The following is a 53656-nucleotide window of genomic DNA, read 5'->3' as shown; positions in this document are numbered from 1 at the left end:
AGCCTGGTCGGGCAAAACACCTGTATCAAGGCAGGATCGGGTGTCGTGCCCGCCAGGCACTCTCCGCTTGGTCCGCCGCGTGCAAGTGCTTCAACGCCGTCATTGCGAGCGCAGCGAAGCAATCCAGAATCCCTCCGCTGTGGGATTCTGGATTGCTTCGTCGCAAGGGCTCCTCGCAATGACGTGTGGCGAGAGCTTGCACTCGCAATGACGCCCTCACCCCTTCGGCGGCGCCAGCGGCTGCACGATCTCCTTGAACGGGGCCAGCGCCTCGCAGCGCTCGGCGTGTGCGCTCAGCGCCGGATAGCGCGCCGTGTCGAACAGCTGCGGATGCGCCTCGCGGGTGAAGCGGGTGACGCAGGCGACCGCGATGTCGGCGTGGCCGATGCGGTCACCGAGCCAGTACGGCGTCGTCACCTTGGCGCGCTCGGCTTCCAGCACGGCGAGCACGTCGCCGATCTGCGCCTGGCAGCGCTCGACCCATAGCGCCAGCTGCTCCTTCCGCAGCACGCGCTCGTAGAGCAGGCTGACCGCCTTGTCGCCGAGGCCGGTGGCGAGCGCGCAGATGCGCAAGTGCCGGCGACGCTCGGAGCCGCTTCGCGGCAGCATCGCCTTGTCCGCACCGACGAGCTCGTCGAGATAATCCAGGATGATCGTGCTCTCGATCAGCGCTTCGCCGTCGTCGAGTACCAGCGTCGGCACGCGGCGCAAGGGATTGTACGGCGCGATCTTGTCGGCATCGCCGAAGGTCGACCACGGTCTGTGCTCGAAGGTGAGGTCGTAAAGCCGCAGCGCAATCGCGACGCGGCGGACGAAGGGGGAATCATATTGGCCAATCAGGAACATGGTTCTCGCTCTTCTCTGGCGTTGGACAAGGCAGGGCCGATCAGCTTCCCCGACAAGATCGCTGCCGCGCAAGAAAGATCTTGGAAATGGAGCATTGCGCCGAATGCATCGGCGCCGCGACAACGTCTCCCCAATGCGCTATCAAGGACGGCATCATGACAGCGACATCAGACATCAATCGGGAGCGGATCGCGGCGACCGAGGCCGTCATCCGTCCGCACATCAGGCGTACACCGCTGGTCCAGGCCGATCTCGCCGATTTCGGCCTGCCGGCGGCGCCCATCACACTCAAGCTCGAGCTGCTGCAGCATTCCGGATCGTTCAAGGCGCGGGGCGCCTTTGCCAATCTGCTGCTGCGGCAGGTGCCGCAAGCCGGTGTCGTCGCCGCATCCGGCGGCAATCACGGCGCGGCGGTCGCCTATGCGGCACAACGCCTCGGCATTCCCGCCACCATCTTCGTGCCCGACATCACCTCGCCCGCCAAGGCCGAGCGGATCAGGGGCTACGGCGCAAAACTCGTGATCGCGGGCAACCGATACGCCGATGCGCTCGCCGCGAGCGAAGCGCATCTCGCGGAGACCGGCGCGCTGGCGGTTCACGCCTACGACCAGGCCGAGACCCTGCTCGGCCAGGGCAGCGTCGGTCTGGAGCTGGAGCAGGATGCGCCCGGCATCGACACGCTGCTGGTCGCCGTCGGCGGCGGCGGACTGATCGGCGGCATCGCGGCGTGGTACGAAGGCCGAACGCGCATCGTTGCGATCGAGCCGGAGCAGTCGCCAACCCTGCACGCCGCATTCGCGGCGGGAGCGCCGGTCGACGCACCGGCCGGCGGCCTCGCCGCCGACAGCCTCGCGCCGCGGCGCGTCGGTGAATTGATGTTTCCGATCGCGCGCGCCCATGTCGAGCGGGTCGTCCTGGTCAGCGACGACGCGATCCGGCAGGCCCAGGCCGCGCTGTGGTCGAGCCTGCGCCTCGTCGCCGAGCCCGGCGGCGCGGCCGCGTTTGCCGCGCTGCTCTCTGGCCGTTATCGTCCCTCGGCAGGCGAGCGCATCGCGGTGCTGGTCTGCGGTGCCAACACGACGGCTGTGAACTTCGACAGCTAGGGCGTGGACTCATAGCGCGTAGCCAGCCACGACCGGATGGATGCACGCCGGAAAGGCATGATAATTGGCGACGAGCTTGTCGTAGCGCGCCGCGATCCGACGACATTGCGCCAGGGGCACGCTTCATGACGAGCACGTCAGCGAACATCGCACTCCTACCGAAGCCGGTCGAAAAGGCCGCGCAGGAACGGATCGAGGCAGGTACCTACCAGACACTCGTGTTCGCCATCGTGGATGGCGACGAGAGCGAGGTTGTGGCTTTCGGCAAGCTCGATGACGGCAACGCGCCTGATGGCGAAACAGTCTACGAAATCGGCTCGATCACCAAGACCTTCACGGCCACACTCCTGGCGCAGGCCATCCTGTCAGGCCGGTTGACGCTCGAGACGCCGGTGGCAGAACTTTTGGCGGACTCCAAAATCCCGTCCCGCGGCGACAGAGACATTACGCTCGGCGACCTTGCCACGCATCACTCCGGCTTGCCGCGAATGCCGTCTAACTTCACGCCAAAGGACCCAGCCAATCCCTATGCCGACTACGACGCGGCGAAGATGAATGTGTTTCTTGCCGGATACCAACTGCCCCGCGCCCCAGGGGCCTCCTACGAATATTCGAATCTGGGATATGGCCTCCTGGGCCATGCGCTTGCCCAGTCCGGGCTCACCACTTATGACGCACTCATCGACAACGGCATTCTGAAGCCGCTCGGCATGACGATGACCGGCATGGCGTTCACGGATGCAATGCGTGCTCATCTCGCTCCTGGTCACGACGACGAAGGCAAGGTGGTAAAGAACTGGGACCTGGGCGCATTGGCAGGAGCTGGCGCCCTCCGTTCCACGGCTCATGACATGCTGCGCTATCTGAAGGCCAACATGGGCATCGGCGAGCCCGCATTGGCCGCCGCGATGAACTTCGCGCAACAGCCGCGCAGCGATACCGCGAAAGTCGGCCTGGCGTGGGGGACAACCGATAAGGGAATCGTCTGGCACACCGGCGGAACCGGCGGCTACCGAAGCTTTCTCGGTTTCACAGCCGATCGGAAACGAGGTGTTGTCGTTCTCACCAATACGTTTGCGGATCCTGACGATCTCGGTTTCGCCACGCTGGACGCCGATGCGCCGCTGGCGCCAGCATATAAGGCAATCGTCCTCCCCGGTGCGTCGCTTGATGAATATGTCGGAGCCTACGAGTTGGCCGAGAACTTCCTGCTGTACCTGCGTCGGATGAACGACGGACTTTACGCCCGGGCCACCGGACAAGGTGCGTTCCCAATTTTTCCGTGGGCGCCCAATGAGTTTTTCGCCAAGGTCGCCGGGATCAGCATGACGTTTACGCGCAATCCTGAGGGCGCGGTCGACGGACTTGTCTTGCACCAGAATGGTGACCGCACCGCGCCGAAACGAATTGAAGCGAAGGACACCGAACCTCACAATGGCTCTGACATAGCCCCGGACCTGTTGAGTGAAGTACAGCTTCTGAATGATGATGCTACGCCGATGGAGTTCGTGATTTTCATATTGGAGTGGGTATTCGGCAAAGACCGTGAGACAGCAACCCGGAACATGCTTGAGATTCATGACAAGGGCGTCGGTGCATGCGGCATCTATCCTCACCACATCGCTGACGCCAAGGTGACAGAGGTGTCCGAGCTGGCACGCCAGCACGGCCATCCATTGCAATGCGTGCGCGAGCGAATTGCGTCCGACCGCTGATTGCCCGAGAGGCGATCCGTCGCTGCCAGTGCTCGCCTATGGCGAGGTGTGGCAGCGCGCGGGATTCACGTCTCGGTCGGACCAGACGTGCTTCAACGCGATGCAGCACGGGTTCTCGCTGGCGCGGGCGGAGCAGAAGGTGTTTTGAAATATCAAAGCCGTCGAAAGCGTTTACCTCGAAATTTCGCCGCTCGAAAAAGCGGCAGCAATCTCGGAGAAAAGCTCGCTACTCTGCTTCCCGCTAATTTCAAAACATAGGTCATCGGCAGACATCGTCGCTCCAATCCCTATTCTCGGATTGAATAGCCCCAACCGCTCTATTTTAAAGCGCTTAGCGATGAAGTTCAGGGCACCATACACAATGAGTTGACGAACATCGATCGACCGAAACAACCGGTCACCCGCCTTTACTTCATAAAGGGCATCTGAAGCGATCAGATCTCCCTTGCATGAATCTATCATTCCACAACCCGGGAAGGTTGGCTCGGTGAGAAGGGAGCCAGCAGGCTTATTAAACAAAAACATCCAGATTAGACGGCGTCGTTGCTCGTCAATATCGACGATTTCTTCAGGTGCAAGCCCGCCGTCGGCAGCAATATCGCCTTGAGTTTCCCGACGAATTGGCAACGACCGAACATACGAAACAGCCCGCACCAACTCCTCTGGCGTCAATTCTCCCGGAGGCCAGCCAACGTTGTTGTTTGCTGTTTGGCAAAATGCAGCAAAAGCAACTTCGTTAATAAAGCCTCTCCGTATCGGAGCGGCAGAGCTTGCCATCCCGGGAAACTCGCGCACGTAGTGCCCCAAGTTTAAACGTCGGACAAAAATATCGGTAGTCGGCGTAATGCTCTTCCAAAACGACGAGTGAACCTTGCAAAATGTGGATGCGGATAGAATTCTGAGATATCGCAGACAACAACGAACTTGAATTTCTTCGCGTGCTCAAGTGAACACCCCATGAAATCACGCCAGTTGCATGCGCCGTCGAAAATGTCCGCCGTATTGTCGTCCCATTGGCACCGATAGGAAAAGACGCGCTTTGCGCTGACTGGAAGTCGAGCGCGCTCAATTGCGTCAGATATCGAGAGAACCAGCGCAAGAAAGTACAGGTTCCAGAGCGGGTCCATCTGGGTGGCCCAGCGAAATCCCGTATAGTTCACCGGCGCCAACGCAGCATCGTGCGCTGGAGGATATCGATTTAGATTGCCGTCAAAATCCCGGTGAATCTCCCGCAACAGGTCCAGACATTGGGCCTTCTTATCGAAGAAGATGTGGTTCTCAATGGGAAACGGAAAGATGTCGGTGTCGCCGTGCCGAATTACGTTTGCAATTGCACGTTCGAAGAATTGGTCCATTGCACACCGCAGCCGCCAACTACATTTATAAGTTGAGTATCTTTGTTTTTCTATTCGTAGATCAAGGATCTAGCAAGCCGCAACATTGTTCTGAAATGCCTCGTCAGGTTCGGACTGCATCAAGGCTGCAGTACAGCTGTTGCGGGTCAGGTCGAACGGCGCGCCGCTCCGGCGTCGTTTTAATAGTCGCGCCATGCGGAAGAAGGCCGGCGCGAAGGTGGCCCTTCTGAACGGATTCGGACGCGTGAACCAATCGCTCTCGGTCGTCCAGACAACGCGATACAAACCAGCAGGCGATACCCAACGGCAACAGCCGGACGTTTTCGCGTCCCCACCACCTCAACTCCTCCTTGCCGAACAGATTGTCGCATGGTTCCATCCCACGGACCTTGGGGAAGGCAAATGACTCGGCGGATGGGGGCGGCGGCTTTTGGCGTGGCATTCGCAGCGGTCGCACTGAGCGGCGGCGCACTTGCCGCCGATCTGCCGGTGAAGGCGCCGCCGAAAGCCGTCGATTTCAATCCGTTCTGGGCCGAGGCCGACTATCTTGCCTGGAGCGTGAGCGGCGACAAGCTGCCCGCACTGGTGACGACGGCCCCCGTCGGTACGCCGTTCGGCGTGGCCGGCGTGTTGGGGCAACCGACCACGACGGTGCTGTTCGGCGATTCCAGCGTCAACAAGGACTGGCGCTCGGGTGGACGGATCACGGCCGGCTACTGGCTCGATCCGCAGCGCAGCCGTGGCATCGAGGCCTCGTTCTTCGGGCTGGAGAACGCTTCGACCGGCTTTGCCGCCAATTCCGGCGCCTATCCGATCCTGATGCAGCCTTTCACCAACGCGCTGACGGGATTTCCCGACACATTGATCGTAGGTTTTCCGGGCATCGCCACCGGCAGCGTCAACGCCAGCGAGACATCGCGCCTTCTCGGCGCCGGCGCGCTCTATCGCCAGGATATCGGGATATGGAGCGGACAGCGCATCAGCGCGCTGATCGGCTATCGCTATCTGCGCTCCTCCGACACGCTGTGGATCACCGATACGGCGAGCAGCATCGTCTTCGGCACGCTTACGCCGAGCGATAATTTCAAGGCGGCGAGCAATTTCCACGGTCTCGATCTTGGTCTTACCGGTGACTGGCGCAATGGGCCGTGGTCGCTGGAATGGCGCGGCAAGGTCGCGCTCGGCGCCAATCTCAACACGGCCGACGTTTCGGGCTCGACGATTTCGACGATAGCTGCCGTCACCACGACGGTGCCGGGCGGCTTCCTCGCATTGGCCAGCAACAGCGGCCATTTCTCGCAGACCAAATTCACCGTGGTGCCGGAGCTGTCGCTCAAGGCCGGCTACCAGATTGCGCCCGCCTGGAGCCTGACCGTCGGCTACGATGTGCTGTACTGGACCGGCGTGCAACGCGCCGGCGGCCTGATCGACACCACCATCAATCCGAGCCTGGTGCCGCCGGGACCACCTGCCGGCCCGATCCGGCCGCTGCCGGTGATGAACACGACGAACCTGCTCGCACAGGGGTTCAGTTTTGGGGTGCGGTATAATTATTGAGTGTTGGGCGAACGCGATCGCCACACTTCCTCATTGCGCGCCACCGGGTCCGCGCGAAGCGCGGCCCGATGACAGGCTCCGCGAAGCAATCCAGAATCTTTCCGCGGAGGCGGCCTGGATTGCTTCGTCGCAAGGGCTCCTCGCAATGACGGAAGGAGCCGCGTAGCCTACTCGATGATCGGCACATGCTTCGCCGCCGTGCGCGGTGCCGGGCCGTCCAGGCGCGGATCATCGGCGATCTCGATCTGGCGGCGGAACGGGACGAAGCCTGAGCGCTGATAGAACGCCACGGCCGACGGATGATCGAAGGTGCAGGTGTGCAGCCAGACGCGGCGCACGTCGCCGGACCAAGCACGCTCCAGCGCGCGGTTCATCAGGAAGCGGGCGGCGCCAGTGCCGATCATGCTGGCGGTGACGCCGAAATAGACCAGCTCGCATTGGCCGGGCTCGCGGAAATCCAGCTCCAGCAGGCCTTCGTCGCGGCCGTCCACGACGAGGGCGTAGATTTCGATGCCTGCGGCGTGGATGATCGCGGCGAGCTCTGTGTCGCTCATGCGCAATCGCGAAAACCACAGCCAGTCCTCGCCGACACGGCGGTGGAGATCGCGGTACCAGGCGAGCGCGGGCGTGTCGGACTTGCGCAGGGTCCATGTGCCGGGTGGATCGTCGCGACGGGCGGGGCGCGCGGTCATCTCCAGATGGGTGACGACTGCGGCGATCTTGCCGGCGGGGATGTCGGAATAGCCGTCGGGGAGGATCATGGGGGTTTCCTGTAGAGCAATCTGGCGACCGCAGCGGCACTGCGCTCCCTCTCCCTGTTCTTACGGGGAGAGGGTTGGGGTGAGGGGCTTTCTCCGCGAGCTCTGTCTTTCGATAGACCTGTACCCCCTCACCCGGAACGCATCTCACGATGCGTTCCGACCTCTCCCCGCAAGCGGGGCGAGGTGAAGCCCCCTCACCTCGGCGTCAGCGTAATCGCTTCTGCGGTCGCCGCCTCCACCGCCTGGAGGCTGTAGAGCAGCGGCACGTACTGGCCCGTTGCCCAGAGCGGGGCGAGGTCGCGGTAGTGGCCGCTGAAGGGATCGCCGGATTGGCCGGGCGTGTTGATGGTGCGGCTTGCATCCCAATTGCCGACGTCGAGCACCATGCGGAACGAGGCACCCGCAGTGAGCTGGTAATCCGAGCGGCGATAGGTGGCGGCGCGGGGCACGTTGGCGGCGCCGCCATAGGCGAGCGGGCCGACCGACAATTGCGCCGCCGTCGCCTTGTCGGCGAGCGGCATCAGTGCGTGATCGAATTTAGCGACGTGCAAGCGGCCCCAGCGCCAGGTGGACGGATCAGGGCCGAGCTTGCTGGCGACATCGGCCACCGCAGCACCGAGGCTGTCGCGCAAGATCTGGTCGCGCCCGGCTGCGGGATCGGAGCCGAACGACGCATCCGGAGATTCCAGCGCGGCGACGAGCGCCGAAATGCTGGAGGCCTCGGGCGCAATCAGGTCCGCGGCCTTCGGCGCGGTGGTCTTCAACAGCACCGGCCCAAGATGATTTGATATCCAGACCTCGAACACAGCCGCCGCCGCGCTGTCGGCGGAATCGCGCGCGTCCCATGGCTTGAGCAGATCGAGGCCCTGCTTCACATTCGCATCGTCGGAGGTGAGCGGCTGCAGCAGCTTGACCAACCGGCGTCCCATCATGGCCGTATCGTCGTTCTGCAGATCCATGGCGTCGGCGAGCGTCACCTTGGTGTTGGCCGCGAGCACGTCGGTGATGCGCTGCCAGCGCGCGCTGTCGGACCATTCGAAGCCGACCCTGCGCTCGTTGACGGGATAATCGGGCGGCAGGTTCATGTGGTTCGCCGTGGCGAAAAAGCCCTGCTTGGGCTGATAGGATTTCGGCAGCTCGTCGAGCGAGAGGAAGCCCTGCCACTCATAGCGGCCGTCGCCGGGCACCGGCATCAGGCCGTCAAAATTCAGGCGGCGCGGCGTCTTGCCGGCGGCGACCCAGCCGATATTGCCCTTGGTGTCGGCATAGACCTGGTTCTCCGACGGCGCGCCCCAGCGCCGCATGGCGCCGAGAAAACCGTTCCAGTCCTTCGCGGTCATGTAATCCGACGAGCCGAAATAGGCCGAGGTGCCGGGCTCGAACCAGATCGATCGCACGGCGAAGGCGCGCTTGTTGGCGTCATCGACGAAGATGACGGGCCCGTGGCGGGTGAATTTCAGCTCGAGATCGCGATCGGCCTCGCCCTTCACCTGTTCGGTCTCGTGGACGATGCGCATGTCCTCCCAGCCGTTGCCGTAGCGATACTGGTTGGGATTTTGCGGATTGAGCTCGTAGACGTAGAGGTCTTCCTGGTCGACGTTGAAGATGGTGAGGCCGAAGGCGATGGTGCCGTTGTGGCCGATCGAGATGCCCGGCAGCGCCGGCTCACCGGCGCCGATCACGGAGAGGCCGGGCGCGTTGAGGCCGACGATGTAACGCAGCGAGGGCACGCTGTGCTCGCGATGCGGATCGTTGGCGAGGATGGGGCGGCCGGTCGCGGTGCGCGAGGCCGCGATCACCCAATTGTTGGAGCCGATGGTGTCGCGCTGCTGGTCGGCCTCTGTGAGATATTTGTCGGGATCGTGCGCGAGCGCGGCTTGTCTGTCCTTGGGCGCGGCAAAGGCCACGGGGCGCGTCGCGAGGTCGTAAGCTGCGAGCACCGCCTTCGGCACGCTACAGGGGTCGAGGCCTTCGGGGATTTTCGTGGTCCAGGCCGGCTCGAGCTTCACCCGAAACCGATCGGCATCGAGACCAGCGGCGCAGGCGACCAGCGAGCGCTTCACCTCCGAGGCGACGTTGCGCGTCAGGCCGTGGCTGCGGATGCGGACGACGTCGTCCGCCGTCCAGGCATCGGGCATGGTGCCGGCGATCCTGAACTCGATCGGCAGCGGTCGCTTGCCTGCGCGCACATCGGGGACATAGGCGTTGACGCCGGCAACAAAGGCGTCCGCATAGGTCTTCGCCTTGGGGCCGTAAGCCGCCCACTCCGCATTCATGTCGCCGCGATAAAGAAACAGCCGCAGCGCCTTGTCCTGCTCGGCATAGGCCTGGCCAAAGTCCTTCGCGAGCAGGCCGAGGCCGCGCTTGCGCCAGAGATCGATCTGCCAGAGCCGGTCGCGCGCGGCGTTGAAACCTTGCAGGAAGAACAGGTCGTGCTCGTTGCCGGCATAGATATGCGGGATGCCCCAGACGTCAACCAGTATCTGGGCGGGGGCGTTGAGGCCGGCAACGTCGGTTTTGGTTTGCCGCGCGCTGCCGAGCGGGTTCGGTTTGTCGCGCGCGATGGCTGGCGAGGCGAGCAGCGCGGCGCAGAGCGCGGCGGTGCAGAGGTTTTGGATGACGCGGTTGAGATCCGTGTTCATTGTCGTTTCTCCCGTTGTTGTTTTTTTGCGCCCTTGCTGATGAAGGCTGTAGCCCGGATGGAGCGAAGCTAAATCCGGGATTCTGTCGGCGGTTGAGAAAGTCCCGGATTTCGCTTCCGCTCCATCCGGGCTACGAGAGCCTGCCTACTCCTCGCCCTCGTCGCTCGCCAGCACGCCTTTCACCGCACGGGCCCAGCCGGCGAGCTTTCGGTCGCGCGTGGCCTGGCTCATGTTCGGCTTGAAGCGGAGCTCGAGCCGCCAATTGTCGGCGAACTTGGTCGGCTCGGGATAGACGCCGGCCTGGAGGCCGGCGAGATAGGCCGCGCCGAGCGCAGTGGTTTCCTGGATCACGGGGCGGTCGACCGGTGCGTCCAGGAGATCGGCGAGGCGCTGCATGGTCCAGTCCGACGCGGTCATGCCGCCATCGACGCGGAGCACGACGCTCGCGGTTTCCGAGCTCGGCCAGTCCGCGCGCATCGCGGCCCAGAGATCGAAGGTCTGGTAGCAGACGCTTTCCAGCGCGGCATGCGCAAGCTCGGCAGGGCCGGTGTTGCGGGTGAGGCCGAACAGCGCGCCACGGACGCGCGGATTCCAGTAGGGCGCGCCCATGCCGACGAAGGCCGGCACCAGATAGACGCTCTGCATGGAGTCGGATTGATCGGCAAGAGGTCCGGTCTCGGCCGCGTGCTTGATGATGCCGAGGCCGTCGCGCAGCCATTGCACCGCTGAGCCCGCAACGAAGATCGAGCCTTCGAGCGCGTAGGTGCGTTTTCCCCCGAGCTGGTAGGCGATGGTGGTGAGCAGCTTGTTCTTCGACACGACAGGCGTGGTGCCGGTGTTGAGCAGCGCAAAACAGCCGGTGCCGTAGGTCGACTTCATCATGCCCGGGCGGAAGCAGGCCTGGCCAATGGTCGCGGCCTGCTGGTCGCCGGCGATGCCGGAGATCGCGATCGGGCCACCGAACAAATCCGGCGTGCTCTCGCCGAAATGGGCCGAGGAATCCTTCACCTCGGGGAGCATCGAGCGCGGCACGCCGATGATCTCCAGGAGCTCGTCGTCCCACTGGCCGGTATGGATGTTGAACAGCAGCGTGCGCGAGGCGTTGGTGGCATCGGTGGCGTGGACCTTGCCGCCGGTGAGGCGCCAGAGCAGGTAGCAATCGACGGTGCCGAACATCAGCTCGCCGCGCGCGGCGCGTCCACGCGCGCCGGGGACGTGGTCGAGGATCCAGGCGACCTTGGTGCCGGAGAAATAGGGATCGATGATCAGGCCGGTCTTCTGCGAGATCAGCGGCTCGCGACCATCGTGCTTGAGCTTCGCACAGATATCGGCCGTGCGGCGGTCCTGCCAGACGATGGCGCGGTGCACGGCTTGTCCCGTGGCGCGATCCCACACCACGGTGGTCTCGCGCTGGTTGGTGATGCCGATCGCCGCGATGTCCTTGGCCATGATGCCGGCCTGCTCGATCGCGTCGCGGCAGACCATCACGGTCGAGGTCCAGATGTCCTCCGGCTCGTGCTCGACCCAGCCCGAGGCCGGAAAATGCTGCGGAAACTCCTGCTGCGCGCGAGCAGCAATCGAGATGTCACTGCGAAACACGATCGCGCGCGAGGAGGTGGTGCCCTGATCGATGGCGAGGACGAAAGACATGGAAGCTTACCTTGGTGTTCTCTTGGCGTTTCCCGGTGACGGGTCATTGTGTCGCGCCAAAAGGAGCGGATTAGGGCGGCAAGGTCAAGGTGGCTTGCGGTGCATCTCGGCGGGTGGCGGTGCACACCCAACTCAAGCCCGCAAGACTAGGACGGCGGGAGCGAAGATGGTACATGCCGGATCGGGCAATCCGGGGCAGCATGACATTCACTTCCCTTCAGTTCGGCATCTTCGTTGCGGTGGTGTTTGGCGCCTATTATCTGCCGCCGTTGCGCCGCTTCCAGGTCCAGCTGCTGGTGCTCGCAAGCCTGGTGTTCTATGGTTCCGGCCAGCCCGACCTGCTGCCGCTGCTGCTGCTCGCCGTGCTCGGGACCTATCTCTGCCTGGTGCTGGCGTTCGACAACCGCGCGGTCTGGATGCCGGCCGGCATCGTCTTCAATCTCGCGCTCTTGGCGTTCTTCAAATACAAGCTGCTGTTCATTGACCCGGGCGCGGTTCACCCGACCGGCGTCGCGCCGATCGACTTGCTGTTGCGGCTGCCGCTGCCGATCGGCATCTCGTTCTTCGTGTTCCACAACATCAGCCTGCTGGTCGACCTGACGCGGGAGAAACAGCCGCCACCGCTGCGGGACGTGTTCCTCTACATCATCTTCTTCCCGCAGCTCGTATCCGGGCCGATCACCCGCGCGGGGCAATTCATGCCGCAGATCGCGCCCAAGCAGCTCTCCGACGTCGACTTCGTGGCAGCGGCCAAATGGGTGCTGACCGGCTTCTTCTTCAAGCTCTACGTCGCGAACAATCTCAACGAGATGACGTCCTATATGGACTATCCGCTCTACGAGACCGTGGCCACGCCGGACCGCTGGCTGCTCGTGTTCCTGTACAGCTACCAGATCTATGCTGACTTCTTCGGCTATTCGGCGATCGCGCTCGGCCTGGGGCTGCTGTTCGGCTACCGCTTGCCCGTCAACTTTGACCTGCCCTACATCTCGGTCTCGTTCTCCGAGTTCTGGACCCGCTGGCACATCTCGTTGTCCACCTGGCTCAGGACCTATCTCTACATCCCGCTCGGCGGCAACAGAAAGGGGCCGGCCCGCACCTGCCTCAATCTGATGATCGTGATGACGCTCGGCGGGCTCTGGCATAGCGCGAGCCTGAGCTACGCGCTGTGGGGCATGCTGCACGGCCTGCTGCTGGTCGTCGAGCGGCCGTTCCTGAGACTTCTCGGCGAAGCCGGGCCCGTGGTGCGGGTCGCCCGCATGGGCGTGGTGTTTTTCTGCGTGACGATGCTCTGGATCTTCTTCAAGCTGCCGAACTTCGATCACGCGCTCGGCTATCTCGCAGGCATGTTCTCGCCGACGGACAATCCCAATCCGACCAAGCTGTTCCGCAACATGGCGCTTCTCTACGCTCTGCCCGTGCTGATCCAGCACCTCGGCATCGGTGCGCTGCTCGCCGGCAAATTGCGGCGATGGGAGCCGTATCTCTATGGCGGGCTCGCGGCGACGGCCTGGCTCGAGGCCGGGCCGGAGGCTGCCTTCATCTATTTCCAGTTCTGACCATGCCGCACGCATCCAGGCTTTCATGGCTGATCAAATGCGCGGGCGTCGCGGTGGCGCTGCTGCTGGCCTGCGGCCTTGCCACCGCGCGATTCGGCTCCGCGCTGCAGCAGCCGACCGTCACGACCCGCGACGGCACCATCATCACCCTCAACCGGTATGTCGGGGAGCCGGTGCCTGATCTCGTGCTGGTCGGCAGCTCGGTCGCCTGGCGTCTCAAGGAGGAATATTTCTCGCATCCCCGCGTCCGCAATCTCGCGCTGGCCGGCGGCTCCCCGGTGACCAGCCTGGACATCGTGGCGAAGCAGAAGAGCCTGCCGAAGATCGTCCTGATCGAGACCAATGTTCTCACGCGCCTGCCCGACGCCGCGCTGATCGCGAAATTCTCGGGCGGCGCGCGCACCGAGGCGCTGTTCCTGCGTCCGGTGCGAACGGCGGTTGCGGCCTACGAGACCTGGAATCACACGCCACTGAGCGCCGCGGACGCGCGCGCCGAGCGGGATCGCCTGCTCAGCGAGCCGCCGAGCCCGTTCGACAACAAGGTCTATCTCGATCGGGCCGTGCAACAGATGAATGACGACGACCCCACCGTTCCGGCGCGGGTGAACGTGGCGCGCATGAAGGAGCTCATCGACGACATCGAGCGGCGGGGATCACGCGCCTTCCTGCTCGAGATTCCCTTCGCGCCGGAGATCGAGGAGTCGCGCATGGTCACGATGAGCAAGGCGATCGTCCACGCAGCCTTCCCGGACCGCGGGCGCTGGCTGCCGATCAATCCGCCATTGAGCGAACTGCGCTGGGCCGACGGCGTGCATCTCGACGAGAGATCGGCCCTGCTCGTCGTGCGCGCGATCGAAAGCGCGCTCGCCGAGCGCGGCCGGTAGCGGCTACACGGAAGCCGTGGTCACGCCGCCGTCGATGACGATGGTCTGTCCCGTCATGAAGCTCGACGCATCCGAGGCGAGGTAGGCAACCGCCCCGGCGATCTCGTCGGGCTCGCCAATACGTCGCAGCGGCGTGGTCGCGGTGCGGCGCTTGAGGTTGGCTTCGTCTTCCCACAGCGCGCGGGCGAAATCGGTCTTGACCAGGCCCGGCGCGATGCAGTTGACGCGGACGCCCTTCGGGCCCATTCGCCGGCGAGCGAGCGGCACAGCGCGAAGTCGGCGGCCTTGGAGATGCCGTAGGCGCCGATCACGGTCGAACCGCGCAAGCCGCCGATCGAGGAGATGATGACGACGGAACCGTTGCCGCGCTCCGCCATCTGCGGGATCGCGAGCGCGGAGAGCCAGATGTTGCTCTTGACGTTCGAGCCCATGATCTTGTCGAAGGCCTCGTCGGTGATGTCGAGCAGCGGGCCGTAATACGGGTTCACCGCGGCGTTGCAGACCAGGATATCGATCTTGCCGTAGTGCTTGATCGTGCCCGATATCAGCGCCTCGACCTCGGCCTTGCGCGCGATGTTGCAGGGGATGACGGTGGCATCGCCGCCGGACGCATTGATGCCGTCGGCGACCTCCTTGCAGGCTTCCGCTTTCCGCGATGACACCACGACTTTGGCGCCGAGCTTTGCCAGCAATTCAGCCGAGGAGCGGCCGATGCCGCGGCTGGAGCCGGTGACCACGGCGACCTTGCCGGTGAGATCGAACGGGGTGTTTTTCATTGTTGTTGCTCCGCTGATTCAACTTGCTCCGTCATTGCGAGCGCAGCGAAGCAATCCAGAGTCTTTCCGCGGAGAAAGTCTGGATTGCTTCGTCGCTACGCTCCTCGCGATGACGGTGGTGGCGACTAGACCAACCCACCCGCATCCGCGACGCGGCGCTGGTGGTAGTCGGTGTCGCCGAACGTGTTCTCGATCATGGTCAGGCGCTTGAAGTAGTGTCCGATCTTCGCCTCCATGGTCATGCCGATACCGCCGTGGAGCTGGATCGCCTGCTGGCCGACGAATTTCAGCGACTTGCCGATCTGCACCTTGGCCGCAGCGATCGCGTTGGAGCGCTCCTTGGCGTCCTCGAAATCACCCGCCATGGTCGCGAACATCGACATCGAGCGCGCCTGCTCGGCCGCGACGAACATGTCGGAGGCGCGGTGCTGAAGCGACTGGAACGAGCCGATCGCGACGCCGAATTGCTTGCGCGTCTTGATGTACTCGACAGTGGTCTTCAGCGATTCGTCCATCAGGCCGACCGCTTCGGCGCAGAGTGCGACGCGGGCTTCGTCCACCACGCGCTCGATCAGGGCGAGCGAGTCATCGGGGTTGCCGATCGCAGCGTCGGCGCCGACCTCGACACCCGTCAAGGTGATGTCGGCGGCGTGCAGGCCGTCCTGCGTCGGGTACGACTTCTTGGTCACGCCCTTCGCATTGGCCGGCACCAGGAACACGCCGATGCCGGTCGTATCGCGGCGGTTGCCCTTGGTGCGCGCGGTGACGATAAGCGTGTCGGCGTTCTCGCCGTTGAGCACGACGAACTTTTCGCCGTCGATGACCCAGCCGTCGCCCTTCTTCTTCGCCGTCGTAGCGACGTCAAAGAGATCATAGCGCGAGTTCTTCTCGAGCTGGGCGAACGCCAGCGTCTTGCTGCCGTCGACGATTCCTGGCACATGCGCGGCCTTCTGCGCATCGGAGCCGGCATGGCGCAGGAAGCCGCCGCCGATCACGACGGTCGCGAGATACGGCTCGAGCACCAGCGCCTTGCCGAGCGCTTCCATCACGATCATGGTCTCGACGCCGCCGCCGCCGAAGCCGCCATCGGCTTCCGCGAAGGGCAGACCGAGCAGGCCCTGCTCGGCGAGCTTGCCCCAGACGGCTTTGCTCCAGCCGCCCTTCTCCTTCATGTACTTCTTGCGGCTCTCGAAATCGTAGGAATCGGTCAGCAGGCCGTCGATGCTGTCCTTCAGGAGCCGCTGCTCCTCGGTCAAATCAAAATCCATCTCTGTTTCCTCAAACTAACAAGTCTCTGCGCGGAGAGAGGCCCCCTCACCCCAACCCTCTCCCCGCGAAGCGCGGGGCGAGGGAGAAGAAGGAGTCACAGTCCCAGCACTGCCTTGGCGATGATGTTGCGCTGGATCTCGTTGGAGCCGCCGTAGATCGAGACCTTGCGGTTGTTGAAGTAGCTCGGCGCGATCTGAGCGGTCCAGTCCATGGCTTCGTTGGAGCCGTCGTCGCCGTGCACATCGTAGGGCGCGGCGAACGGGCCGATCACTTCCATCAGCAGCTCGGTGGTGGTCTGCTGGATCTCGGAGCCCTTGATCTTCAGCACCGAGGAGGCCGGATTGGGCTTGCCCTTGCCGTGCTTGCCCTCGTCAGCGACGACACGGAGCTGCGTCAGCTCGAGCGCCTTCAGCTCGATCTCGCAGGCCGCCAGCTTCTCGCGAAACGCAGCATCCTGGATGATCGGCTTGCCGCCGGCTTCGACCTTGGAGGCCAGGTCGCGGATGCGGCGCAGCCGCTCCTTGGACACGCCGACGCGCGCAATGCCGGTGCGCTCATTGCCGAGCAGGAATTTTGCGTAATCCCAACCCTTGTTCTCCTCGCCGATCAGGTTCTCGACCGGCACCTCGACGTCATCGAAGAAGACTTCGTTGACCTCGACGCCGCCGTCGATGGTCTGGATCGGGCGCACGGTGACGCCCTTCGACTTCATCGAGAACACGATGAAGGAGATGCCCATCTGCTTCTTGGCATTGTTGTCGGTGCGGCAGAGGCAGAAGATCATGTCGGCGTGCTGGGCGAGCGTGGTCCAGGTCTTCTGGCCGTTGATGATCCACTTGTCGCCCTTGCGCTCGGCTTTGGTCTTCAGCGAGGCGAGGTCCGAACCCGAGCCCGGCTCCGAAAAGCCCTGGCACCACCAGTCGTCGACATTGGCGATGCGCGGCAGGTACTTCTTCTTCTGCTCTTCATTGCCGAAGGTGTAGATGACCGGGCCAACCATGCTGACGCCGAAGGCGAGCGGCTGCGGCGCCGGATAGGACTGCAGCTCCTCGTTGAAGATGTAGTGCTGCACGGAGGTCCACCCCGTGCCGCCATACTGCGTCGGCCAGTGGCTGGTGCCCCAGCCCTTCTTGTTGAGGATACGCCACCACGTCACCATCTCGTCCTTCGAGAGATGACGGCCCTCGACCAGCTTGCGCCGCGTATCCGGCGGCACGTTGTCGCGGAAGAATGATCGCACTTCATCGCGAAACGCCTGCTCTTCCTTCGTGAATGCGAGATCCATCGGATCCTCCTGTGAATTACTGCAAAACCTCGAACAGACCGGCAGCGCCCATGCCGCCGCCGACGCACATGGTGACGACCGCGTATTTTGCCTTGCGGCGGCGGCCTTCGATCAAAGCGTGGCCGGTCAGGCGCGCGCCCGACATGCCGTAGGGATGGCCGACCGCGATCGCGCCGCCGTCGACGTTGATCTTCTCGGGATCGATGCCGAGCTTGTCGCGGCAATACAGCACCTGCACCGCGAAGGCTTCGTTGAGCTCCCAGAGATCGATGTCGTCGACCTTGAGGCCGTGACGCTTCAAGAGGCGCGGCACGGCAAAGACCGGGCCGATGCCCATCTCGTCCGGCTCGCAGCCTGCCGAGACGAAGCCGCGGAAGATGCCGAGCGGCTTGAGGCCGCGCTTCGAAGCTTCCTTGTCGCTCATGATGACGGAGGCGCTGGCGCCATCCGAGAGCTGGCTGGCATTGCCGGCGGTGATAGAAAAGCCTTCGCCACGAACGGCCTTCAGGCCGGCAAGGCCCTCAGCGGTGGTCTCGGGGCGCGGACCTTCGTCCTGCGACAAGGTCACCTCCTTGAAGGAGACGGCGCCGGTCGCCTTGTCGGTGATCGCCATCTGTGTGGTGATCGGCGCGAGCTCGTCCTTGAACTTGCCGCCCTGTTGCGCTGCGGCGGTGCGGCGCTGGCTCTCCAGCGAATATTCGTCCTGCTTCTCGCGCGAGATGCCGTAGCGCTTGGCAACGATCTCGGCGGTGTCGATCATGGGCATGTAAACCTCGCCCTTGATCTTGAGCAGCGCCGGGTCCTGGGCGTGAAAGCCGTTCATCTTGTCGTTCTGCACGAGGCTGATCGACTCGCCGCCGCCACCGACCGCGACCTCAACACCGTCGAAGATCACCGAGCGTGCGGCAAGCACGATCGCCTGCAGGCCCGAGGCGCACTGACGGTCGATCGTGGTGCCGGCAACGGTGACGGGCAGACCGGCGCGGAGCAGCGCCTTGCGCGCGATGTTGCCGCCGGTCGCGCCTTGCTGGAGCGCGGCGCCCATCACGACGTCCTCGATCTCCTTCGGATCGACTTTTGCACGCGCAACGGCCTCGCCGATGGCGTGGCCAAGCAGCGTGGCGCCCTCGGTGGCGTTGAGCATGCCGCGATAGGCCTTGCCGATCGGCGTACGGGCGGTGGAAACGATGACGGCGTCGGTCAAGAGCGACCTCCTGATGCGTGTTGGGTGGATTGTGATGGTTTCTGCTGCTGGCGCAATTCGTGGCGCGACAGCTTTCCGACCGGCGTGCGCGGCAGATCGTCGACGAACTCGACCTCCGCCGGCAATTCGTGCTTGCCGACCTTGCCGGCGAGCTGCGCGCGCAGCTCGTCGAGCGAGAACGGTTTTGCATCCGGCTTCAGCTTGATGAAGGCCTTTGCGGCCTCGCCGCGATATTGGTCGGGAATGCCGAGCACGATCACCTCGTGCACGCCGGGAACAGTGTAGATCGCCTGCTCGATCATCTGCGGATAGACGTTGAAGCCGCCGGAGATGATCATGTCCTTCTTGCGGTCGACCAGGAAGAAGTAGCCGTCGGTATCGACATAGCCGATGTCGCCGGTGAGGAAGCGGCCGTCGGAGAAATACTCCGCGGAGTCCTTCTGCTTGTTCCAATAGCCCTTGGTGACGTTCGGGCCCTTGATGCGGATCTCGCCGACTTCACCTGGCGGCAGGACCTTGGTCGGGTCGTCCAGCGAGACGACGTCGAGCTCGATGCCGGGCAGCATCAGTCCGATCGAGCCCGGCTTGTCGGGACCGACAGGCGGGTGGCCGGTACCGGGCGAGCAGGTCTCGGTCATGCCCCAGCCGCTCTTGAGCTTCTTGCCGACCTTGCGCTCGAAGAAGCTCGCGACCTCGACCGGCAGCGGCGCGCCGCCGGAGCCGATGGCGGCAAGCGAAGAGAAGTCGCGCTTGTCGAGATCGGGCAGCGCGGCGATCGCGATCCACATCGTCGGCACGCCCGGAAAATAGGTCGCGCGCTTGACCTCGATGTCGCGCATCACGGCTTCGACATCGAAACGCTGATGCAGCGAGATCAGATTGCCGCGGCTGAGCGAGGACAGCAGCACGACGGTGAGCGCATAGATGTGGAACAGCGGCAGCACGCAGATCACGCGCTCGATGGCAGCGCCACGCGCTCCCCGCGTCGGCAGACCCCAGACCTCGTAGATCGACACTGCCGAGGTGAGATTGCCGTGCGTCAGCATGGCACCCTTTGGCAGACCGGTGGTGCCGCCGGTATATTGCAGCAGAGCGACGTCATCGACCGCAACGGCGGGCCATTGCGCCGGCAGCGGCGCGCCTTCGACGAAGGCCTTGAAGGTGACGATACGGGGATCATCGGGGATCGCCGCCTGCGGCGTGCCGACCTTGCCCCAAGTGTCGTCCTCGCAAACGACCAGGCGATCAATCAGCCCCTTCTCCAGGAACTTCAGCGCGGTCGGCAGCAACGCCTGGAGGTTCGAGGTGACCAGCAGGCGCGAGCCGGAGTCCGAGACCTTGTGCGTCAGCGCGATCTCGCCGTCGAGCGGCGAGAGATGCGCGACCCGGGCGCCGGCCTTCAGCGCGCCAAAGAAATTGACGGGATGATCCGGCGTGTTGCCGAGGAACAGCGCGACAGAGGTGTTCTTGCCGCAGCCGGCGCGCAGGAACGCAGCCGCCGCGCGCTCGGCCATGGCGGCGAGCTCGGCATAGGTGATCGGACGATCGCGAAATTCCAGTGCTGTCCGCGGGCCATAACTTGCGGCGGCCGTCGAGAGCAGGTCAGGCAGCGTGCCCTGGACGATGGTGTCGTCCCAATGCACGCCCTCGGGGTAAAACTGTTCGCCGGGATGGGTCATTAAGATAGCTACTCTGCGCTGCCTAGGCAGCAATTCCATGTAAGGCGGGCACGGACGGTTTGGCTCCCTTCCCCCTTGTGGGGAAGGGTTGGGGAAGGGGGTAGCCACAAACGCCGGCGCCCGGGGCTACCCCCCTCCCTGACCCTCCCCCACAAGGGGGGAGGGAACGGAGAGAGTGTGCCTCGGAGAAAGAAGAGGTCGCGGCCACAGCCAATCCGATCAAGCAGCCTTCGACGCCGCAGCGAGCGAGGCGAACGTCTTGCCTTCGGCCGCGAGCTTCTTCAGCAAGGGCGCGGGCTCGAGGCTCGGGTCGTTGGTCTCCTTGGCGTAGAAAGCGAGACGGTCGGCGATGTGCTTGAGGCCGACGGTGTCGGCCCAGAACATCGGGCCACCGCGATAGATCGGCCAGCCATAGCCGTAGAGCCAGACCACATCGATGTCGGACGGACGTGCCGCGATGCCCTCTTCGAGGATCTTCGCGCCCTCGTTGATCATCGGGTACATCATGCGCTCGAGGATCTCGTCGTCGCTGACGATTCGCTTCTTGCGGCCGAGGCGCAGCAGCGTCTCGTCGATCAGCTTCTCGACCTCGGGATCGGGCAGCGCGGAGCGGGAGCCCGCTTCATACTTGTAGTAGCCCTTGCCGGTCTTCTGGCCGAAGCGGCCGGCTTCGCACAGCGCGTCCGCAATATCCGACTTGATGCCGCGGTCCTTGCGCGAGCGCCAGCCGATGTCGAGGCCGGCGAGATCGCCCATCGCGAACGGTCCCATCGGCATGCCGAACTTCGTCACCACAGCGTCCACCTGCTGCGGCAGCGCGCCTTCGAACAACAGCTTTTCAGACTGCTTGCCGCGCTGGGCCAACATGCGGTTGCCGACGAAACCGTCGCAGACGCCGACCACGGCCGGCACCTTTGCAATTTTACGCGCAATCGTGACTGCGGTCACGAGCGCGTCCGGCGCGGTCTTGTCGGCGCGCACGATCTCGCACAGCTTCATGACGTTGGCCGGCGAGAAGAAGTGCATGCCGAGCACGTCCTGCGGACGCTTGGTCGCCTTCGCGATCTCGTCGATGTTCAGGTACGAGGTGTTGGAGGCCAGCACGGCGCCCGGCTTGACGTATTGGTCGAGCTTGCCGAACACTTCCTGCTTCACCGCCATGGTCTCGAACACGGCTTCGATGACGAGATCGGCGTCGCCGACATTCTCGATACCGACCACGCCGTTGATCAGCGCCATGCGCTTGGCGGGTGCATCCGCCGGGATGCCACCGCGCGCGGCGGTCGCCTCCCAGTTCTTCTGCATGATGCCCATGCCGCGCTTGAGCTGCTCCTCGCCGGTCTCGATCAGGGTGACGGGAACACCGGCATTGGCAAACGACATCGCGATGCCGCCACCCATGGTGCCGGCGCCGAGAATGGCAACACGGTTAACGGGGCGCGACTTGGTGCCTTCAGGGACGCCCGCGATCTTGGCGGCCTCGCGTTCGGCGAAGAAGGCGTAGCGCTGCGCCTTGGACTGGTCGCTGGCGACGAGCTTGAGGAAGCCCTCGCGCTCCTTCTTCAGACCTTCGTCGAACGGCAGGTCGATCGCCGCACCGACGGCATCGGCCGCCGCGAACGGCGCTTCCAGGCCGCGCGACTTCTTGGTCATGGCGGCGACCGCATTGGTGAAGATCGAACGATCGGCCTTGGCCGCCGCGATCTTGGAATCGTCGTCGCGCAGACGGCGCAGCGGACGCTTCTCGGCGAGCAATTTGCGGACGAAGGCTTCGCCGCCGGAGGCCGGACCTTCCACGATCTCCTCGATCAAGCCGCTCTTGAGCGCTTCGGCAGCGGAAATCGGATCACCGCCGACGATCATCTTGACGGCGAGCTCCGGCCCGACCGCGCGCGGCAGCCGCTGGGTGCCACCGGCGCCGGGCAAAAGGCCGAGCTTCACCTCGGGCAGGCCGAGCTTTGCCTCTTTGACAGCCACGCGGAAATGACAGGCCAGCGTGACCTCGAGGCCGCCGCCGAGCGCGGTGCCGTGGATCGCGGCCACGACCGGCTTCGGCGAGTTCTCGATCTCGGCGAGCACCTCATTGAGGCCCGGCGACTTCGGCGGCTTGCCGAATTCGGTGATGTCGGCACCGGCAATGAAGGTGCGGCCGGCGCAGGTCAGAACGATGCCCTTGATCGCGGGATCGGCGATGGCGGCCTTGATGCACTCCAGGATACCACCGCGGACTGCGGCACTCAGCGCATTGACCGGAGGGCTATTGACCGTGACGATCCCGACTTCGTCATGACGCTCAAGCTTGACCACTTCGCTCACGGTTTCCCTCCTTGGTGGGGATTTACTTTTGTTCGATTTCGCGGTGCGGAATTTAATTCCGCATCTTGACGGCAGGGTTATTTTGAAGCACGTGGCTTGTCAACGACTCCGCGCAAGAGCAGATCAGGGATGAAGCGTACAGGAAAGAAGACCGCGACCGATCGGAATTTCGTCGTCGCGCTTTCCCGCGGGCTTGACGTATTGCGAGCATTCCAACCCAGCGACGGACTTCTCGGCAATCAGGAGATTGCCTCCCGCACCAACCTGCCAAAACCGACGGTTTCGCGGCTGACCTACACGCTGACGAAGCTCGGCTATCTGACACCGGTTCCCCGTTTCGAGAAGTACCAGCTGGCGCCGGCCGCGATGGCGCTCGGTTACGCGGCGCTGGCCAATCTCGGCGTTCGGCATTTGTCCGAGCCGTTTCGCGAGGAAATGATGCGCGCGACCGGCGGCGCCGTCGCAATCGGCGGCCGCGACCGCCACAGCATGATCTATTTCGGGCAAAGCCGTGGCAGCGAGACGGTCGGCGTTCAACTCGACGTCGGCTCCCGCGTGCCGATTGCAACCAGCGCGATGGGCCGCGCGTATTTCTGGGCGCTCGGCGACGAGGATCGCGCCGAAGTGACGCGCATCCTGCGCGAACATTACGGCAGTCGCTGGCCCAAGATGCGCGACGGGCTGGAACGTTCGGGCGAGACGGTCGCGAAATATGGTTTCGCGCTGTCCGTCGGCGACTGGCACGACGACATCGGCGCCGCCGGCGTCGCGCTCAAGCTCAATGACGGAACCGGTCCCTACGCATTCAATTGCGGTGCACCCGCATTCCGCTTCACGGAAGAGCGTTTGATCAACGACATTGGACCGCGACTGCTGGCGATGGTAAGGAACATCGAAGCGGCACTTGGGGGTCTGATGCCGCAATCCAAAAAAGAAGTCAGCAAAAAGCTGAAATCAGGAGGAAAAGTTGCGCGTGTGGCCGAGGGATTCAGATAGCCTTAGTCATCATCGGGAGCGGTTCGCATCGCACCATTGCCCACTGACGTCCGTGGGCGAGACGACATGACGCAGGCACAGCTCGCGCAGGGGACATCGCCCCTGCTCGCCGTTCGCGACGTCAGCGTCGTGTTCGGCGGCATCGTCGCGCTCAATGGTGTGTCCTTCGACATGCACAAGGGCCAGATCCTCGGATTGATCGGCCCCAACGGCGCCGGCAAGACCACGCTCTTCAACTGCCTCTCCCGCCTGTACCAGCCGTCGTCCGGCGACATCCTGATGGAAGGCGCGAGTATTCTGACGCGCCCGCCGCACAGGATCGCCGAGATCGGCATCGGCCGCACCTTCCAGAACGTGGCGCTGTTTCCGAATTTGTCGGTGATGGACAATGTCCGCGTCGGCACGCATGCCCGCACCTCCTCTGACATCATCAGCGACTCGCTGCGGCTCGCCTGGATTCGCCGCAGCGAGAGCACCGTCAACAAGAAGGTGCACGAGATCCTCGCCTATCTCGACCTCGAGGACGTCGCCCACACCGTCGTCTCCGGCCTGCCCTTCGGCACGCAGAAGCGCGTCGAATTGGCGCGGGCGCTGGCGGCCGACCCGAAGATCCTGCTGCTCGACGAGCCCGCCGGCGGCCTCAATCACGAAGAGGTCTACGTGCTCGGCGACCTCATCCGCCGCATCCGCGACGAGCGCGGCATGACCGTGCTGCTGGTCGAGCATCACATGGGCCTCGTGATGTCGATCGCCGACCACGTCGTCGCGCTGAATTTCGGCAAGAAGCTTGCGGAAGGCACGCCCGCCCAGGTGCAGGTGAACCCCGACGTCATCACGGCCTATCTCGGGAGCAAGGACCAATGACGACGCTGCTCAACGTCAAGGACCTGCGCGCCTATTACGGCCAGGTCCAGGCGCTCCATGGCCTGTCCTTCTCGCTCAGCGAGGGGTCGCTGACGACGCTCTTGGGCGCCAACGGCGCCGGCAAGACCACGACGCTGCGCGCGATCTGCAACATGGTGCGCTCCACCGGCGGCATCGAGTTCGACGGCAAACCGCTGAACAACAAATCGACCGAAAGCATCGTGCGCTTCGGCATCGCCCATGTGCCGCAGGGCCGCGGCACCTTCACCACCATGACGGTGGAAGAGAACCTCCAGCTCGGTGCCATCACCCGCAAGGACAATGCCGGCATCGTCTCCGATATCGAGCGCATGTATGCGCATTTCCCAGTGCTGAAGCAGCGGCACACCCAGCAGGCCGGCACGCTCTCCGGCGGCGAGCAGCAGATGCTCGCGGTCGCCCGCGCACTGATGCTGCGGCCGCGGCTGATGCTGCTCGACGAGCCGTCCTTTGGCCTCGCACCGCTGGTCGTGCGCGACCTGTTCGGCATCCTCGGCAAGATCAATCGCGAGGACAAGGTGTCGATCCTGGTGGTCGAGCAGAACGCCCAGCTCGCGCTCGAGCTCGCCGACCAGGCCTATGTGATCGAGACCGGCCGTATCGTGATGTCGGGCAATGCCAAGGACATCGCGAACAACGAAGAAATCCGCAAATCCTATCTGGGTTACTGAGGAGCCGGCACGATGGAACTGTTTACCAACCAGGTCCTGGCCGGGATTGCCACGGGCGCCATCTACGCCTGCATGGCGCTCGCCGTGGTCATGATCTACCAGGCGATCGACCATCTCAACTTCGCGCAGGGCGAGATGGCGATGTTCTCGACCTTCATCTCCTGGCAGTTGATGCAGTGGGGTGTGCCCTATTGGGGCGCGTTCATCATCGCGCTGGCGCTCTCCTTCGTCGGCGGCATCGCGATCGAGCGCATCCTGTTCAAGCCGCTGGCCAAGGCGCCGGTGCTGACCAACGTCGCCGGCTTCATCGCGCTCTACGCCATCATCAACTCCTCGGCCGGGCTGATCTGGGACTTTACCATCAAGCAATATCCGACGCCGTTCGGCTCCTCGCCGTTCCTCGGCAGCCAGCTGATCTCGACCCACCAGGCCGGCATGATCGGCGTCACCGTGCTGCTGCTGATCGGGCTCTATTTCTTCTTCCAGTACACGCGGATCGGGCTTGCCATGCGGGCGGCCGCATCGGTGCCTGAATCGGCACGCCTGGTCGGCATCAACACCTCCTGGATGATCGCGCTGGGCTGGGGCATGGCGTCCGCCATCGGCGCCATCGCCGGCATGCTGATTGCCCCGGTCGTGTTCCTCGAGCCCAACATGATGGGCGGCGTGCTGATCTACGGCTTCGCCGCAGCCGTGCTCGGCGGACTGACCAGCCCGTTCGGCGCCGTGGTCGGCGGCTTCCTGGTCGGCATCTTCGAGAACCTTGCCGGCACCTACATCCCTGGCGTCGGCAACGAGCTGAAACTCCCGATCGCGCTCGCGCTGATCATCTCCGTCCTGGTCGTCAAACCCGCTGGTCTGTTCGGCCGGCACATCGTCAAGCGAGTTTGATCATGAGCGCTGTAGAAGACGTCGTCACGGAAGCCCCGGCCGTCGAGGCGGTTCCGAAGCGGGCGATGACGCTGGGCACGGGCACCTCGGTGGTGGTGCTGTTGCTTCTCATCGCCATTCCGCTGTTCGCCAAGAACTTCGTGATCTTCCAGCTGACCCAGCTGTTGTATCTGGGCCTCGCCGTGCTGGCGCTGAACATCCTGACCGGCGGAAGTGGCCAGTTCTCGCTCGGCCAGAGCGCGTTCTACGGCATCGGCGCCTACGTCACTGCTGTCATGATGGAGCAGTTCAACATCCCGTACTTCCTCTGCCTGCCGGTCGCGGCCGTGGTCTGCTTCGGCGCGGGCTTCCTGTTCGGCCAGCCGGCGCTGCGGCTCTCCGGCGTGTACCTTGCGCTTGCGACCTTCGCGCTCGCCACCGCGATGCCGCAGCTGCTCAAGCTGAACTTCCTCGAGAAGTGGACCGGCGGCGTGCAGGGCCTCGTCGTCACCAAGCCCGACGCGCCGTTCGGCCTGCCGATGTCGCAGGACATGTGGCTGTATTACTTCACGCTCGTGGTCGTGCTCGCGATCTATATCTTCTCGGTCAACCTGCTGCGCTCGCGCTCGGGCCGCGCCTTCATGGCGATCCGCGACAACGAGATCGCGGCCTCCGCCATGGGTGTCAACGTCGCGCTGTACAAGACGCTGGCCTTCGGCGTCTCCGCGGCCATCACCGGCGTCGCCGGCGGCCTGAGCGCCATCGCGGTGCAGTTCGTCGCGCCCGACAGCTTCACCATCACGCTCGCGATCCAGCTGTTCCTCGGCATGGTCGTCGGCGGCGTCGGCTGGCTGCCCGGCTCGATCGTGGGTGCCGCCTTCATCATCTTCGTGCCGAACATCGCGGAGGGCATCTCCAAGGGCCTCTCCGGCGCGGTGTTCGGCGTGCTGCTGTTTCTCGTCATCTACCTGGTGCCGCATGGCGCAAGGCAAGTCGCGATCCTGGGCCAGCAACTCGCCGGTAAGCTCAGAAAAAACTGAAACCGTTCAATTAAAGAAGGAGACCAAATTTGTTTTTCGGAAGAACACTGCGAACCACCGCACTCGTAACGGCGGTCGCGACCCTCACCTCCGGCGCAGCACTCGCCCAGAAGAAATACGATACCGGCGCCTCCGATACCGAGATCAAGATCGGCAACATCATGCCGTACAGCGGTCCGGCGTCGGCCTATGGCGTCATCGGCAAGACCGAAGAAGCCTATTTCAAGATGATCAACGACAAGGGCGGCATCAACGGCCGTAAGATCGTCTACGTCACCTATGACGATGGCTATTCGCCGCCCAAGGCCGTCGAGCAGGTCCGCAAGCTCGTTGAAAGCGACGAGGTGCTCGCCGTGTTCAACCCGCTCGGCACGCCCTCGAACAGCGCGATCCAGAAATATCTCAACGCCAAGAAGATCCCGCAGCTGTTCGTCGCCACCGGCGCCACCAAGTGGAACGATCCGAAGAATTTCCCCTGGACCATGGGATGGCAGCCCTCCTACCAGAGCGAAGCGCAGATCTACGCGAAATGGCTGCTCAAGGAGAAGCCCGACGCCAAGGTCGCGATCCTTTATCAGAACGACGATTTCGGCAAAGACTACCTCAAGGGCACCAAGGACGGTTTTGGCGCCAAGGCGTCGTCCGCAATCATCCTGGAAGAGAGCTATGAGGTCTCCGAGCCGTCGATCGACGGCCACATCGTCAAGATCAAGGCCGCCAATCCCGACGTGCTGCTGATCTACACGACGCCGAAGTTCGGCGCCCAGACCATCAAGAAGACCGCCGAGCTCGGCTGGAAGCCGCTCCAGATCATCACCAACGTGTCGGCCTCGGTCGGCAGCGTGATGAAGCCGGCAGGCTTCGAGGCTTCCCAAGGCGTGCTGTCGGCGGCCTATGCCAAGGACGGCGCGGATCCGCGCTGGGCTGACGATGCCGCCATGAAGAAGTGGGTGGAGTTCCTCGACAAGTACATGCCGGGCGCCGACAAGACCGATTCCAGCGTCGTCTACGGCTACGGCGCCGCGCAGACACTGGCCAAGGCGCTGGAGCAGTGCGGCGACGATCTCACCCGCGCCAATCTGATGAAGCAGGCGGCGAGCCTGAAGGATTTCACGCCGGACACCCTGCTGCCCGGCGTCAAGATCAACACCGGACCGAACGACTTCGCCCCGATCAGCCAGCTGCAGATGCAGCGGTTCAAGGGCGAGAAGTGGGAACAGTTCGGCGACATCCTGAACGGCGACGTCGCCCCCGAGTGACGCGCTGACGCTTTAGTCCAAGGTTGAAAAGCCCCCGCGCGCAATCGCGGGGGCTTTTTGTTGACGTCGTGCATCAATCTTGTTCAATGCGGCGCCGATCCAGTTGAGGCAGGAGAAAAATGGCTGTCGTTCGATTTCAGGTTGCGGTGCTTTCGGCCGCATTCGCGTTGTGCACTGCGATGAGCAATCCCGCGCTGGCACAGAAGTCCTACGACAACGGCGCTTCCGACACTGAAATCAGGATCGGCAACATCATGCCCTATAGCGGCCCGGCCTCGGCCTACGCCGTGATCGGCAAGGCCGAGGAAGCCTATTTCAACAAGGTCAATGCCGAGGGCGGCGTCAACGGCCGCAAGATCAAGTTCATCTCGTATGACGATGCTTATTCGCCGCCGAAGACGGTGGAACACGCGCGCAAGCTGGTCGAGAGCGACAATGTGCTCTTGATCTTCGGCTCGCTCGGCACCTCCACCAACGGCGCCATCCGCAAATACATGAACGAGAAGAAGGTGCCGCAATTGTTCGTGGCGAGCGGCGCCTCGAAGTGGAACGATCCGAAGAACTTCCCGTGGACGATGGGCTGGCAGCCGAGCTACGCCAGCGAAGCCAAGATCTACGCCAAGTACATTTTGAAGGAAAAGCCGGATGGCAAGATCGGCGTGCTCTACCAGAACGACGATTTCGGCAAGGACTATCTGAGGGGGCTGAAGGACGGGCTCGGCGACAAGGCCTCGATGATCGTGATGGAGGAGCCTTACGACACCTCGGAGCCCGCAATCGACGAGCACGTCGTGAAGCTGAAGGCCGCCGGCGCTGACGTCTTCATCAGCATCACCACGCCGAAATTCGCGGCGCAGGCGATCAAGAAGGCGGCCGAGATCAACTGGCACCCGATGCACATCATCTCCAACGTCTCGGCCTCCGTCGGCGGCGTGATCGAGCCCGCGGGCTTCGAGATCTCGCAAGGCATTTTGTCGGCGAGCTACACCAAGGACGGCTCCGACCCGCAATGGAACGCCGATGAGGGCATGAAGAGGTTCTATAACTTCATCGCGCAGTTCGATCCGAAGGCCAACAAGCTCGATGCCGGCGTGGTGTTCGGCTATGCCGCAGCCCAGACCATGGTGAAGGTGCTGCAGATGTGCGGCGACAACCTCACCCGCGACAACATCATGAAGCAGGCGGCGTCCCTGAAGGACTTCGCGCCGGACACGCTGCTGCCCGGCATCAAGATCAACACCGCGCCCGACAATTTCGCGCCGATCGAACAGCTCCAGATGATGCGGTTCAAGGGCAAGACCTGGGAATTGTTCGGCGAAATCATCTCGAGTGACCTCGGTCACTGAGATTGTCAACTTAAAATAGCCGAGAACAAAAAAGCAATTCCAGGCAGTGCCGCCGTCTCGCAGCCGCACATGACGAATTGCGGCGGCCCTGACTACTAAAGGAGCAGCCCCTGCGACGCCATCGCAGGGGCTTTCTGTTGAAGCCATCAGCCAAATCGTATTGAATTGCAGCCGCGTCACCCAAAAACAATCAAGCCAAGAAAAGGAGCGCACACACACCAAGAAAATAGGGAGATTGGAATGCCCGCTGTCACCGGCAAGCTTGCGGCCGCGTCACTGGCGTTCGCGCTCATTGCAGCCGCGACCTCCACCGCATCGGCCCAGAAGAAATACGATACCGGCGCGACCGACACCGAGATCAAGATCGGCAACATCATGCCCTACAGCGGTCCGGCCTCCGCCTACGGCATCATCGGGCGGACCGAAGCCGCCTATTTCAAGAAGATCAACGAGGAAGGCGGCATCAACGGCCGCAAGATCAACTACATCAGCTATGACGACGCCTACTCGCCGCCGAAGACGGTCGAGCAGGCGCGCAAGCTGGTCGAGAGCGACGAAGTGCTGTTCATCTTCAATTCGCTCGGCACGCCGCCGAACTCGGCAATCCACAAATACATGAACTCGAAGAAGGTGCCGCAGCTGTTCGTCGCGACCGGCGCCACCAAGTGGAACGATCCGCAGAACTTCCCTTGGACCATGGGCTGGCAGCCCAACTACCAGAGCGAGACACAGATCTATGCGAAGTGGCTGCTGAAGAACAAGCCTGACGCCAAGATCGCCGTGCTCTATCAAAACGACGACTACGGCAAGGACTACGTCAAGGGCCTGAAGGACGGTCTCGGCGCCAAGGCGTCCTCGATGATCGTTGCGGAAGAGAGCTACGAGACCTCCGAACCGACCATCGACAACCATATCGTGAAGCTGAAATCGACCGGCGCCGACGTTTTCATGAACATCACGACGCCGAAATTCGCAGCCCAGGCGATCAAGAAAGTGGCGGAGGTCGGCTGGAAGCCGCTGCACTTCCTCAACAACGTCTCGGCCTCCGTCGGCAGCGTGATGAAGCCGGCCGGCTTCGAAAACGGTCAGGATGTCATCTCTGCGGATTATCTGAAGGACGTGTCGGATCCCGCATGGGCCAATGATGCCGGCATGAAAGAATTCCTGGCGTTCATGGGCAAATACTTCCCCGACGGCGACAAGCTCGATAAGGGCACCATCGTCGGCTATGCCGTGGCGCAGACGCTGGTCCAGGTCCTGAAGCAGTGCGGTGATGATCTCACGCGCGAGAACATCATGAAGCAGGCGGCGAACCTGAAGGACTTCCGCACCGAGGCGCTGCTGCCGGGCGTGAAGATCAACACCTCGCCGACCGATTTCGCGCCGATCAGCCAACTTCAGCTTGAGAAGTTCAAGGGCGAGAAGTTTGAGTTGTTCGGCGACGTGATCAGCGCCGACGTCGGCGGCTAGCCGCCTCGACCTCCGACGATAACAAGCCCCCTGCGAGATGATCGCAGGGGGTTTTGCTTGCGCCCCGATTATGATCACGCGATTGCACAATCGAATGATGGTAAAGCCTGCTTACCCTTTCGTGCCTGATGCGGTAGGCAGGGGCATGGCGACGTTCTCGCCACAGCTTTAGTCTGCTCACGAGTTTGCCGAAGGCCATCGTCATGACCGACCGACGCCCCCTGCTCCGCGCGCTCTACGACGCCGCCGTTGCCGCCGCCCATCCGAACACGATCCTGGCGCCGCATCTGCGGCCCGTACCCAAGGGGCGCGTGATCTGCCTCGCCGCCGGCAAGGGCGCCGCCGCGATGGCCGCGGCTGCGGAGCGGCATTATCTCGACACGCTCAAGCTCGCGCCGGAGCAGCTTGTCGGCATCGCCACCACGCGCCATGGCTATGGCGTGCCGACGCGCCGCATCCGCGTCGTCGAGGCCGGCCATCCCGTGCCGGACGAGGCTGGCCTCAAGGGCGCCGCCGACACGCTCGCGCTCGCGGGCGCGGCCGAGCCTGACGATCTGCTGCTGGTGCTGCTCACCGGCGGCGGCTCGGCGAACTGGATCGCGCCCGTCGACGGCATCAGCTTCGCACAGAAGCAGGCGGTCAACAAAGCGCTGCTGCGCTCGGGCGCGCCGATCGGCGAGATGAACGTCGTGCGAAAACATCTCTCGCGCATCAAGGGCGGACGACTGGCGCGCGCCGGCCAGAACGCCGCCGAGATCGTGACGCTCGCGATCTCCGACGTGCCGCACGACGATCCGTCCGCGATCGCGTCGGGCCCGACCGTACCCGATCCGACTACGCTTTCGGATGCGCGCGCGATCGTCGCGAAATACAAGCTCGCCATCGACGATGCCGTGCGCCACGCGCTCGACGATCCCGCCAACGAAAGCGCCAAGTCGGGCGACGCTGCCTTTGCGCGTGCGCATTTCGAATTGATCGCGCGCCCGAAGCAGTCGCTCGACGCCGCGGTGAAGCTCGCAAAGGACGCCGGCTACGAGACCATCGATCTCGGCGCCGATCTCGAAGGCGAGGCCCGCGAGGTCGCGGCCGATCACGCCAGGCTGGCGCTGCAGGCCCGCGCGCAAGGCAAGCGCGTCGCGATCCTCTCCGGCGGCGAGCTCACGGTGACCGTGCGCGGCAATGGCCGTGGCGGCCCCAACCAGGAATACGCGCTGGCGCTGGCCTCGTTGTTGAAGGACACGCCGGACATCTCGGCACTCGCCGGCGACACCGACGGCGCCGACGGCGGCGCCGGCCACCCCACCGATCCCGCCGGCGCGCTGATCGACGCGGCGACCTTTGCCAAGATGAAAGCGCAGGGGCTTCAGCCGCAGGCGTATCTGGACAACAACGACGCGACCACGTTCTTCGAGGCGACGGGCGATCTGCTGCAGCCGGGACCGACGCTGACCAATGTGAACGACATCAGGGTGATCCTGGTCGACTGAGCCCGCCACCACCCCGCAGTGCGTCGGGACTAGAGTGCGAAACGCGCCCCGCCTGTCGAACCCGAGGCCCTCGCCCCCGTATGCTTAACGCAAAGTGTACGGAAGCGGGGTCCGGCCCGCATAGCGCCAGCTTTCTTAACGTGAAATTCGTTGCAATTTCGGGAAGCTGCCTGCGCATGAGGCAGATCATGGCGACGATTCACCGGATTCTGCTCTAATGCTGCCGCGCTTGAGGGAGGGCAAGGACTCATGGACGATCGTGACAGGCAGGTCGGCGAGATCGACCAGCTCGTCCTTGGCGGGCTGCTCGAGCAGGCCGTCAATAACCTTTGGCTTGGCATCATCCTTTTCAACCAGAGGCGCGAGGTCGTCTACTGCAACCAGCGCTACATGGACTTGTACCGCCTTTCGCCGGAGCAGGTGCGGCCGGGCACGCCGGTCAGTGATCTGATCCAGCATCGTCTCGCACTGGGCCTGAAGATCCGCGGCGAGGCCGATGCCTATATCCGCGCCCGGACGGAAGGCACGTTCGTTAGCGAACGAACCGTCCAGGAATTCGCGGACGGGCGGATCATCGCCTATACCGCCCACCCGCTGCCGAATGGCGGCGGCATGGCCACCCATGAGGACATCACCGAACGCGAGGAGCTCAGCGCGCGCTTGCAGCAGCGCAACATGCAGTTCGACATCGCGATCAACAACATGTCGCACGGGCTGTGCTTCTTCGATGCCGATCACCGGCTGATCGTGTGCAACAGGGACTTCATCGACATGTACGGGCTGCCGCCCGAGCGCGTCCGTCCCGGCATGCCGCTGTCGGAAATCGTCGACATGCGCTTCGAAGCCGGCAGCGTGCCCGCGATGACGCGGGACGAATTCATGAAGTGGCGAACCGGCGTCGTCGTCTCGGCCGAGCCCGTCGACAGCATCATGGAGATGCGCAACGGACGCACCTTCAAGGTCCGCCATCGGCCGATGCCGGATCTTGGCTGGGTGGCGACCCACGAAGACATCACCGAACAACGCCGGGCCGAGCTGAAGATCGCGCATATGGCGCATCACGATGCGCTGACCGACCTTGCCAATCGCACCTTGCTCAACCAGCGGCTCGCGCAGGCGTTCGCGTCAAACCAGACGTTCGCCGTGCATCATATCGATCTCGACAAGTTCAAATCGGTCAACGACACGTTGGGACATCACGCCGGCGATGCCCTTCTGAAAGGCGTCAGCGAGCGCCTGCGTCGCCTCGTCCGTCCGAGCGACACGATCGCCCGCATGGGCGGTGACGAATTCGTCGTCCTGCAAATCCCGATCGGCGACCGGAGCGAAGCGGGCGCGCTTGCGCAGCGCATCATCGAGCAGATGGACGCGCCGTTCGAAATCGACGAACAGCAGACGATCGCAGGGGCAAGCGTTGGCATCGCCATTGCACCGGCCGACGGCACAACACCGGAGCAATTGCTGCGCAATGCGGACCTTGCGCTCTACCGGGCCAAGAGCGACGGCAGGGGCACGTACCGCTTGTTCGAACCTGCGATGGACGAAGAGGTGCAAAGCCGCCGCGCATTGGAGCTCGACCTGCGCAGGGCACTCGCTGGTGGCGAATTCGAGCTTCACTACCAGCCGCTGGTCAAGACAGAGAGCGGCGAGATCAGCGGCTTCGAGGCCCTGATCCGCTGGCAGCATCCGAAGCACGGGCTGATCGCGCCGGGCAGCTTCATTCCGCTCGCGGAGGAAATCGGCCTCATCGTACCGATCGGCGAATGGGTCATTCGACAGGCGTGCAGGACCGCGAGCCAATGGCCGAAACACCTCCATGTCGCCGTCAACATCTCTGCTGCACAGTTCCGCTACGCCGGCCTCGCCGAGGTCATTGTCGGCGCCCTCGCATCCGCGGGGCTGGAAGCAAGCCGGCTCGAAATCGAGATTACGGAGAGCGTCCTCTTGCAGGACAAGGAGGGGACGCTCGCCATCCTGCACCGGCTGCGTGAGCTCGGCGTCCGGATCGCCTTGGACGATTTCGGCACCGGCTATTCGTCGCTGACCTATCTGCAATGCTTCCCGTTCGACAAGATCAAGATCGACCGTTCCTTCGTGCGCGACGTCGCGACCGATGCCGGGTCGCTCAACATCGTGCGGGCGATTGCTGCACTCGCGAACGGGATGGGAATGACGGCGACAGCCGAGGGCGTCGAAACGCGCGAGCAACTCGAGCGGATCGCGGCGGAGGGGTGCACGGAAATGCAGGGCTATCTGTTCAGCCGTCCTTTGCCCGCGGCCGAAATCGAGCGCCGCTTCCTCTCCCTCGAGGCACCCGCGCTGCGCGACCGGTTCGCCGCCGCCTGATCTCCTACGGGAGCGCTCCCCTCAAAACTCGTTCGCGATCTTCGACAGCATCTCGAGCAGGGCTTCGCGGTTGGCCTGCCCCAGCAGCTCGTTCAACCGTGACTCGTGCTTGGTGGCGACGAGCTTCTTGGCGCGCGTCAGTACCGCCTTGCCCTTGTCGGTCAAAACCAGGATGTGCGAGCGGCGGTCGTTGGTGGAGCGGATCCGGGCGCAGAGGTCGCGGCTCTCGAGATTGTCGAGCAGGGCGACGAAATTCGGCCGGAGGATGCCGAGGGTGGAGGCGATCTCGGTCTGGTTCCGGCCCGGGTTCTTCTCCACCAGCAGCAACACCGAGAACTGCGCCGGCGTCAGCTGGAGCGAGGCCATGCAGCGCAAGAAGTTCTCGAACACCTTGAGCTGTGCCCGCTTCAGCACATAGCCGAGCTGTTCGGAGAGCTCGCCGAGCTGGAGGGCCTCGGGCAGGCCCTCGGTGGCATCCTTGCGGCCCTTGGTCGCGTCGGACGGCTTTTCGGAGGACTTTTCAGCGGTTTTAGAAACGGTCATCGCCTCATGCTCGCAATCCCGCTAAATTCGGGTCGGGTCGTTTGCTGCCCTTGAGATTATATTTGATAATTGTTATGGACCATATCAAATATCGTCAGCGTATTTCAATGGCTGTGAACGGACCATCCACCGCAACCGCGGAGACCGGTCCGGATCGTTGAGGGGGAGCGTCCGGTCTTGAACACCACCATCATGCTGTTCCTGCTGCAGGACGGCATTACCAATGGCGCGATCTACGCGCTGCTCGGCCTGGCGCTGGTGCTGGTGTTCGCCGTCACCCGCGTCATCCTGATCCCCCAGGGCGAATTCGTCACCTATGGCGCGCTGACCTATGCCTCGCTGGCCTCGGGCCAGATGCCGGGCACGGCCAAGCTTGCGCTGGCCATGGGCATCGTCGCCTTCGCTTTCGACCTGTTCGTGGCGCGCAAGGCGCTGCATGGCCGGTTGATCGTCCGCAGCGTCCTCACCAACATCGTGCTGCCGGCCATCGTGCTGGCCGTGACGCTCTATTTCGCCGGCCAGAAGCCGCCGGTCGCGGTCTGCATCGCGCTGTCGCTGCTGATCGTCGCGATGATCGGCCTGTTTCTTTACCGCATTGCGTTCCAGCCGCTGGCGCACACCTCGGTGCTGGTGCTGCTGATCGCCTCGGTCGGCGTCCATCTGGCGCTCCAGGGACTGGGCCTGCTGTTCTTCGGTGCCGAGGGCCAGCGCGGTCCGGCGGTGCTGTCCGGCGCCTTCACCGCGGGCTCGCTGCGCTTCACCGGCCAGAGCCTCACGGTCTACGGCATCACCATCGCCTTCATCGTCGGTCTGTGGCTGTTCTTCGGGCTGACGCTCTACGGCAAGGCGCTGCGCGCCACCGCCGTCAACCGGTTAGGGGCTCGGCTCGCCGGCATCCGCACCACGCTGTCGGGCCAGATCGCCTTCCTGCTGGCCTCCGTCATCGGCGCGCTGTCGGGCATCATGATCGTGCCGATCACGACGCTCTACTATGACTCGGGCTTCCTGATCGGCCTGAAGGGCTTTGTCGCCGCGATCATCGGCGGCCTTGTCAGCTATCCGCTCACGGCGGTCGCAGCCCTCTTCGTCGGCATCGTCGAGGCGTTCTCGTCCTTCTATGCCTCCAACTACAAGGAGGTGATCGTGTTCATGCTCCTGATCCCCGTGCTGCTGCTGCGGTCGCTCGCAGCACCCGCCGTCGAGGAAGAGAAGGACTGACGCCAAGATGCAGAGCCGGCTTCCCATCCTCATCTTCGCAGTTTTGATGGCCGCGATCCCGTTCGTCCCGGGCATGCCGCCATTCTGGATCGTGCTGCTCGACAATATCGGCCTCGCTGCCCTCGTCGCGATGGGCCTCGTGCTGCTCACCGGTGTCGGTGGCCTGACCTCGTTCGGACAGGCGGCCTTCGTCGGCTTCGGCGCCTACACCACGGCGCTGCTGACGACGGCTTACGGCCTGTCGCCCTGGTTGACCTTGCCGCTGTCGCTCGTGGTCAGTGGATTGCTCGCGGTGCTGCTCGGCCTGGTGACGGTCCGGCTCTCCGGCCATTATCTGCCGCTCGGCACGCTGGCCTGGGGGCTCGGTCTGTTTTATCTTTTCAGCAAGCTGGAATTTTTGGGTCGCAATGACGGCATCTCGGCGATCCCGCCGCTGTCGATCGGCTCGTTCAAGATGCTCTCACCCGGATCGATCTATTACGCGATCTGGGTCGCCGTGATCCTCTCGGCCCTGCTCACGATGAACCTGCTGGATTCCCGCACCGGCCGCGCCATCCGCGCGCTGCGGCGCGGCCATGTCGCGGCCGAAGCGTTCGGCGTGCACACGCCGCGCGCCAAAATGCTGGTGTTCATCCACGCCGCCGTGCTCGCCGGCCTCTCCGGCTGGCTCTACGCTCATCTCCAGCGCGCGGTGAACCCGACCCCGTTCGGTGCGCAGGCCGGCATCGAATATCTCTTCATCGCGGTGGTCGGCGGCGCCGGCTATGTCTGGGGCGGCGTGCTGGGCGCTGCGATCGTCGTGATCCTGAAAGAGGTGCTGCAAAGCTATCTGCCGCTGCTCCTGCCCGGCTCCGGCCAGGTCGAAACCATTGTGTTCGGCATCATGCTGGTGGCGCTGCTGCAACTTGCGCCCGGCGGCGTCTGGCCCTGGCTGATGTCGTTCCTGCCCGAGCGCACGGGTGGCAGGAAGCCGGACACCTCGCTGATGCTCGAGTCGCGCACCCGCGCGGCCGGCCAATCCGGCGTCCTGCTTCAGGTCGAGAAGGCGCGCAAACAATTCGGCGGCGTGATCGCGGTCAACAACGTCTCCTTCGATGTCCAGGCCCGCGAGATCGTCGCGCTGATCGGACCGAACGGCGCCGGCAAGAGCACCACGTTCAACCTGATCACCGGCGTGCTGTCGGCGACCTCAGGCTCGATCTCGGTGCTCGGCAAGAAAGTGGATCGCGCGCCGCCGCAGGAGATCGTCAAGCTCGGCATCAGCAGGACCTTCCAGCACGTCAAGCTCGTGCCCGACATGACCGTGCTGGAGAATGTCGCGATCGGCGCGCATCTGCGCGGCCATTCCGGGCCGCTCGCCTCGATGCTGCGGCTCGACCGCGCCGACGAAGCCAAGCTGCTTGCGGAGGCCGCCCGCCAGATCGAGCGGGTCGGCCTCTCCGACCAGATGCATCACCTCGCAGGCTCGCTGTCGCTGGGACAGCAGCGCATCGTCGAGATCGCCCGCGCCCTGTGCGTCGATCCGATGCTGCTGCTGCTCGACGAGCCCGCCGCCGGCCTGCGCCACATGGAGAAGCAGCAGCTCGCGAAACTGCTGCGCGATCTGCGCGACGGCGGCATGAGCGTGCTGCTGGTCGAGCACGACATGGGCTTCGTGATGAATCTCGCCGACCGCATCGTGGTGCTGGATTTCGGCACCAAGATCGCGGAAGGCACGCCTGCCACGATCAAGACCAATCCCGAAGTGATCAAGGCCTATCTCGGAGTGGCGGCATGAGCGCGCTGTTGTCCGTCACCGATGCGCATGTCGCCTACGGCAAGGTCGAAGCCGTGCGTTCGGTTGGGCTCGACGTCGGCGAGAACCAGATCGTCACCATCGTCGGCGCCAACGGCGCCGGCAAGACCACGCTGCTGTCGGCCATCATGGGCATCCTGCCGTTGAAGGGCCGTGTCGCCTTTGCCGGCCAGGACCTCGCCCGGCTCGACATCGAGGACCGCGTCGCGATGGGGCTCGGCCTCGTGCCCGAGCACCGCGAATTGTTCGTGACCATGAATGTCGAGGACAATCTTGAGCTCGGCGCTTTCCGCATCGAGAGAAGCAAGGCAAAGGCCTCGATGGAGCAGGTCTATACGCTGTTTCCGCGGCTGAAGGAGCGGCGCAAGCAGCTCGCCGGCACGCTCTCCGGCGGCGAACAACAGATGCTCGCGATGGGCCGCGCGCTGATGGGCGCGCCGAAACTCCTGATGCTGGACGAGCCGAGCCTCGGCCTTGCGCCGATCATCGTCGCCGATATTTTCCGCATCATCACCGAGCTGCGCGCCAGCGGCGTCTCCGTGCTGCTGGTTGAGCAGAACGCGCAGGCCGCGCTGAAGATCGCCGATCAGGCCTATGTGATGGAGCTCGGCGAGTTCGTGCTCAGCGGCAAGGCCAGCGATATCGCGGCGAACGAGGCGGTGGCGGCCAGCTATCTCGGCTTCCAGCACGAAGGCGGGAGCGTAATCTAACTACGCGCGCTGCGCCGTCCGCACAAAGCCCCAGGCGGCGATCCCTGCCATCAGCAGCGAGATCAGCACATTGTAGCCGGCCAGCGACAGGCCGAGGAAGCGCCACTGCACCTCGTCGCAGCGCACCACCTTGACGGTGTCGAGCCGCGACAGCAGATCGCCGGCGCTACCGAGATTGACGACCGGCCCAGAGCAATCGGTCGGCCCCTTCCAGAACCCCCATTCGACGCCCGAATGGTAGGTGCCGAGGCCGGCATTGGCGAGCGCCGCCAGCGCGAGGATCGCGAGCCCGGCCAGCAGCAGCGGTCGCGGCGCGCCGCTCCGCGCCGCAAGAACCGTGAGCGCACCGAGCGGGATCGCGAGATAATAGGCATAGCGCTGCTCGAGGCAGAGCGGACAGGGCAGGATTTCCAGCACGAGCTGGAAGAACCAGGCGCCCGCAATCGTCGCCGCCGCGATCAGGGTGACGGCCAGCGAGGCGGTCAGCGCAGGGCTACTCGCGGCCGATCGAAATGCAGGTATTGCAGCACTCTGGGTCGTCACGGCGGCCTCTCCGGATCAGGCTTGGCTTCAAGGCTCTAACCCCCGCCCAAGCCCCTGTCGAGAACGCCCGGGATCACTTTGGCGCGGGTTGACCCCGCTTTTTCCATGGCTATAGTCCGCCGGCTTCGCGAGGCTCCTTCCCGGGACCGACCGAGGGCCCCTGTGGCGGAACTGGTAGACGCGCTCGACTCAAAATCGAGTTCCGCAAGGAGTGCTGGTTCGATTCCGGCCAGGGGCACCAAGCCAAAAATATCAATAATAACAATAGCTTACACTATTGGTTTGATTCCACATTATCAGGAAAATTTTCGCGGCGCGCTGAAAACACGCGTGAAAATTCACTGCAGCTGTCCGGTTTGTTGGCATTTTTGTTGGTATCTGAGGAAACGGCGAATTCCGCTATTCCGAACGAGGGAATTGAGCAGATGGCCGCAAGAACGATGGCGTGGGCGCCAACCCGAACACGTCGACTGTAGCGCCACCCTACCGAAATTCGACAAAGGCGCCTCTGCCCAACTCAGAAGCTTGTCGAACGGTAGATTCAAATCGGGGAGCTGCAACGAAAGTTACTTCGACATCACTCAAAGTACGACGCACGATCGTTCGCGTGGTCCTCACATGGATGCGGGTCGGGTGGTGATGGAGGTATGGTGGGCGTCGACGTTGCGAGCGCAAGCGTGACAACGTTCAACAGGATGATCGCTGCCGCACCGATATCGACGGCGAGACTGAGCCCCCTCGCCGTCGCAATAGCGCCCAGAACGAGGGCGAGCGCGCCCATCGACAGATAACCCAGGAGATAGAGGGCGGAGAGTATGCCGCCGCGGTTACGCTTGGGAGCCACCGCGCTGATCAGTTGCAGGCCGCCGACAAACAACAGGCTGTAGGCCCCTCCCGCGGCGGAGGTCGCCAGCAAATAGGTGACCAGATCCCGCAGGCTGACCGCCAGGACGAGCAGCGCCATGCCCGAACACGAGATCAGCGCGCCGACGATCAGCGCCGCCCGCGGCGAGAGAGTCCGGGCGATGATCCCGGTCGTTCCCATCACGATGGGAAACAATGAAAGAACGGCGCTGTTGAGAAAGGCGTTGGGTGAACCGATGAGGTCGTGCTCAACTTGGCCGCCGAGCGAGAGAACCAAAACGCCGAACGTATAGGCCGCCACGATGGCGGTCGATGACACCGCAAAAGCCCGACGTAGATGCTTTGGAACGGATGGCATCCACGAGCGCCGGTCACCGCCCGTATCGCCGGGTGTGTGGCGGGGCAAGAACCACGTCCCGATCAGAAGAACGATGAGAAAAAGGGCAAGTACCCAGAAGCAAAGGCGCGTCGGCCATGGCCCGTATTGCGTCAAGGCGCCGCCGAGCAGCAGAGCAGCAACGAAGCCGATGGCCTGCGCCCCCATCGTGAGCGAGGCGGCGCTCTTCGCGTGCTCCGGGCTCGTGAACTCCAGGATAGCGGCGGTCGACGGGCTCGCCGCCAGGCCGACGCCGATGCCCATCAGGGCACGCCCCGCGAATACCCACCACACGTTAGGCGCGACGGCAAACAATAGCGCACCGACAAGAGAAGCAAAGAGGCCCGACAACATCGTCGCGCGGCGGCCAATCTGGTCGGAAATGCCGCCGAAGCCGACCAGCATGACGACGACGGTCATCGGATAGATGGCGAAGATGGCCGCCGTCATCGTATGGGTGAGATGCCACTGCTCGGCATAAAGCCCGTAGGTCAGCGCCGGCGCCGCACTTGTCCAGAGCGTATGACCCACCACCCCAGCCGAAACCAGCAGACTCGCGCGACGCCCCAGGGTGAACCGCCCTGCCACCGAAGGCTGGGTCCGGTCCGCCACGTTACCGCGAACGGACGCAGGCGCTGCCTTGATCATCGCTGTCGTCCTCGCAAATTCCACAAGGTCTCTGGAAGTTTACGAAGCGGTTTTGCCGCCATTCACGGCGATGATCTGGCCGGTGATGAACGACGCCTTGGCGGAAGCGACGAACACGATGGCATCGGCGATCTCCGTAGGGGTGCCGACACGCTTGAGAGGCACTCCCGCGACCAGTCCGGCTTTTCTCTCGGGCGTGCCGGTGAACCGGTCCAGCATTTCCGTTTCAACGGGCCCGGGCGCGACCGCATTGACGCGAATGCCCGATGCCGCACCTTCGAGCGCCGCGGATTTCGTCAGCCCTTCGACCGCGTGCTTGCTGGCGGTGTAGATCGATGCACCCGGCGCGCCGCGATGTCCCATGGTCGACGAGAGGTTCACGATGCTGCCGCTGCCCTGCGCCTGCATCACGCGCATTTCATGCTTCATGCTGAGCAGCACACCGAGCACGTTGGTGTCGAAAGTGGCCGCGTAGCTTTCGGCGGTCTGTTCCGTCACCGGACCGGGCTTGCCTTCAGTGCCGGCGTTGTTGACGGCCACATCGAGTCGACCGAACCGTGTCACGGTCCTGTCGATCAAGTTGCGGACTTCGTCTTCGTGGCGAACGTCCGTGCGAATGAATTCGGCTTCCACGCCGAGGCTGCGGAGTTCCTGGGTCAGGGCATGTCCCGCCTCATCGCGGCGGCCGGAGACGACAATCCGGGCGCCCTCCTGCGCGAAGGCCAGGGCGGTGGCACGGCCAATACCGGCCAAGGCGCCGGTGATCAGGACAACGGAGGTGGTCATGGAGCTTCTCCTGTAGGATCGCACGGTATTGCTGGAAAGCCTTTCTTGGCAGGTTTACCCCCTGAGAGCCCAGTCGGGCGTCGCGTTCCAGATACCTTCAGTACAAGTGATCTAGGTGCCCATGGCGGAAAGGAGAAAGACTTTGTAGGGTCCATCCCATACTCTAAAGGTATGGACAGAGCATGGAGCTGCGTCATCTGCGCTATTTCATTGCGGTGGCTGAGGAAGGAAGCCTCACGCTGGCGGCCGAGCGGCGGCTTCACACCGCTCAGCCGTCCCTGAGCCGGCAGATCCGTGATCTCGAGTTGGAGGTCGGCGCCCAATTACTGATACGCAATTCGCGTGGAATCGAACTGACCCCGGCGGGCCGCGCCTTTCTCGATCACGCGCGCCTGGCGCTGGCGCAGGTCGAGGTCGCCGGCGAAGCGGCGCGGCGGGCGGCACAGGTCGCCAAGCCGTCTTTCGTTCTTGGATTTCTGACCGGGCACGAGGTGACGTGGCTTCCCGAAGCCCTGAGGATTCTCCGCGACGATCAATCCAACATTGAAGTCATCGTGCACAGTCAGCTATCGCCCGACCTCGCAAGGGGGCTGCTTCAGGGCAAACTCGATGTGGCCTTTCTCCGGCGGGAAGACCAGGTGCCGGGCCTGGCATTCAAGTTTCTGGCCAAAGAGCCCCTCGTCGTTCTGCTGCCCAGCGATCATCGCCTCGCCAAGCACGACGCTATTCGCCCGCAAGACATCCCGCGCGAAACCTTCATCAGTGTTCCCAAGACGACATCACCGGCTCTCAGGGCTGTCATCGACGATTATGCCGCGCGCACCGGAATCGATCTCACCCCTGACCAGGAAGTCGACAATATTTCGATGGCGATCTCAATGATCGTATCCACGCGCGGCCTCGCCTTGTTGCCGCTTTATGCCCGAAATCTTCTTCCACCATCGGTCGTCAGCCGCCCTTTGCAAGGCGAAGCACCGATGATCGATCTTGTGATCGGCTACAACAGGGCAAACACGTCCTCACTTCTCAAGGTGTTTCTCTCCAAAGTGGACGACCTGATCGCGCGTGGAAGCGGAAGCATTTCGTAAAGGGCTGGCCGCTCGGTCTGGCAGGTCACGGAATGATCCGCTCACGCCGAAAGTCTGAAAACATCCGAAAGAACATTTCCTCGGTGTCCACCAGGTCGTGGAATCCGAAACGGCGGGCCTTGCTGGTATCAGAGACGATATCGTAATCGGAAGCGAATACGCCGTCCGGGTAGCCCCAGGCCGCAATCTCTTCGAAGCGGAATTTCTGCAATCCGTTCTTCTTGACGATTTTGTCCCAGGTCGGTCCCTTGTCCGCCATGGACCGCGCAAGGTTGATGTGCCGTGGTGGAGCCAGCTCCATCCCGAAGAAGTTCGCGAATCTGGGCCACAGGTTCTGCCACCTGATGAGATCGCTATTGGTGATGTTGAACGCCTGGTTGGCGCATTTCGGATCGGTCGCCATCCACGCGACGGCCTTTGCCAGAAGAGCGGCGTCCGTGCACTGGTAGAGCGCGGTATAGGCTCCCGGCTTGCCCGGAAAGCTGAGAGGCAACCCCAATGCCTTGCAGACGTTCGCATAGACTGCGATCGCCAGGGTCAGGTTCATCGGTCCTCCCGTGGAGAATCCGCAGACCGCGTGCGGACGCCCGACCGACCACGTCCAGCGCTTTCCTTTCTGGAATTCTTCGAGAAAGTCCTGCTGGTCGTAATAGAAATTCGGCGGCATGTGCCGCGGATCATCTTCCTTGGTCGGAGTCTTGTAGGGACCGAGGTGATTTCCGTACCACCTGGTGCCCTGAGAGAGATGAACATGCTCGAGCACGGGTGACGCAGCCTCGACGGTCTTGACGAGGTTGAAGAACATGTTGGCGTTCGCCGACATCGTCTCGGCGGGATCTGCCCGCTCCGTGATGGCCAAATAGAACAGGTGCGTGATGTTCGTGAGCGGACCGAGCTTGGCCCGGCAGTCGGCCGGATCGAGAAGATCCACGGCGATGTGCCTGTAGTCGCCGGGTATCCGCGGCTTCCGGCGCGACACCGCAACGATATCCCAGCCACCCTGCTCGAGCAGGTGAGCCAGCATGTAGCCGCCGGCCAGGCCGGAGGCACCTGTGACAAGTGCAGTGCGCTTTGTCGTCGGCATCTGTACTCTCTCCCTTACGTCGCCTTGATCTCGTCGACGCGATCTGGATAGAAGGCGACGTAATCCTTGATTTGCGCCATCGCTTCAAACGGGGTCTCATAAGTCCACACTGCATTGCGTGAACGATCCCCGCCCGCTGGAATGCTGTAGTAGGAGGCGTCGCCCTTGTAGGGGCAGTAGGTGGTGTGTTCGCTGCGCGCGAGCGCTGCCATATCGACATCCCGGCGGGGGACGTATTGAACCGGCGGATAGGACGCTTCGCGAAGCGTCAGCGCATCACCCGTGTCGGCGATAACTTTTCCGCCGACTTTGACAACGACGCGAGACAGGTTTGCCTCGATCGAAATGAGGTGATCGGGCCCTGGAACCTTTATCGGCCTGTCAGTCATGACGTGTCTCCTGAATGGAAGCGGATCGTGCGAAACCTTAGGCCGTGACCCGCCCAGTCGTGCCTCGATTGTGTTTGGAAGCCATCACGCCCCGGCCTTCCGGATCCTGATTGTCGGCACCACCCGAAACGCCGCGGTTAGATCGCCGGCCGAGCGCCGCCCGGCCAGCCGACAGCTCCTGCGCGACCTCGGCCACTCGGCGGCCGAGGAATTCCGCGGTCCGAAGATCGGAGGGCGGAGGAGCAACATCGCCGCTCAGATCCATGTCGGCCTGGCCGGCCATCCCGAGCGTGTAGCTGTCGCGGTTGAGGATGTCCTCGTTGGTGTAGGAGCGATTGTTCCCATAGTTCAGCCCGAGATTGATCCAATGCATTTGGTGTTGGGCCGCGAATGTCATCAGCTGGACCAGCGAGTTCTGCTTGTCGCCGCCGCGGGACGCGCCATTGGTGAAGCCAGCAGCGATTTTTCCCTCCCAGCGTTTTTCGGCATATTGAAGGTGCGAGGTCGCATCCATGAATGCTTTGAATGGTGCCGACAGGCTCCCCATGTAGGTTGGCGCTCCCATGATGATGGCGTCTGCACCATCGAGAAGCTCCCAGCGAGCTGGCGCTTGCTCTGCCGTTACAAGTTCCACGCTCGCGCCACTGACGGCCGTTGCACCACGTGCGACTGCTTCGGCGATCTTCACGGTGTGCCCATATCCGCTGTGATAGACGACGACGATTTTCACTGGAACTGACATGGGTGCTCTTGGATCGGGGGCAGATTTGACAAGCGGCACGAGCGCTGCGTCATCGCGCATCCTCTTCGGACAAGAATGCGGAAACGTGCTGGACGAACCGCTTCGGATATTGGTACTGCGAACCGTGATTGGCGTCGGGATAGAGGACAAGCTGGGCGTCAGGCAGGTGCCGCTGCAGGATGAACGAATTCACGGAGTAGATGATCACGTCCTTGCCGCCGTTCACGACCAGTGCCGGCTGACGGATCGCCTTCAGATATTCGAACGGCTCCTCCCGTGGCGCGCCCCATTCGCTGATCGCCTCGATCTGGGCGGGTGCGACCTTATCGTTGACCTCGGGATCGCGGTGCTCGGCGCGTAACCGGAAGCGTTTGAGGAACTCGCGGCCCGCAGCCTGGCTCTTCTCGGACTTCGTGAAATGCACACGAAGCCAGAGACGATCGGGCTCGTCATAGGTGGCGCCGAAGATCTCCTGCGCCTCTGGCGTAAGCGTGGCCATGCCCTCGCCACCGCGCGGACCGGTGCCGACCAAGACCAGTCGCCTCACGAGGGCGGACGCCTGAAGGGCGATTTCCTGCGCGACAAAGCCGCCGATGGAGAAGCCGAGCACATCGACCTTCGTCAGTCTTAGCGCCTTGATGAACGCCACCGCATTGGCGCCCATTTTCCCGATCGTGGTGGGCACCTCTCCAGAGGAGCTGGACACACCGGCGTTGTTGAACAGGATCACTTCGCGGTCCTTGGCGAGACCGTCGGTCACTGCCGGATCCCAATGGTCCATGGTGCCGGTGAAATGCTGGTTGAAGACGAGCGGCACGCCGGCTGCCTTGCCAAAGCGGCGATAGGCAAAGCGGATGCCGTTGGCTTCGACAAACTGCGTCGGCGCGGTCTGGTGATTATGCTGGGTCATTGATTCCCTTTTGCGGCGGCTCGAGCCTGGGTACGAAGCGGTCGAAAGTGGCGGCGTCCGGACGCGCAGCGAAGCTGCGAGAAGGGTTGCCTCGGGACGACCACGCCCGTATTGGGGCGCGGAGTAAGCCTCCGCGCCCCAACAGGATCAGTTGGCGCTGTGTCCGCCGTCGACGTTGAGAACGTGACCGGTGATGAACCTGGCCTCGTCCGAACCGATGAACACGATGCCGTCGGCGACCTCCTCGGAGAGCCCGAGCCGACCCAGTGGAACCTGCGTCGCCAAAGCCGCCTTGTTCTCCGCCGTGCCGGTGAAGCGGGTCAGCATGCCGGTGTCCGTCGGACCAGGCGCGACGGCATTCACGCGAATTCCCGACTTGGCAACTTCGAGCGCCACCGATTTGGTAATGCCTTCCACGGCGTGCTTGGCGCCGACATAGATCGAGGCAAAAGCCGCGCCCTCGTGCCCATAGGTCGAGGAAATGTTGATGATGCTCCCGCTCCCCTGGGCCTGCATGGCACGCACTTCGTGCTTCATGCTCAGGACCACTCCGACAACGTTGGTCTCGAACGTCGCCGCAACGGTTTCGGCGGTCTGGTCCGTGATCGGGCCAACCTGGCCTTCGGTGGCGGCATTGTTCACCGCGACGTCGAGACGACCAAACCGTGCGACGGTCTTGTCGACCATGGCGCGAACGTCATCTTCCTTGCGGACGTCGGCCTTGATGAACTCAGCCTCGGCACCCAGAGAACGAAGCTCCTTGACCAGCTCCTTGCCGACCTCATCCCGCCGGCCGGCAACGGCCACCTTTGCGCCCTTCCTGGCGAAGGCGACGGCGGCGGCGCGCCCGATGCCCGTGAGGCCACCGGTGATCAAAACAACTTGCGTGCTCATTCTACGATCCTTTGTTGGCCGCCCGAAACGCGCGGCACTTCGTCCATGCGCGATCGCACCGTCGCGTGACGATGATCGTCAGCGTTGTTCGATCTCAATCATCAAGACGAAGGTAGCGGCGGGATGCTCCCCGCATTAGACGCGAGAGGGGACTATTAGATATTCTGACCAAGAATGAATGGCCCGCGCGCCTTATCTCACGCGGTCAGTGGTCTCTTCAGTGACTCGCTCTGTGTGGTCGGAATACAAGTCTCGACAAATGAGGCGAACTCTCTCGCCTTGGCGCTCGCCATCCGCCCGGTCGGATAAACCGCCCAGAGCTCCAGGCTGGGAAGCTCCCAGTCATTCATAACGGATTTGACGATACCTGACGCAAGTTCGGGAGCGAAGTTCCACTCGGACGTAATGGCAATGCCGAGGTGAGCAAACACCGCCTCCCGCAATCCCTCCGCGGCGGTGACTTTTAATCTGCCCCCAACCGCCACCGACGTCTCAGCCGATCCTTGACGGAACGTCCAGGACACGCCACCCCCATCCGGAGTGTAAATGACGGTCTGATGCGCGATCAACTCTGCCGGACTTTTGGGCTCTCCGTACTTCGCGAAGTATTCCGGGGTCGCCATGACCCGCCGGCGCGCCTGACCAAGCTTTCTTGCCACCAAGGTCGAATCCGCCAGCGAGCCACTGCGGAAGGCAACATCGATGCCTTCCTCCACCAGGTTGATGGGCCGATCATCCAGCACCATATCGATCTCGAGTTCGGGGTTCTTCTCCAGAAAACGATCAAGTTGGCGCATGATGTGAAGGCGCCCGAAGCAAACGGAAGCGGCGATGCGCAGCTTTCCAGTCAGTGCGGCTCCGGCGCCGCGCGCTGCCAGAACGGCTTCTTCAGCCTCCTCGATGGAGCGTTTTGCCCTGACATAGAAATTCATCCCCGCTTCGGTAGGGGTCAAGCTGCGCGTCGATCGCAACAGAAGACGAACACCAAGCCATTCCTCAAGCTGAGCAATCGCTTTGGATACCGCCGGCTGCCCCACTCTCATCTGGCTCGCCGCGGCGGAGAACGATCCCGTGTCAACAACGCGAACGAACGTCTCCATCGCAAGGTGCCGGTCCATATCCATTCTCCCTTGGAATGAGCATTATCACCCCGAGAAGGGTGTCGTCAGAGCGAAAGATCGCCCATGGTGTGGCGCGTCGACCTGTCCGAGAATAAATGGTGACCAGATTGATATGGTCAAACGACGGATCGGATCCACCTGGCTTACCCGCCGGGCGCTCTCGCTCGCCTGATGACACCGGTACGCCTGGTCTAGGCTTGCGCGTCGTGCGAGCGGGGAAGAAGGCCCCTGACTTCCGCCTTCGCGATCAACACGGCCGTCGCGTAGTGCTGAGCGAGCTGTTGCTTCGCAGCTCAGTTGTTCTTCGATTCTGCCGCAATGAGAATGCGGCAAGCTGTGTTCGCGAATTCAACTCTTTGTCGGCGCTCCAAGGCGATGTGGAGCGAATAGGGGCGGCGCTGGTCGTTATCGCAGTCGAACCGTTCGACCCTCGTCCCTTGGGCAAAGACGCGGCGTCTTTTCCCTTTCCCATCCTGGCTGACAAAAAAGGAGACGTGGCCCAGTCTTACGGATTGACCTTCCAGGTGTCGGCACCAAATGGCCCAGACATTGATGACACAAACGGCAATCCACAGGGGCGCGAGATTGGGTCCGCCCCCGCGACTTATGTCATCGATCAAACGGGACTGATTGCCCTTGCCTTCGTTGACGTGGAGTGCCGCAGTTTGATGGACCATGGTCAGATTCTGATGGCGCTCGAATGCCTCGCCAGGCGGAAGCAACAACCTCTGCATGTCGAATCCAAACCGGGGAGGTCGTAGCGCCATTCAAGTTTTAGTGACGGGTCCGGCTAGATCATTTCGTACAAGCGTCGAAATATTTGCACCGCGCCGATGTTTCTTATGCTGATGACAGAAACACCAGAATTCCCGATGCCCCCGGCTGCACTGGTCTCCCTGGCGACGTCGGTGCCTCCCCACGTGTTTTTGCAAGAGGACGTGCTGACGGCGGCATGGGATGTCTTCGGCGCCCGCTTTCCCGAATTCGAGAGGTTCTCAAGCATCTTCTCGAACACCGGAATCGTGAAGCGTCACGGTGTCAAGCCGTTCGACTGGTATCTCGAACGACGAGGCTGGCCCGAACGCACCGAGGCCTTTCTCGAAGGAGCTGAAGCGCTATTTGTCGATGTCGCCGAGAAGGCGCTGGCGAGCGCGCAACTTGCCGGCGGCGATGTCGACACTGTCGTGACCGTCTCTTCCACGGGAATCGCGACACCAAGTCTCGAGGCGCGCGTTGCTCGCCGGATGGGCTTTCGGTCCGACGCAATGCGCGTACCGGTGTTTGGTCTCGGCTGTGCGGGCGGGGTTTCGGGTTTATCGATTGCATCGCGCCTCGCCCAAGCGCGGCCCGGTACCAACGTGCTGCTGGTCACGATCGAGCTCTGCTCGCTCGCACTTCGCCTGGACGAACTTACCAAAGCCAACATCGTCGCTGTCAGCCTGTTTGGCGACGGCGCTGCCGCAATCGTGTTGCGCGCGGGCGATGGCGGCGCGACGCAGATCGAGGCGGCCGGCGAACACCTTTGGCCGGATACGCTCGGCATCATGGGATGGAGTGTCGACCCGGAGGGATTCGGCGTCATCTTTCGCCGCACCATACCTGACTTCGTCACGAGGCATTTCAGCTCCGCCGTGACCGAAATTCTCTCCAGAATGCATCTTTCGATGGAAGACATCGAACGGTTCATCTGCCATCCCGGCGGCGCGAAGGTTATCGGTGCATTGGAAAGCGCGCTCGCGCTCGACCAGGGAACGCTTTCCCATGAACGGCAGATTATCGCCGACTTTGGCAACATGTCGTCACCCACTGTATTGTTCGTGCTCGAGCAGGCTCGCGCGAAGGGGCTGCCGGCACGCTCGCTGTTGACGGCGCTCGGACCCGGCTTCACCGCGAGCTGTGTCACGCTACGGCACACTGCGTGACGTTTGCTGAACTCATTCTCGGCGCCATCACGCTGCAGCGCGTGGGCGAACTCGTCATTTCGCGCGCTAACACGCGAAAGCTCCTGGCGCGTGGCGCCGTCGAGGTGGCACCCCGGCATTATCCGTTGATCATCACGGTTCATGCAGCCTGGCTATTGTCGCTGTGGGTGTTCGGACGCGACCAACCGGTGAATGTCGTCGCCCTGGCCGGCTACCTTGCCCTTCAGTGCCTTCGCTTCTGGGTCATCTGGACGCTCGGCTCACGATGGACGACGCGGATTATTGTTCTGCCCGAACTGCCGCTGGTGTCAGCGGGACCCTATCGATTTCTGTCGCATCCCAACTATGCCGTGGTTGCCGGCGAGATCGCTGTGCTCCCTTTGGTTCTGGGTCTGCCGCTGCTGGCCATCGTCTTCACCATCCTCAACGCTGCGGTCCTTGCGATCCGCATACGGGCCGAAAACCGCGCCCTCGCCGCATCCCGTGAGACATTGTGCGTGGCGCATCATGACTGAACGGGTTATCGAGCCGAGTGCGGCTACGTGGCTTGGCTTCGCGCTGATGTGCCTTGGCATGTTCATGGCGATCCTCGACATTCAGGTCGTCGCCACTTCGCTACCCACGATCCAGAGTACACTCGCCATATCGCGAGAGGCGATGAGCTGGATTCAAACCGCGTATCTGATCGCCGAGATCATCGCCATTCCACTGACCGGGTGGCTTACGCGCGCTCTGACGCTGCGATGGCTGTTCGTTATTGCGATCAGCCTCTTTACTCTCGCCTCTATCGGTTGCGCATTCAGCAGCAGTTTTACGACGCTTGTCAGCTTCCGCGTGCTTCAGGGCTTCGCTGGCGGCGTGCTGATTCCGGCGGTTTTTTCCGCTGTCTTCCTGCTGTTTCCGATCCGTTTGCATCCCGTTGCCACCACCATGGCCGGCATTATGGCCGTGCTGGCGCCCACGGTCGGGCCGGTGGTTGGTGGCTGGATCACCGACACATGGTCCTGGCATTGGCTGTTTCTGATCAATGTCGCCCCCGGCGTGGTCGCCGCACTCGCCACGCCAATGCTGCTGCCGCGCGAACGACCCCGGCTTTCTGATCTGGCCACACTCGACGTGCCGTCTCTCGGACTTCTTGCGGTTTCGCTTGCATGCCTGGAGATCGGTCTGAAGGAAGGCCCGCAACACGGGTGGCTCTCTCCGTTCTGCTCCATCCTGATCGTCTTGAGTGCTGCCGCGGCAACCGTCTTCGCGATCCGAACACTCAGGACCGCGCATCCGGTGGTCGAACTGTCGACATTCAAATCTCGCTCGTTTGCGATCGGTTGCGCCTTGAGCTTCTGCCTCGGAATTGGATTGTTCGGCTCGGTCTATCTCATGCCGGTCTTCCTCGCTTATGTCCGACATCATGACGCATTTGAAATCGGCACGATCATGCTCGTCACCGGCGTTGCGCAGCTTGCCACCGCGCCGGTTGCGGGCCTGCTGGAAAGCAGGTTTGATCCCCGTTGGTTGTCGGCGGCGGGGTTTGGTCTGTTCGCGATTGGACTGGGTTGCAGCGCATTCGAGAGCCGTGTCGCCGACTTCCAGGAAATGTTCTGGCCGCAAGTCTTGCGCGGCGTTGCGATCATGTTCTGCCTGCTGCCTCCGACCCGGCTGGCGTTGGGTTCGCTGACCGCATCACGGGTACCCGACGCAAGCGGCCTGTTCAATCTGATGCGAAACGTCGGGGGCGCAATCGGTATCGCGCTGATCGATACGATCCTTTACGGGCGCACCGGCGGGCACGCCGAGGCTCTGCGCGAGCGTCTGATTGCGGGCGATGTGACTGCGGCTCAGGCGATCGGGCTTGACCTGACGCTGTTTACCCACCGCCCCCCGCAGGTCTCCGATGCCACGGTTGAAGCCTATCTGCGTCCCATGGTCGAAAAGGCCGCGTTCGCGCTCAGCGCCAACGAAGCCTGGGCCCTCCTCGCTTGCGTGGCGCTGCTCGGACTGTTGCTCATTCCGTTCGCGGCCGGTCCCCTGGAAGGTATCGATGCGGGCGCGGATCGACTCTGAAATCCGATCGGAGGCATTCTTGCGCATCCTATTGCCCATGTTTGATCAGCACGTCTCGGCAAGACGGATGCAGCTTAGCGCGATTTTCCTTCAGGCAGGCCAGAATGGTGAAATCGCCTTGATCCATCCACTTGCGGCATAGTCGCTCAACGTCGTGGATGCAGGCCTTCTCGTCCTGATCGCTACCGGCGTGCTGGGCAAAGGCCATCGTCGACAGGCTCGCGAGCAACGCGAGGGCCAGCAGAACTCTATTCATTTGCGTTTCCTTTCTCTTCGGCAGTCGTCTTGTTCAACAGTCGTGAAACCCGGCAAATGCAGCTTCATTCCATGACCATCGCATGGTCGCTACTTGCCTGCGACGCAGCACGCCGCAGCAACAGCACAAGGGGAATGGCGCCCAGCGAGAGAACCATCATCAGTTTGAAGTCGTCGATGTAGCTGATGATGGAAGCCTGGTTCTGGATGACCTGATCGAGGGCAGCCCGTCCTGAGGCGGTCCATGGACTCCACGCGTGTGCGATGACGCTATTCCTGAAGCCGGGATTAACCCCCGTGACATGGCTTCCGATGATGGCGTGGTTGATCTGGCCATTCCTGGTCAGGAGATAGGAAACGACGGAGATTCCGACGCTGGAGCCGACGTTTCGCGAGAGGTTGTACAGACCGGTTGCGTCGGGCCGCTGCTCTGGGGCAAGCGTGGCAAAGGTCACCGTGGTCAGCGGGACAAAAAGAAATCCAAGTCCCGCGCCCTGGATGAAACCGGTCACCGCGATCGTCCATTGCGAGACGTCGGGAGTCCAACCGGTCATGTCATACAGCGCCCACGCAGTCAGCAGCAGACCAATTACGAGGAGGACCCTGGTGTCGATCCGCCCGATCAGCCTGCCGACCAGGAACATGCAGACCATGGTCCCAATACCGCGCGGGCCCATGACGAGCCCAGCCGTGACGACGGGATACCCCATCAGCGTTT

The 53656-nt window shown here is 63.1% G+C and carries 46 protein-coding genes, 1 tRNA gene and 2 pseudogenes (1 of these 49 only partly in view); 25 read left to right on the top strand and 24 right to left on the bottom strand.

The genetic code is table 11. The annotated features are described in order from the left end of the window. Positions 1 to 216: 216 nt before the first annotated feature. Complete coding sequence (locus FXB40_RS18405; protein ID WP_148773599.1) at positions 217 to 846, bottom strand: glutathione S-transferase family protein; 630 nt, start codon at positions 844 to 846, stop codon at positions 217 to 219. Between the two features lie 155 nt (positions 847 to 1001). Here FXB40_RS18405 and FXB40_RS18400 point away from each other — a divergent pair, with 155 nt between their 5' ends. From FXB40_RS18400 to FXB40_RS49195, 3 genes and pseudogenes are all read left to right on the top strand, one after another. After that, positions 1002 to 1949: a threonine/serine dehydratase gene (locus FXB40_RS18400; RefSeq protein WP_187436961.1), complete on the top strand. Its 948-nt coding sequence runs from the start codon at positions 1002 to 1004 to the stop codon at positions 1947 to 1949. 125 nt (positions 1950 to 2074) lie between these two features. Next, a pseudogene (locus tag FXB40_RS18395) lies at positions 2075 to 3313 on the top strand (serine hydrolase); the annotation flags it as partial. 6 nt (positions 3314 to 3319) lie between these two features. Next, complete coding sequence (locus FXB40_RS49195) at positions 3320 to 3664, top strand: ATP-dependent Clp protease adaptor ClpS (protein WP_430647588.1); 345 nt, start codon at positions 3320 to 3322, stop codon at positions 3662 to 3664. A 171-nt stretch (positions 3665 to 3835) separates the two neighbouring features. Here the strand turns inward: FXB40_RS49195 and FXB40_RS18390 are convergent, their stop codons facing one another. Then, positions 3836 to 4441 (bottom strand): hypothetical protein, encoded by a 606-nt coding sequence (locus tag FXB40_RS18390; protein WP_148773596.1) that lies wholly within the window; start codon positions 4439 to 4441, stop codon positions 3836 to 3838. 32 nt (positions 4442 to 4473) lie between these two features. Further along, positions 4474 to 5019 (bottom strand): hypothetical protein, encoded by a 546-nt coding sequence (locus FXB40_RS18385; protein WP_148773595.1) that lies wholly within the window; start codon positions 5017 to 5019, stop codon positions 4474 to 4476. 402 nt (positions 5020 to 5421) lie between these two features. Here FXB40_RS18385 and FXB40_RS18380 point away from each other — a divergent pair, with 402 nt between their 5' ends. Beyond that, on the top strand, positions 5422 to 6576 hold the full coding sequence (locus FXB40_RS18380; RefSeq protein WP_187436960.1) for a BBP7 family outer membrane beta-barrel protein: 1155 nt from the start codon (positions 5422 to 5424) through the stop codon (positions 6574 to 6576). 167 nt (positions 6577 to 6743) lie between these two features. On the opposite strand, the gene FXB40_RS18370 is transcribed toward FXB40_RS18380, so the two are convergent. From FXB40_RS18370 to glpK, 3 genes are all read right to left on the bottom strand, one after another. Continuing rightward, a complete protein-coding gene (locus FXB40_RS18370) occupies positions 6744 to 7337 on the bottom strand; it encodes a GNAT family N-acetyltransferase (protein ID WP_148773592.1) in 594 nt (197 codons plus the stop codon). Positions 7338 to 7531: 194 nt separating this feature from the next. Beyond that, the gene (locus tag FXB40_RS18365; protein WP_148773591.1) at positions 7532 to 9979 is read right to left on the bottom strand and encodes a penicillin acylase family protein; all 2448 of its coding nucleotides are present in this window, start codon (positions 9977 to 9979) and stop codon (positions 7532 to 7534) included. 144 nt (positions 9980 to 10123) lie between these two features. Further along, positions 10124 to 11629, bottom strand: a complete 1506-nt coding sequence (gene glpK, locus FXB40_RS18360; RefSeq protein ID WP_148773590.1) for a glycerol kinase GlpK — start codon at positions 11627 to 11629, stop codon at positions 10124 to 10126. 200 nt (positions 11630 to 11829) lie between these two features. On the opposite strand from glpK, the gene FXB40_RS18355 reads away from it, so the two are divergent. Further along, a complete protein-coding gene (locus tag FXB40_RS18355) occupies positions 11830 to 13188 on the top strand; it encodes an MBOAT family O-acyltransferase (protein WP_187436959.1) in 1359 nt (452 codons plus the stop codon). A gap of 2 nt (positions 13189 to 13190) precedes the next feature. Continuing rightward, on the top strand, positions 13191 to 14072 hold the full coding sequence (locus FXB40_RS18350) for a hypothetical protein (RefSeq protein ID WP_148773588.1): 882 nt from the start codon (positions 13191 to 13193) through the stop codon (positions 14070 to 14072). Between the two features lie 3 nt (positions 14073 to 14075). On the opposite strand, the pseudogene FXB40_RS18345 reads toward FXB40_RS18350, so the two are convergent. The 6 genes and pseudogenes from FXB40_RS18345 to FXB40_RS18320 form a co-directional block, all read right to left on the bottom strand. Further along, positions 14076 to 14848: pseudogene (locus FXB40_RS18345) on the bottom strand (SDR family NAD(P)-dependent oxidoreductase). A gap of 125 nt (positions 14849 to 14973) precedes the next feature. Beyond that, positions 14974 to 16116 carry a pimeloyl-CoA dehydrogenase small subunit gene (pimD, locus tag FXB40_RS18340; protein WP_148773587.1) on the bottom strand — a complete coding sequence of 381 codons (1143 nt, stop codon included), beginning with the start codon at positions 16114 to 16116 and terminating at the stop codon, positions 14974 to 14976. A gap of 95 nt (positions 16117 to 16211) precedes the next feature. Then, entirely contained in the window at positions 16212 to 17402 is a 1191-nt protein-coding gene (gene pimC, locus FXB40_RS18335) for a pimeloyl-CoA dehydrogenase large subunit (RefSeq protein ID WP_148773586.1), read from the bottom strand. 16 nt (positions 17403 to 17418) lie between these two features. Beyond that, complete coding sequence (locus FXB40_RS18330) at positions 17419 to 18606, bottom strand: acetyl-CoA C-acyltransferase (RefSeq protein ID WP_148773585.1); 1188 nt, start codon at positions 18604 to 18606, stop codon at positions 17419 to 17421. Beyond that, a complete protein-coding gene (gene pimA, locus FXB40_RS18325) occupies positions 18603 to 20285 on the bottom strand; it encodes a dicarboxylate--CoA ligase PimA (protein WP_148773584.1) in 1683 nt (560 codons plus the stop codon). Before pimA ends, FXB40_RS18330 begins: the two co-directional genes overlap by 4 nt. A gap of 219 nt (positions 20286 to 20504) precedes the next feature. Further along, entirely contained in the window at positions 20505 to 22601 is a 2097-nt protein-coding gene (locus FXB40_RS18320) for a 3-hydroxyacyl-CoA dehydrogenase NAD-binding domain-containing protein (RefSeq protein ID WP_148773583.1), read from the bottom strand. A gap of 129 nt (positions 22602 to 22730) precedes the next feature. Here FXB40_RS18320 and FXB40_RS18315 point away from each other — a divergent pair, with 129 nt between their 5' ends. The 10 genes from FXB40_RS18315 to FXB40_RS18270 all read left to right on the top strand — a co-directional run bounded on the left by FXB40_RS18315 (position 22731) and on the right by FXB40_RS18270 (position 34989). Then, entirely contained in the window at positions 22731 to 23597 is an 867-nt protein-coding gene (locus FXB40_RS18315; protein WP_148773582.1) for an IclR family transcriptional regulator, read from the top strand. A gap of 66 nt (positions 23598 to 23663) precedes the next feature. Then, positions 23664 to 24461 (top strand): ABC transporter ATP-binding protein, encoded by a 798-nt coding sequence (locus FXB40_RS18310; protein ID WP_148773581.1) that lies wholly within the window; start codon positions 23664 to 23666, stop codon positions 24459 to 24461. Further along, on the top strand, positions 24458 to 25171 hold the full coding sequence (locus FXB40_RS18305) for an ABC transporter ATP-binding protein (protein WP_148773580.1): 714 nt from the start codon (positions 24458 to 24460) through the stop codon (positions 25169 to 25171). Before FXB40_RS18310 ends, FXB40_RS18305 begins: the two co-directional genes overlap by 4 nt. Positions 25172 to 25183: 12 nt before the next feature. After that, positions 25184 to 26062, top strand: a complete 879-nt coding sequence (locus FXB40_RS18300) for a branched-chain amino acid ABC transporter permease (RefSeq protein ID WP_148773579.1) — start codon at positions 25184 to 25186, stop codon at positions 26060 to 26062. Between the two features lie 2 nt (positions 26063 to 26064). Further along, a complete protein-coding gene (locus tag FXB40_RS18295; RefSeq protein WP_148773578.1) occupies positions 26065 to 27081 on the top strand; it encodes a branched-chain amino acid ABC transporter permease in 1017 nt (338 codons plus the stop codon). A gap of 29 nt (positions 27082 to 27110) precedes the next feature. Next, positions 27111 to 28340 carry an ABC transporter substrate-binding protein gene (locus FXB40_RS18290; RefSeq protein ID WP_148773577.1) on the top strand — a complete coding sequence of 410 codons (1230 nt, stop codon included), beginning with the start codon at positions 27111 to 27113 and terminating at the stop codon, positions 28338 to 28340. A 119-nt stretch (positions 28341 to 28459) separates the two neighbouring features. Further along, positions 28460 to 29686: an ABC transporter substrate-binding protein gene (locus tag FXB40_RS18285; protein ID WP_148773576.1), complete on the top strand. Its 1227-nt coding sequence runs from the start codon at positions 28460 to 28462 to the stop codon at positions 29684 to 29686. Positions 29687 to 29926: 240 nt separating this feature from the next. Next, on the top strand, positions 29927 to 31156 hold the full coding sequence (locus FXB40_RS18280; protein ID WP_148773575.1) for an ABC transporter substrate-binding protein: 1230 nt from the start codon (positions 29927 to 29929) through the stop codon (positions 31154 to 31156). 203 nt (positions 31157 to 31359) lie between these two features. Further along, on the top strand, positions 31360 to 32643 hold the full coding sequence (locus tag FXB40_RS18275; RefSeq protein WP_148773574.1) for a glycerate kinase type-2 family protein: 1284 nt from the start codon (positions 31360 to 31362) through the stop codon (positions 32641 to 32643). Positions 32644 to 32892: 249 nt separating this feature from the next. Then, positions 32893 to 34989 carry a putative bifunctional diguanylate cyclase/phosphodiesterase gene (locus FXB40_RS18270; protein ID WP_148773573.1) on the top strand — a complete coding sequence of 699 codons (2097 nt, stop codon included), beginning with the start codon at positions 32893 to 32895 and terminating at the stop codon, positions 34987 to 34989. A gap of 21 nt (positions 34990 to 35010) precedes the next feature. On the opposite strand, the gene FXB40_RS18265 is transcribed toward FXB40_RS18270, so the two are convergent. After that, positions 35011 to 35532, bottom strand: coding sequence for a MarR family winged helix-turn-helix transcriptional regulator (locus tag FXB40_RS18265; protein ID WP_148773572.1), 522 nt, complete (start codon positions 35530 to 35532; stop codon positions 35011 to 35013). 177 nt (positions 35533 to 35709) lie between these two features. Between FXB40_RS18265 and FXB40_RS18260 the strand changes: the two genes are divergently transcribed. From FXB40_RS18260 to FXB40_RS18250, 3 genes are read left to right on the top strand one after another with little or no spacing between them, the layout of a single operon-like run. Beyond that, a complete protein-coding gene (locus FXB40_RS18260; protein WP_187436958.1) occupies positions 35710 to 36750 on the top strand; it encodes a branched-chain amino acid ABC transporter permease in 1041 nt (346 codons plus the stop codon). Positions 36751 to 36757: 7 nt separating this feature from the next. Next, positions 36758 to 38527, top strand: coding sequence for a branched-chain amino acid ABC transporter ATP-binding protein/permease (locus FXB40_RS18255; RefSeq protein WP_148773571.1), 1770 nt, complete (start codon positions 36758 to 36760; stop codon positions 38525 to 38527). Further along, the gene (locus FXB40_RS18250) at positions 38524 to 39255 is read left to right on the top strand and encodes an ABC transporter ATP-binding protein (protein WP_148773570.1); all 732 of its coding nucleotides are present in this window, start codon (positions 38524 to 38526) and stop codon (positions 39253 to 39255) included. The genes FXB40_RS18255 and FXB40_RS18250 overlap by 4 nt, the downstream gene beginning before the upstream one ends. On the opposite strand, the gene FXB40_RS18245 is transcribed toward FXB40_RS18250, so the two are convergent. Further along, positions 39256 to 39798: a disulfide bond formation protein B gene (locus tag FXB40_RS18245; protein ID WP_148773569.1), complete on the bottom strand. Its 543-nt coding sequence runs from the start codon at positions 39796 to 39798 to the stop codon at positions 39256 to 39258. A 156-nt stretch (positions 39799 to 39954) separates the two neighbouring features. Here FXB40_RS18245 and FXB40_RS18240 point away from each other — a divergent pair. Continuing rightward, positions 39955 to 40039 (top strand) — tRNA-Leu (locus tag FXB40_RS18240). A 336-nt stretch (positions 40040 to 40375) separates the two neighbouring features. On the opposite strand, the gene FXB40_RS18235 is transcribed toward FXB40_RS18240, so the two are convergent. Both FXB40_RS18235 and FXB40_RS18230 read right to left on the bottom strand, forming a co-directional pair. Then, entirely contained in the window at positions 40376 to 41686 is a 1311-nt protein-coding gene (locus tag FXB40_RS18235) for an MFS transporter (RefSeq protein ID WP_148773568.1), read from the bottom strand. 39 nt (positions 41687 to 41725) lie between these two features. After that, complete coding sequence (locus FXB40_RS18230; RefSeq protein WP_148773567.1) at positions 41726 to 42472, bottom strand: SDR family NAD(P)-dependent oxidoreductase; 747 nt, start codon at positions 42470 to 42472, stop codon at positions 41726 to 41728. Between the two features lie 182 nt (positions 42473 to 42654). On the opposite strand from FXB40_RS18230, the gene FXB40_RS18225 reads away from it, so the two are divergent. Then, entirely contained in the window at positions 42655 to 43560 is a 906-nt protein-coding gene (locus FXB40_RS18225; protein ID WP_148773566.1) for a LysR family transcriptional regulator, read from the top strand. A gap of 25 nt (positions 43561 to 43585) precedes the next feature. On the opposite strand, the gene FXB40_RS18220 is transcribed toward FXB40_RS18225, so the two are convergent. From FXB40_RS18220 to FXB40_RS18195, 6 genes are all read right to left on the bottom strand, one after another. Next, the gene (locus FXB40_RS18220; protein WP_148773565.1) at positions 43586 to 44644 is read right to left on the bottom strand and encodes an SDR family oxidoreductase; all 1059 of its coding nucleotides are present in this window, start codon (positions 44642 to 44644) and stop codon (positions 43586 to 43588) included. 14 nt (positions 44645 to 44658) lie between these two features. Then, positions 44659 to 45033, bottom strand: coding sequence for a DUF427 domain-containing protein (locus FXB40_RS18215; protein WP_148773564.1), 375 nt, complete (start codon positions 45031 to 45033; stop codon positions 44659 to 44661). 37 nt (positions 45034 to 45070) lie between these two features. Continuing rightward, positions 45071 to 45763: a flavodoxin family protein gene (locus tag FXB40_RS18210; RefSeq protein WP_347339769.1), complete on the bottom strand. Its 693-nt coding sequence runs from the start codon at positions 45761 to 45763 to the stop codon at positions 45071 to 45073. A 61-nt stretch (positions 45764 to 45824) separates the two neighbouring features. Further along, on the bottom strand, positions 45825 to 46685 hold the full coding sequence (locus FXB40_RS18205; RefSeq protein WP_148773563.1) for an alpha/beta fold hydrolase: 861 nt from the start codon (positions 46683 to 46685) through the stop codon (positions 45825 to 45827). Between the two features lie 147 nt (positions 46686 to 46832). Then, positions 46833 to 47579, bottom strand: coding sequence for an SDR family NAD(P)-dependent oxidoreductase (locus FXB40_RS18200; protein WP_148773562.1), 747 nt, complete (start codon positions 47577 to 47579; stop codon positions 46833 to 46835). Between the two features lie 197 nt (positions 47580 to 47776). After that, positions 47777 to 48697 (bottom strand): LysR family transcriptional regulator, encoded by a 921-nt coding sequence (locus FXB40_RS18195; RefSeq protein WP_148773561.1) that lies wholly within the window; start codon positions 48695 to 48697, stop codon positions 47777 to 47779. Positions 48698 to 48795: 98 nt separating this feature from the next. On the opposite strand from FXB40_RS18195, the gene FXB40_RS18190 reads away from it, so the two are divergent. The 4 genes from FXB40_RS18190 (at position 48796) to FXB40_RS18175 (ending at position 52683) form a co-directional block, all read left to right on the top strand. Beyond that, a complete protein-coding gene (locus FXB40_RS18190; protein ID WP_148773560.1) occupies positions 48796 to 49461 on the top strand; it encodes a redoxin domain-containing protein in 666 nt (221 codons plus the stop codon). An 81-nt stretch (positions 49462 to 49542) separates the two neighbouring features. Further along, on the top strand, positions 49543 to 50622 hold the full coding sequence (locus FXB40_RS18185) for a type III polyketide synthase (protein WP_246207697.1): 1080 nt from the start codon (positions 49543 to 49545) through the stop codon (positions 50620 to 50622). Beyond that, positions 50619 to 51137 carry an isoprenylcysteine carboxyl methyltransferase family protein gene (locus FXB40_RS18180; protein ID WP_148773559.1) on the top strand — a complete coding sequence of 173 codons (519 nt, stop codon included), beginning with the start codon at positions 50619 to 50621 and terminating at the stop codon, positions 51135 to 51137. The genes FXB40_RS18185 and FXB40_RS18180 overlap by 4 nt, the downstream gene beginning before the upstream one ends. Further along, positions 51130 to 52683 carry a DHA2 family efflux MFS transporter permease subunit gene (locus FXB40_RS18175; protein ID WP_430647586.1) on the top strand — a complete coding sequence of 518 codons (1554 nt, stop codon included), beginning with the start codon at positions 51130 to 51132 and terminating at the stop codon, positions 52681 to 52683. The genes FXB40_RS18180 and FXB40_RS18175 overlap by 8 nt, the downstream gene beginning before the upstream one ends. 28 nt (positions 52684 to 52711) lie before the next feature. Here FXB40_RS18175 and FXB40_RS18170 read toward each other — a convergent pair whose 3' ends face one another. Together FXB40_RS18170 and FXB40_RS18165 are read right to left on the bottom strand one after the other, a co-directional pair. Further along, the gene (locus tag FXB40_RS18170; RefSeq protein ID WP_148773557.1) at positions 52712 to 52939 is read right to left on the bottom strand and encodes a hypothetical protein; all 228 of its coding nucleotides are present in this window, start codon (positions 52937 to 52939) and stop codon (positions 52712 to 52714) included. 64 nt (positions 52940 to 53003) lie between these two features. Then, positions 53004 to 53656 carry the 3' end of a DHA2 family efflux MFS transporter permease subunit gene (locus FXB40_RS18165; protein ID WP_148773556.1) on the bottom strand. The gene runs 889 nt beyond the window's last position, so only the last 653 of its 1542 coding nucleotides appear in the window; the start codon falls outside the window, past its right edge; its stop codon occupies positions 53004 to 53006.

Source organism: Bradyrhizobium rifense, assembly GCF_008123425.1.
Taxonomy (GTDB): domain Bacteria; phylum Pseudomonadota; class Alphaproteobacteria; order Rhizobiales; family Xanthobacteraceae; genus Bradyrhizobium; species Bradyrhizobium rifense.
This window is presented reverse-complemented; position numbering and strand designations above follow the sequence as displayed.

Excerpts from the sequence above, each read along its gene's own strand:
- FXB40_RS18280 (WP_148773575.1), top strand. The coding sequence starts at position 29,927 with ATGCCCGCTGTCACCGGCAAGCTTGCGGCCGCGTCACTGGCGTTCGCG.
- FXB40_RS18235 (WP_148773568.1), bottom strand. The coding sequence starts at position 41,686 with ATGATCAAGGCAGCGCCTGCGTCCGTTCGCGGTAACGTGGCGGACCGG.
- FXB40_RS18385 (WP_148773595.1), bottom strand. The coding sequence starts at position 5,019 with ATGGACCAATTCTTCGAACGTGCAATTGCAAACGTAATTCGGCACGGC.
- pimC (WP_148773586.1), bottom strand. The coding sequence starts at position 17,402 with ATGGATCTCGCATTCACGAAGGAAGAGCAGGCGTTTCGCGATGAAGTG.
- FXB40_RS18275 (WP_148773574.1), top strand. The coding sequence starts at position 31,360 with ATGACCGACCGACGCCCCCTGCTCCGCGCGCTCTACGACGCCGCCGTT.
- FXB40_RS18285 (WP_148773576.1), top strand. The coding sequence starts at position 28,460 with ATGGCTGTCGTTCGATTTCAGGTTGCGGTGCTTTCGGCCGCATTCGCG.
- FXB40_RS18170 (WP_148773557.1), bottom strand. The coding sequence starts at position 52,939 with ATGAATAGAGTTCTGCTGGCCCTCGCGTTGCTCGCGAGCCTGTCGACG.
- FXB40_RS18380 (WP_187436960.1), top strand. The coding sequence starts at position 5,422 with ATGACTCGGCGGATGGGGGCGGCGGCTTTTGGCGTGGCATTCGCAGCG.
- FXB40_RS18230 (WP_148773567.1), bottom strand. The coding sequence starts at position 42,472 with ATGACCACCTCCGTTGTCCTGATCACCGGCGCCTTGGCCGGTATTGGC.
- FXB40_RS18270 (WP_148773573.1), top strand. The coding sequence starts at position 32,893 with ATGGACGATCGTGACAGGCAGGTCGGCGAGATCGACCAGCTCGTCCTT.
- FXB40_RS18255 (WP_148773571.1), top strand. The coding sequence starts at position 36,758 with ATGCAGAGCCGGCTTCCCATCCTCATCTTCGCAGTTTTGATGGCCGCG.
- FXB40_RS18200 (WP_148773562.1), bottom strand. The coding sequence starts at position 47,579 with ATGAGCACGCAAGTTGTTTTGATCACCGGTGGCCTCACGGGCATCGGG.
- FXB40_RS18400 (WP_187436961.1), top strand. The coding sequence starts at position 1,002 with ATGACAGCGACATCAGACATCAATCGGGAGCGGATCGCGGCGACCGAG.
- glpK (WP_148773590.1), bottom strand. The coding sequence starts at position 11,629 with ATGTCTTTCGTCCTCGCCATCGATCAGGGCACCACCTCCTCGCGCGCG.
- FXB40_RS18315 (WP_148773582.1), top strand. The coding sequence starts at position 22,731 with ATGAAGCGTACAGGAAAGAAGACCGCGACCGATCGGAATTTCGTCGTC.
- FXB40_RS18265 (WP_148773572.1), bottom strand. The coding sequence starts at position 35,532 with ATGACCGTTTCTAAAACCGCTGAAAAGTCCTCCGAAAAGCCGTCCGAC.
- FXB40_RS18370 (WP_148773592.1), bottom strand. The coding sequence starts at position 7,337 with ATGATCCTCCCCGACGGCTATTCCGACATCCCCGCCGGCAAGATCGCC.
- FXB40_RS18405 (WP_148773599.1), bottom strand. The coding sequence starts at position 846 with ATGTTCCTGATTGGCCAATATGATTCCCCCTTCGTCCGCCGCGTCGCG.
- pimD (WP_148773587.1), bottom strand. The coding sequence starts at position 16,116 with ATGGATTTTGATTTGACCGAGGAGCAGCGGCTCCTGAAGGACAGCATC.
- FXB40_RS18225 (WP_148773566.1), top strand. The coding sequence starts at position 42,655 with ATGGAGCTGCGTCATCTGCGCTATTTCATTGCGGTGGCTGAGGAAGGA.
- FXB40_RS18365 (WP_148773591.1), bottom strand. The coding sequence starts at position 9,979 with ATGAACACGGATCTCAACCGCGTCATCCAAAACCTCTGCACCGCCGCG.
- FXB40_RS18185 (WP_246207697.1), top strand. The coding sequence starts at position 49,543 with ATGCTGATGACAGAAACACCAGAATTCCCGATGCCCCCGGCTGCACTG.
- FXB40_RS18215 (WP_148773564.1), bottom strand. The coding sequence starts at position 45,033 with ATGACTGACAGGCCGATAAAGGTTCCAGGGCCCGATCACCTCATTTCG.
- FXB40_RS18350 (WP_148773588.1), top strand. The coding sequence starts at position 13,191 with ATGCCGCACGCATCCAGGCTTTCATGGCTGATCAAATGCGCGGGCGTC.
- FXB40_RS18195 (WP_148773561.1), bottom strand. The coding sequence starts at position 48,697 with ATGGACCGGCACCTTGCGATGGAGACGTTCGTTCGCGTTGTTGACACG.
- FXB40_RS18300 (WP_148773579.1), top strand. The coding sequence starts at position 25,184 with ATGGAACTGTTTACCAACCAGGTCCTGGCCGGGATTGCCACGGGCGCC.
- FXB40_RS18310 (WP_148773581.1), top strand. The coding sequence starts at position 23,664 with ATGACGCAGGCACAGCTCGCGCAGGGGACATCGCCCCTGCTCGCCGTT.
- FXB40_RS18305 (WP_148773580.1), top strand. The coding sequence starts at position 24,458 with ATGACGACGCTGCTCAACGTCAAGGACCTGCGCGCCTATTACGGCCAG.
- pimA (WP_148773584.1), bottom strand. The coding sequence starts at position 20,285 with ATGACCCATCCCGGCGAACAGTTTTACCCCGAGGGCGTGCATTGGGAC.
- FXB40_RS18355 (WP_187436959.1), top strand. The coding sequence starts at position 11,830 with ATGACATTCACTTCCCTTCAGTTCGGCATCTTCGTTGCGGTGGTGTTT.
- FXB40_RS18175 (WP_430647586.1), top strand. The coding sequence starts at position 51,130 with ATGACTGAACGGGTTATCGAGCCGAGTGCGGCTACGTGGCTTGGCTTC.
- FXB40_RS18390 (WP_148773596.1), bottom strand. The coding sequence starts at position 4,441 with ATGGCAAGCTCTGCCGCTCCGATACGGAGAGGCTTTATTAACGAAGTT.
- FXB40_RS18295 (WP_148773578.1), top strand. The coding sequence starts at position 26,065 with ATGAGCGCTGTAGAAGACGTCGTCACGGAAGCCCCGGCCGTCGAGGCG.
- FXB40_RS18220 (WP_148773565.1), bottom strand. The coding sequence starts at position 44,644 with ATGCCGACGACAAAGCGCACTGCACTTGTCACAGGTGCCTCCGGCCTG.
- FXB40_RS18190 (WP_148773560.1), top strand. The coding sequence starts at position 48,796 with ATGGTGACCAGATTGATATGGTCAAACGACGGATCGGATCCACCTGGC.
- FXB40_RS18205 (WP_148773563.1), bottom strand. The coding sequence starts at position 46,685 with ATGACCCAGCATAATCACCAGACCGCGCCGACGCAGTTTGTCGAAGCC.
- FXB40_RS18250 (WP_148773570.1), top strand. The coding sequence starts at position 38,524 with ATGAGCGCGCTGTTGTCCGTCACCGATGCGCATGTCGCCTACGGCAAG.